This window comes from Streptomyces sp. NPDC059917 (genome assembly GCF_042730635.1).
GTDB lineage: Bacteria > Actinomycetota > Actinomycetes > Streptomycetales > Streptomycetaceae > Streptomyces.
Window position 1 is genome coordinate 1 of sequence record NZ_JBHWLC010000020.1, and the last position, 56,244, is coordinate 56,244.

The 56,244-nt window shown below is 72.1% G+C and carries 52 protein-coding genes (1 of these 52 only partly in view); 21 read left to right on the plus strand and 31 right to left on the minus strand.

Annotated features, from left to right (window positions below; genetic code table 11):
• Positions 1-976: 976 nt before the first annotated feature.
• Complete coding sequence (locus ACFWAR_RS14330; protein ID WP_385776711.1) at positions 977-1,360, plus strand: hypothetical protein; 384 nt, start codon at positions 977-979, stop codon at positions 1,358-1,360.
• A gap of 1,277 nt (positions 1,361-2,637) precedes the next feature.
• On the opposite strand, the gene ACFWAR_RS14335 is transcribed toward ACFWAR_RS14330, so the two are convergent.
• From ACFWAR_RS14335 to ACFWAR_RS14360, 6 genes are all read right to left on the minus strand, one after another.
• A complete protein-coding gene (locus ACFWAR_RS14335; protein ID WP_385776713.1) occupies positions 2,638-4,650 on the minus strand; it encodes a hypothetical protein in 2,013 nt (670 codons plus the stop codon).
• A 266-nt stretch (positions 4,651-4,916) separates the two neighbouring features.
• Positions 4,917-5,096, minus strand: a complete 180-nt coding sequence (locus ACFWAR_RS14340; RefSeq protein ID WP_385776715.1) for a hypothetical protein — start codon at positions 5,094-5,096, stop codon at positions 4,917-4,919.
• Between the two features lie 90 nt (positions 5,097-5,186).
• Positions 5,187-5,468, minus strand: a complete 282-nt coding sequence (locus ACFWAR_RS14345; protein ID WP_385776718.1) for a hypothetical protein — start codon at positions 5,466-5,468, stop codon at positions 5,187-5,189.
• Between the two features lie 834 nt (positions 5,469-6,302).
• Positions 6,303-7,106 carry a metallophosphoesterase gene (locus tag ACFWAR_RS14350; RefSeq protein ID WP_385776720.1) on the minus strand — a complete coding sequence of 268 codons (804 nt, stop codon included), beginning with the start codon at positions 7,104-7,106 and terminating at the stop codon, positions 6,303-6,305.
• A gap of 184 nt (positions 7,107-7,290) precedes the next feature.
• A complete protein-coding gene (locus ACFWAR_RS14355) occupies positions 7,291-8,382 on the minus strand; it encodes a cytochrome P450 (protein WP_385776722.1) in 1,092 nt (363 codons plus the stop codon).
• 708 nt (positions 8,383-9,090) lie between these two features.
• Positions 9,091-9,429 (minus strand): hypothetical protein, encoded by a 339-nt coding sequence (locus ACFWAR_RS14360; RefSeq protein ID WP_385776724.1) that lies wholly within the window; start codon positions 9,427-9,429, stop codon positions 9,091-9,093.
• 423 nt (positions 9,430-9,852) lie between these two features.
• Between ACFWAR_RS14360 and ACFWAR_RS14365 the strand changes: the two genes are divergently transcribed.
• Both ACFWAR_RS14365 and ACFWAR_RS14370 read left to right on the plus strand, forming a co-directional pair.
• Entirely contained in the window at positions 9,853-10,188 is a 336-nt protein-coding gene (locus ACFWAR_RS14365; protein ID WP_385776726.1) for a hypothetical protein, read from the plus strand.
• Positions 10,189-10,308: 120 nt separating this feature from the next.
• Complete coding sequence (locus tag ACFWAR_RS14370) at positions 10,309-10,923, plus strand: hypothetical protein (protein WP_385776728.1); 615 nt, start codon at positions 10,309-10,311, stop codon at positions 10,921-10,923.
• A gap of 67 nt (positions 10,924-10,990) precedes the next feature.
• Here the strand turns inward: ACFWAR_RS14370 and ACFWAR_RS14375 are convergent, their stop codons facing one another.
• Positions 10,991-11,518, minus strand: a complete 528-nt coding sequence (locus tag ACFWAR_RS14375; protein WP_385776730.1) for a hypothetical protein — start codon at positions 11,516-11,518, stop codon at positions 10,991-10,993.
• A gap of 168 nt (positions 11,519-11,686) precedes the next feature.
• Positions 11,687-13,201 (minus strand): MFS transporter, encoded by a 1,515-nt coding sequence (locus ACFWAR_RS14380; RefSeq protein WP_385776732.1) that lies wholly within the window; start codon positions 13,199-13,201, stop codon positions 11,687-11,689.
• A 158-nt stretch (positions 13,202-13,359) separates the two neighbouring features.
• Here ACFWAR_RS14380 and ACFWAR_RS14385 point away from each other — a divergent pair, with 158 nt between their 5' ends.
• Positions 13,360-14,079, plus strand: coding sequence for a TetR/AcrR family transcriptional regulator (locus ACFWAR_RS14385; protein WP_385776734.1), 720 nt, complete (start codon positions 13,360-13,362; stop codon positions 14,077-14,079).
• A 132-nt stretch (positions 14,080-14,211) separates the two neighbouring features.
• Here ACFWAR_RS14385 and ACFWAR_RS14390 read toward each other — a convergent pair whose 3' ends face one another.
• Both ACFWAR_RS14390 and ACFWAR_RS14395 read right to left on the minus strand, forming a co-directional pair.
• The gene (locus ACFWAR_RS14390; RefSeq protein ID WP_385776736.1) at positions 14,212-14,526 is read right to left on the minus strand and encodes a hypothetical protein; all 315 of its coding nucleotides are present in this window, start codon (positions 14,524-14,526) and stop codon (positions 14,212-14,214) included.
• Positions 14,527-14,642: 116 nt separating this feature from the next.
• Entirely contained in the window at positions 14,643-14,885 is a 243-nt protein-coding gene (locus ACFWAR_RS14395) for a hypothetical protein (RefSeq protein WP_385776738.1), read from the minus strand.
• Between the two features lie 375 nt (positions 14,886-15,260).
• Between ACFWAR_RS14395 and ACFWAR_RS14400 the strand changes: the two genes are divergently transcribed.
• Together ACFWAR_RS14400 and ACFWAR_RS14405 are read left to right on the plus strand one after the other, a co-directional pair.
• Complete coding sequence (locus ACFWAR_RS14400; protein WP_385776740.1) at positions 15,261-15,686, plus strand: hypothetical protein; 426 nt, start codon at positions 15,261-15,263, stop codon at positions 15,684-15,686.
• 338 nt (positions 15,687-16,024) lie between these two features.
• Positions 16,025-17,017 carry a helix-turn-helix domain-containing protein gene (locus ACFWAR_RS14405; RefSeq protein WP_385776742.1) on the plus strand — a complete coding sequence of 331 codons (993 nt, stop codon included), beginning with the start codon at positions 16,025-16,027 and terminating at the stop codon, positions 17,015-17,017.
• 58 nt (positions 17,018-17,075) lie between these two features.
• Here ACFWAR_RS14405 and ACFWAR_RS14410 read toward each other — a convergent pair whose 3' ends face one another.
• The gene (locus ACFWAR_RS14410) at positions 17,076-18,437 is read right to left on the minus strand and encodes an MFS transporter (RefSeq protein WP_385776934.1); all 1,362 of its coding nucleotides are present in this window, start codon (positions 18,435-18,437) and stop codon (positions 17,076-17,078) included.
• Positions 18,438-18,487: 50 nt separating this feature from the next.
• Positions 18,488-18,946 (minus strand): MarR family winged helix-turn-helix transcriptional regulator, encoded by a 459-nt coding sequence (locus ACFWAR_RS14415; RefSeq protein WP_385776744.1) that lies wholly within the window; start codon positions 18,944-18,946, stop codon positions 18,488-18,490.
• Between the two features lie 78 nt (positions 18,947-19,024).
• Between ACFWAR_RS14415 and ACFWAR_RS14420 the strand changes: the two genes are divergently transcribed.
• Positions 19,025-19,318: a DUF1330 domain-containing protein gene (locus ACFWAR_RS14420; RefSeq protein ID WP_385776937.1), complete on the plus strand. Its 294-nt coding sequence runs from the start codon at positions 19,025-19,027 to the stop codon at positions 19,316-19,318.
• 109 nt (positions 19,319-19,427) lie between these two features.
• Here ACFWAR_RS14420 and ACFWAR_RS14425 read toward each other — a convergent pair whose 3' ends face one another.
• Positions 19,428-19,628 carry a hypothetical protein gene (locus ACFWAR_RS14425; protein ID WP_385776745.1) on the minus strand — a complete coding sequence of 67 codons (201 nt, stop codon included), beginning with the start codon at positions 19,626-19,628 and terminating at the stop codon, positions 19,428-19,430.
• A gap of 125 nt (positions 19,629-19,753) precedes the next feature.
• On the opposite strand from ACFWAR_RS14425, the gene ACFWAR_RS14430 reads away from it, so the two are divergent.
• The gene (locus tag ACFWAR_RS14430; protein WP_385776747.1) at positions 19,754-22,528 is read left to right on the plus strand and encodes a tetratricopeptide repeat protein; all 2,775 of its coding nucleotides are present in this window, start codon (positions 19,754-19,756) and stop codon (positions 22,526-22,528) included.
• Here the strand turns inward: ACFWAR_RS14430 and ACFWAR_RS14435 are convergent.
• From ACFWAR_RS14435 to ACFWAR_RS14450, 4 genes are all read right to left on the minus strand, one after another.
• Complete coding sequence (locus ACFWAR_RS14435) at positions 22,498-23,343, minus strand: MerR family transcriptional regulator (protein WP_385776749.1); 846 nt, start codon at positions 23,341-23,343, stop codon at positions 22,498-22,500. The two genes, ACFWAR_RS14430 and ACFWAR_RS14435, sit on opposite strands and share 31 nt — an antisense overlap.
• A gap of 153 nt (positions 23,344-23,496) precedes the next feature.
• Positions 23,497-24,222: a peptidylprolyl isomerase gene (locus ACFWAR_RS14440; protein ID WP_385776751.1), complete on the minus strand. Its 726-nt coding sequence runs from the start codon at positions 24,220-24,222 to the stop codon at positions 23,497-23,499.
• Between the two features lie 112 nt (positions 24,223-24,334).
• On the minus strand, positions 24,335-25,330 hold the full coding sequence (locus ACFWAR_RS14445; protein ID WP_385776753.1) for a hypothetical protein: 996 nt from the start codon (positions 25,328-25,330) through the stop codon (positions 24,335-24,337).
• 97 nt (positions 25,331-25,427) lie between these two features.
• Complete coding sequence (locus ACFWAR_RS14450) at positions 25,428-26,243, minus strand: DUF6042 family protein (protein WP_385776755.1); 816 nt, start codon at positions 26,241-26,243, stop codon at positions 25,428-25,430.
• 530 nt (positions 26,244-26,773) lie between these two features.
• Between ACFWAR_RS14450 and ACFWAR_RS14455 the strand changes: the two genes are divergently transcribed.
• From ACFWAR_RS14455 to ACFWAR_RS14465, 3 genes are all read left to right on the plus strand, one after another.
• Entirely contained in the window at positions 26,774-27,220 is a 447-nt protein-coding gene (locus ACFWAR_RS14455) for a hypothetical protein (protein WP_385776757.1), read from the plus strand.
• A gap of 2 nt (positions 27,221-27,222) precedes the next feature.
• A complete protein-coding gene (locus tag ACFWAR_RS14460) occupies positions 27,223-29,877 on the plus strand; it encodes a caspase family protein (RefSeq protein ID WP_385776759.1) in 2,655 nt (884 codons plus the stop codon).
• Between the two features lie 93 nt (positions 29,878-29,970).
• Positions 29,971-30,831 (plus strand): DMT family transporter, encoded by an 861-nt coding sequence (locus tag ACFWAR_RS14465; protein WP_385776761.1) that lies wholly within the window; start codon positions 29,971-29,973, stop codon positions 30,829-30,831.
• A gap of 32 nt (positions 30,832-30,863) precedes the next feature.
• Here ACFWAR_RS14465 and ACFWAR_RS14470 read toward each other — a convergent pair whose 3' ends face one another.
• The 4 genes from ACFWAR_RS14470 to ACFWAR_RS14485 form a co-directional block, all read right to left on the minus strand.
• A complete protein-coding gene (locus ACFWAR_RS14470; RefSeq protein WP_385776763.1) occupies positions 30,864-31,754 on the minus strand; it encodes a hypothetical protein in 891 nt (296 codons plus the stop codon).
• 154 nt (positions 31,755-31,908) lie between these two features.
• Positions 31,909-32,388 (minus strand): ricin-type beta-trefoil lectin domain protein, encoded by a 480-nt coding sequence (locus tag ACFWAR_RS14475; RefSeq protein WP_385776765.1) that lies wholly within the window; start codon positions 32,386-32,388, stop codon positions 31,909-31,911.
• Positions 32,389-32,435: 47 nt separating this feature from the next.
• Positions 32,436-32,930 carry a ricin-type beta-trefoil lectin domain protein gene (locus ACFWAR_RS14480; protein ID WP_385776767.1) on the minus strand — a complete coding sequence of 165 codons (495 nt, stop codon included), beginning with the start codon at positions 32,928-32,930 and terminating at the stop codon, positions 32,436-32,438.
• Between the two features lie 183 nt (positions 32,931-33,113).
• Entirely contained in the window at positions 33,114-34,076 is a 963-nt protein-coding gene (locus ACFWAR_RS14485) for a LuxR C-terminal-related transcriptional regulator (RefSeq protein WP_385776769.1), read from the minus strand.
• A 245-nt stretch (positions 34,077-34,321) separates the two neighbouring features.
• Here ACFWAR_RS14485 and ACFWAR_RS14490 point away from each other — a divergent pair, with 245 nt between their 5' ends.
• The 3 genes from ACFWAR_RS14490 to ACFWAR_RS14500 all read left to right on the plus strand — a co-directional run bounded on the left by ACFWAR_RS14490 (position 34,322) and on the right by ACFWAR_RS14500 (position 35,570).
• A complete protein-coding gene (locus ACFWAR_RS14490; protein WP_385776771.1) occupies positions 34,322-34,516 on the plus strand; it encodes a hypothetical protein in 195 nt (64 codons plus the stop codon).
• A gap of 174 nt (positions 34,517-34,690) precedes the next feature.
• A complete protein-coding gene (locus tag ACFWAR_RS14495; RefSeq protein WP_385776772.1) occupies positions 34,691-35,191 on the plus strand; it encodes a hypothetical protein in 501 nt (166 codons plus the stop codon).
• Between the two features lie 151 nt (positions 35,192-35,342).
• Entirely contained in the window at positions 35,343-35,570 is a 228-nt protein-coding gene (locus tag ACFWAR_RS14500) for a hypothetical protein (RefSeq protein ID WP_385776774.1), read from the plus strand.
• 75 nt (positions 35,571-35,645) lie between these two features.
• Here ACFWAR_RS14500 and ACFWAR_RS14505 read toward each other — a convergent pair whose 3' ends face one another.
• Positions 35,646-36,038 (minus strand): hypothetical protein, encoded by a 393-nt coding sequence (locus ACFWAR_RS14505; RefSeq protein WP_385776777.1) that lies wholly within the window; start codon positions 36,036-36,038, stop codon positions 35,646-35,648.
• Positions 36,039-36,332: 294 nt separating this feature from the next.
• Between ACFWAR_RS14505 and ACFWAR_RS14510 the strand changes: the two genes are divergently transcribed.
• Positions 36,333-37,346, plus strand: a complete 1,014-nt coding sequence (locus ACFWAR_RS14510) for a L,D-transpeptidase (protein WP_385776779.1) — start codon at positions 36,333-36,335, stop codon at positions 37,344-37,346.
• Positions 37,347-37,483: 137 nt separating this feature from the next.
• Entirely contained in the window at positions 37,484-41,398 is a 3,915-nt protein-coding gene (locus tag ACFWAR_RS14515; RefSeq protein ID WP_385776781.1) for an alpha/beta hydrolase, read from the plus strand.
• A 27-nt stretch (positions 41,399-41,425) separates the two neighbouring features.
• On the opposite strand, the gene ACFWAR_RS14520 is transcribed toward ACFWAR_RS14515, so the two are convergent.
• The 3 genes from ACFWAR_RS14520 to gyrB form a co-directional block, all read right to left on the minus strand.
• Positions 41,426-42,445, minus strand: coding sequence for a hypothetical protein (locus ACFWAR_RS14520; protein ID WP_385776783.1), 1,020 nt, complete (start codon positions 42,443-42,445; stop codon positions 41,426-41,428).
• Positions 42,442-43,329, minus strand: a complete 888-nt coding sequence (locus ACFWAR_RS14525) for an ABC transporter ATP-binding protein (protein WP_385776785.1) — start codon at positions 43,327-43,329, stop codon at positions 42,442-42,444. Before ACFWAR_RS14525 ends, ACFWAR_RS14520 begins: the two co-directional genes overlap by 4 nt.
• A 147-nt stretch (positions 43,330-43,476) precedes the next feature.
• On the minus strand, positions 43,477-45,468 hold the full coding sequence (gyrB, locus tag ACFWAR_RS14530) for a DNA topoisomerase (ATP-hydrolyzing) subunit B (protein WP_385776787.1): 1,992 nt from the start codon (positions 45,466-45,468) through the stop codon (positions 43,477-43,479).
• Positions 45,469-46,327: 859 nt separating this feature from the next.
• On the opposite strand from gyrB, the gene ACFWAR_RS14535 reads away from it, so the two are divergent.
• On the plus strand, positions 46,328-46,990 hold the full coding sequence (locus ACFWAR_RS14535) for a deoxynucleoside kinase (protein ID WP_385776789.1): 663 nt from the start codon (positions 46,328-46,330) through the stop codon (positions 46,988-46,990).
• 43 nt (positions 46,991-47,033) lie between these two features.
• Here the strand turns inward: ACFWAR_RS14535 and ACFWAR_RS14540 are convergent, their stop codons facing one another.
• Both ACFWAR_RS14540 and ACFWAR_RS14545 read right to left on the minus strand, forming a co-directional pair.
• Complete coding sequence (locus tag ACFWAR_RS14540) at positions 47,034-48,170, minus strand: hypothetical protein (protein WP_385776791.1); 1,137 nt, start codon at positions 48,168-48,170, stop codon at positions 47,034-47,036.
• A 107-nt stretch (positions 48,171-48,277) separates the two neighbouring features.
• Complete coding sequence (locus tag ACFWAR_RS14545) at positions 48,278-49,255, minus strand: MarR family transcriptional regulator (protein ID WP_385776793.1); 978 nt, start codon at positions 49,253-49,255, stop codon at positions 48,278-48,280.
• Between the two features lie 56 nt (positions 49,256-49,311).
• Between ACFWAR_RS14545 and ACFWAR_RS14550 the strand changes: the two genes are divergently transcribed.
• Complete coding sequence (locus ACFWAR_RS14550; RefSeq protein ID WP_385776795.1) at positions 49,312-50,508, plus strand: MFS transporter; 1,197 nt, start codon at positions 49,312-49,314, stop codon at positions 50,506-50,508.
• Positions 50,509-50,522: 14 nt separating this feature from the next.
• Here ACFWAR_RS14550 and ACFWAR_RS14555 read toward each other — a convergent pair whose 3' ends face one another.
• Positions 50,523-51,305 carry a thioesterase II family protein gene (locus tag ACFWAR_RS14555; RefSeq protein ID WP_385776797.1) on the minus strand — a complete coding sequence of 261 codons (783 nt, stop codon included), beginning with the start codon at positions 51,303-51,305 and terminating at the stop codon, positions 50,523-50,525.
• 376 nt (positions 51,306-51,681) lie between these two features.
• On the opposite strand from ACFWAR_RS14555, the gene ACFWAR_RS14560 reads away from it, so the two are divergent.
• Positions 51,682-52,941 (plus strand): sensor histidine kinase, encoded by a 1,260-nt coding sequence (locus tag ACFWAR_RS14560; protein WP_385776799.1) that lies wholly within the window; start codon positions 51,682-51,684, stop codon positions 52,939-52,941.
• 42 nt (positions 52,942-52,983) lie between these two features.
• On the opposite strand, the gene ACFWAR_RS14565 is transcribed toward ACFWAR_RS14560, so the two are convergent.
• Entirely contained in the window at positions 52,984-54,075 is a 1,092-nt protein-coding gene (locus ACFWAR_RS14565) for an NYN domain-containing protein (RefSeq protein ID WP_385776801.1), read from the minus strand.
• A 143-nt stretch (positions 54,076-54,218) separates the two neighbouring features.
• On the opposite strand from ACFWAR_RS14565, the gene ACFWAR_RS14570 reads away from it, so the two are divergent.
• Positions 54,219-54,869 carry a response regulator gene (locus tag ACFWAR_RS14570; protein WP_385776803.1) on the plus strand — a complete coding sequence of 217 codons (651 nt, stop codon included), beginning with the start codon at positions 54,219-54,221 and terminating at the stop codon, positions 54,867-54,869.
• A gap of 72 nt (positions 54,870-54,941) precedes the next feature.
• Here the strand turns inward: ACFWAR_RS14570 and ACFWAR_RS14575 are convergent, their stop codons facing one another.
• Positions 54,942-55,145 (minus strand): cold-shock protein, encoded by a 204-nt coding sequence (locus ACFWAR_RS14575; RefSeq protein ID WP_385776805.1) that lies wholly within the window; start codon positions 55,143-55,145, stop codon positions 54,942-54,944.
• A gap of 236 nt (positions 55,146-55,381) precedes the next feature.
• Here ACFWAR_RS14575 and ACFWAR_RS14580 point away from each other — a divergent pair, with 236 nt between their 5' ends.
• Entirely contained in the window at positions 55,382-56,128 is a 747-nt protein-coding gene (locus ACFWAR_RS14580; protein WP_385776807.1) for a hypothetical protein, read from the plus strand.
• 38 nt (positions 56,129-56,166) lie between these two features.
• Here the strand turns inward: ACFWAR_RS14580 and ACFWAR_RS14585 are convergent, their stop codons facing one another.
• Positions 56,167-56,244, minus strand: partial view of a DUF4097 family beta strand repeat-containing protein gene (locus tag ACFWAR_RS14585; protein WP_385776809.1) — the 3' portion only. Its footprint extends 594 nt past the window's final position; the window shows 78 of its 672 coding nt (coding positions 595-672); the start codon falls outside the window, past its right edge; it ends in the stop codon at positions 56,167-56,169.

The window sequence follows — 56,244 nt, forward strand, 5'->3', positions numbered from 1 at the left end:
GAGGTGTATTAGTGACGGGCGCTGCGCGCTCAGGAAGGGACCCGCCTCGCTGCGCTCGGCGGCCCGGCTGCGCCGGGCCAGGGCCGGCCCTTCGGGCCAGAGCCAGCCCTTCGGGCCGGGGTCCTGCGCTGCGCTCCGGACGGGTTCGGGGGGCAGCGCTGCGCTCGGTCCCCGAACGGCCCGCTCCGCGGGCCCGGGTGACCCCGTTTCACGGGTTCCGGGCCTTCGGCCCGTTGGGTGGGTCCGCTCCGCTCCCCCACCCGGGCCCTTCCGGCTCCGCCTCCAGGACCAGCCCGCTCCGCGGGCGGCTGGCAGCACCACCCTGCATCCATCACGGGATGCAGCTGTGTAACATCCCGTGAAACCCGGCACCCCCGGGTACTGTGCCGCGGACCGCCGACCGGGCCAAGTCGCAGTGTCAGTGACTGAGATTAGGGTCAGCGGTGGGCGGGGCTGGGTACGAAGCATCCAGCACAGGAGACTCAACGGTAGAACCTCCCGGTCTGCGCGGGGGTGGTCACGGCCTAACCGGCGCCGGGGAACAAAAGGGCCCACGGCGAGCTTGCCAGACCCGGCCCCGCCACCATGCCGACCCTTTTCACTGCGAGCCACGGCTGGCCCTTCGGGCCTGGAGTCCTGCGCTTCACCTCGGACTTGGTTCCGGTTCCGCTGCGCTCTACCGGAACGGGCCGGCTTCGCCGGCCTCGGGCTCCCGCGCTGCGCGCGGGAGGTGACCCTGTTTCACGGGGTCCGGGCCTTCGGCCCGTTCAGGGGGGTCTGCTGCGCTCCCCCGCCCAGGGTCCTTCCGGCTTCGCCTACAGGACCAGTCCGCTATCGATGACGGTGATGGCCACTGTGTGTGATGGTGCGAATTCTGTGCGTAATGGTCCGTAGTAAGGTGGAAATGCCCTTTGCTAGCCGGTCCCCGTACTTCCCACCCCTGACCGGCAGACCCTCAAGAGTCAGGAGAACACCCATGTCCCAGCGCTTCCACGTCCTCACCCTGACCGCATGTGTCCTCGGCACCCTCGCCCTCGGCACCACACCCGGACAGGCCGCACCCACCCACGCCAAGACCCCCGCCAGCGCCGTAACACTGGACAACCCCTTTATCACCACCTGCCGAATCGGCTACCGCGAGTCGGACGGCACACCCATCGCCTCCGCCGATCCCGATTTCGCGGACTGCACCCCCGAACCCACCGGAGGCCCGACCCGGGTCACCTTCACCACCTACGAAGACTTCGCAACACGCGAAAACCTCGGCACCAACGTCACCTTCAACTGCACCGACGTCGTCTCCATCCCCCCCTCCACCCCCAGCGGCAACTACAACTTCATGGGCTGCACCCCCGCCTAAAACCACCCCACCACCCCACCGGGGCCGCCTGTCACCCCCACACAACACCGACAGCGGCCCCGCCATCGCAAGACACCCCCGGGAAAACCACCTCACACCAGCACAACCCGCTACCCGAGCAAGTGGGGACACACCCGCACCCCGGAGCGGGTACCTGAGCGCTGCACGCTCACGACCGAACAGGCCTCGCTGCGCTCCACCAGAGCAGGCCGGCTTCGCCGGCCTCAAGACCTTCCGCGCTCCGCGCGGAAGGTGACCCCATTTCATGGGGTACGGGCCTCCGGCCCGTTGGGCGGGTCCGCTCCGCTCCCCCACCCCGGCCCTTCCGGCTCCGCCTCCAGAGCCGAGGCCTGCTTCGCAGGCCAAACCAGCAGCAGTAGGGGGTGGCTAGCGTGGACCCCCGGACGTGGGAACGGTCCAGGGACCACCTACTGTGCCAACATCGCTGGTGTACAAGTCGGGGGGCTGTAGACATGAAGGTGCAATCACCTCGACGGCGCCTGTGTCTGGGCGTACATCGCCATCACGGTCCTGGGCCTACTAGAAACCTATAAAGGCAGCCAGATCGCACCTACGGGAACTAACAGGTGACTCCCCGGAACACCCTCCACCGTAGAGGAACTCCACACAACCGCGGTGGACCCGCCTGACAGCCTCCCCGACTCGGCCAAGGCACCTCCTGCACCTGCCGCCCCACTCCAAGCCACGGCCGGCCGTCGGGCCCGCCCGGTGGGCGGGCCTTCCGGCTTCGCCTCCAGGACAGGCCCGCTACGCGGACCGGCTGGCAGCAGGCAGGGTTCGCAAGGCCATCGCTCCATGACGGCCAATGGGGCGCCCACCTCAGAGGTAGTGCCCCCTCGATTCCAGCAGTGTCAGTGACGGGAGTTAGGGTCAGCCCTGGCGGGGCCGGGTACGAAGCATCCAGCACAGGAGACTCAACGGTAGAACCTCCCGGTTTGCGCGGGGGTGGTCACGGCCTAACCGGCGCCGGGGAACAAAGGGCCCAGGGCAAGCTTGTCAGACCCGGCCCCGCCACCAAGTCAAGCGGCCGGTGTAGTAGCTGTTCCTGCCAGTTCTGTTCCTAGCTTGTCGGTGGCAGCAGACCTGCCTCATGTGATTCATTCTGTAATCCGGATAGATATGGGAATCGGTCGGATATGGCGATCTGGTGTGCGGCAGGCAGGTCGTGTCGCGGATCAGTGAACCTGCGCAGTACTCAACCAACCTGCACAGCACCTGGTTCGGGGATCTCAACGGCTACCTGGATGGCGCAATGCTCAGCACGGAGGCTGGAGTTCGCGCGGGATGGAGTCGGAGACTGCGAGCAATGCGGCGTGCGCGGCATCACGCAACTCGTTGTCATCCGGTACCGAACGCCATGTCCCGTGCCGGACAGGCCGCTCGTCGGCGTCGAGAAACGCCTTTAGAACCGGCTCGGCAGAGGCTGCAGGCGTGCCTATCGCGGCCAGGAGTTTCACTGTCTCAGTGATCGCCCGGTAGGCGCCGCCGCTCTCAGCGAACGGGGCGATGGACCGGACGAGGACGGGGACGACCTCGTCGGTCCGTCCGGTGATCTTCCACAGAGCCTCGGAGACACGGAGAGGCAGCCAGCCTTCCTTGTGCACGTGGAGGAGTTCGCGCAGCTGCTCAACATGCGGGGCGCCAGCCGGACCCATCTCTCCCAGCAGGGTCGCGGGGTTGTTCTGGCCATAGGACTCGCCCAGCCGCGGGAGCAGCAGCTCGAGTGCGGGAGTACGGTCGCCGGTCAGCCGGCCGTACGAAAGGGCCAGGCAGCGCGGTGCGAACGTCTGGCCCTCGGGCGGGGCATCGAGCAAGGCCCGCAACCGTTCGGGGGACACGGCCTCGGCTGCGGCCGGACCGATCGCGGCGAGGGCATCCAGGGCCCACACTGCGGCGTCGGTGCTCAGGAGACCGATCAGGTCCGGGATCGCTGGGGCCGCGGCCGCACCCCATGCCTCGAGCAACTGGCAGAGTGCTCGACGCTCGTCGAGGGTCGAGGCTACGGCGAGCCGGGCACGCAACGGTGGCATCAGCACGTCGGCGTGGGTCCCGAGTCCTCCAGCGGTCTCGGTCAGGCTCAGCTCGTACGTCCCCCAGCCGTCGGCGTGGACACCGTGGTACCCGAACCCAAGCCGCTCGCCCGACAGGCGCCGCACCAGCGGCGGTACGCATCGGGCGTCGCGGAGCCGGGACAACGCCCAAACGGCGTGGTCCTGGGCGGGCAGGTACGGCTCGCCCTGGTCCGTCACCATGGCCGCCAGCGCGTCCGCCCAGGGGCGGGCGGCATGCCCGCACATGCCCAGGACCCGGGCTGCGAAGAGCCGATTGTCGGGCTCGGGGTCGGACAGCAGGCGGGCCACGGCAGGGAGCAGCACGGGTACGGCAGAACGGCGGCGGCTGAGCATATCGGCGGCCGTCCGGAGCGCGCCCGCGCGTACCGAGGCGTCCGGATGTGTCAGCAACCTCAGGACCGCATCGACTCGGTTCGCCCGGTCTTCTCCCAAGAGCCCGATCGCCCAGCCGACTGTCGACTGGGACACGCCTCCGCTCGGCCTCCAGGTGGCCGGGGAGCTGCCGCCGAACAGCACCCCGGAGACTGTCTGCGTGTACGCGCTGTCGTCGTGCCCCGGCAGCGCGCGGCGCAGAGCTTGGACGGCGAAGAGGCGGATGGCGGGCGCTGCATCGTGCATGAGCTGTCGTAGCCAAGTGAGGGCGTCGTCGCGTTGTGCGTCGGCGTACGGGACCAGTGAGCCGACCGCATCGATGAGCTGGGCCTGCGATTCCTCCTCCGGCTCCCGGGCCCATCGTGCCCGGAGTGCCGCGATCACCTCGTCGGCTCTGTGGCGAGCTTCGGCGAGGGCGTCGGCCACAGCAATACGGTTCAAGGGCTCCGGGTCGTCGAGCAACGGCAGCAGGTCCGTTACCGCCAGGTCCCAGGAAGCAGGCCAGGCCCGGGCGACCCAGCGGGGCTCCGCGGTGTTCGCCGTGTAGGCCAAAGCCCCGACGAGCTCGAGGAGCTCGAGGCGGACAGCCGGAGCGATGGCCGGATCGGCCGCTGCCCTGAGTACGTACACCAGAGCGGCTGGCGCCGCGGAGCAGACCGCGCCACCCTGGTGGTGGACATGCGTGAGCAGGTCATCGGCCGCATCAGCGGCCTTCTCCGGCCGGTACAGATCCCGAAGCATGCCAGGCACGTCCTCGGCCGTACCGTAGGCGTGCCCCATCCCCGCCCAGTCGATGGCATCGATCCCCGCGAGAGCATCGCTCATCAGCACCCCTCCCCCAACCCGCCCTGCGGCAAAAATACGGCACCACGCGCGACCCCCTCATCGCCCCGCCGGCAGAAGCGAGGGATTGCCGCAGGGTCTCGCGGGCAGCCAAAGGGCATGACCCAACCACCCTCCCCCTCAGTGACACGAGGGCGGTTCTCTCCCTGGAGCCGGCACGCCGCGACCGGCTCGACGCCGCCCAGCTCGCCGCGCTCGCCGAACTCGGCATCGACTCGGCATGAGGGAGCCCGCGAGGCCCTGCTCTCTTAGGCTGCCTGCCGACCCCGAACACGAAGCTGCGCGAGCAGTCCTTCGTCCTTCGGGCTCTGCTCGTTGAAGAGCTCCATCTGGCGGCTGACCGGCAGGGCCTGACGGTTCACGATCCGCGCGGCCGAGCTCACCGGCAGCAGATGGGGCCCTCCCGCCAGCTCCTGGAGCCGCCTCAACGAGGGGGCACCGGCCCGCTCGTAGAAGTACTCCAGCGCCTCGGACAGGGCGCCGCGCGTGGTGATCAGCTCGGGCGAAGCCCCGGCCCCCTACCGGCCGGCCTGGAGCGCGCCCCGCACGGCTTCGGCCACGATGCCGCGCCCACCCGGGGTGACGGTGAACACGGTCAGCATGCCGATCCCGGCCGCGCCTCCCAGGAGCTGGAAGATCTCCGCCAGCTGCATCTTCCCGTACAGGCGCATCACCGCGGCCAGCACGAGCACCGTGCACACCACCGCCGCCTGAGACACCGTCATCTGGACGACCGCACCCGACCGGGCACCCCCAGCCGCGCCCAGCCGGTCCCGCATCCCGCTCACCCGCTGTTCCACGTGCACCTCTTTTCGGGGAGCACGGAACGGCCCGGTTCCCCCTCAATATGGCGAGGGGGAGCGGAATGCTCCCCCCTCCTGCTGACGGCTTCACGCCAAGTAGGGCGCGCCCGGGGGCGATTGCAGTCGCCCGCCGGAGACACCAGGATGCCAGCACCCGGCTCCACGGCCTAAGTCTCACTAGCTTCGCTGCATCCTGAATGTGAGGAATGCCCGTTCATTCGTTCGCTCGCGTCCAGGGCCGGCAGGAGGAACACCTTCTACTGCGTCTGCCCTCTGACCTGCGGCGAATCCTGGCAGCTGCTCTCCGACTCCGCCGGCAGGGGCACCCAGCTCTACGGTCTGGCTACGACCACCCGCAGTCTCACTACCTGCCAGCCCCCTTTCGTCCATCGCCGTCCAAGCCCCGCTTGTGTTGCGGTCCGCCGGCAAGGCACCGTGGGGTGCAGAACCGACCGGGCAACCGGCGGATCCCCCCTCGAATGCTGACGGCTTCGCAGACAGGGACACAGCGGCACCCACGTTGCAGCGCGTGTGCCGCGCGCAGGGCCGACCCCCGCCGGGGCCGGCCCTGTCGTTTTCCCCGCCGCCGCTCCCGGCACTCCGCCAGTCGACTGGCGGACCCCAGCGCCGACCGCGCGGTGCATGGACCAGCCCACCGCAGCGCGGGTAGCCGTGCCGGCAGCGGATACTCCCGGTCCAACAGCCCGGCGACGCTGTAGAACACGACCCGCTCGAACTCTTCGCTCCCACTCTCAGTTCTGCCGGCTCCGCCTTCAGGGCCCTCGGGTGCCAGGTGGTGACTGGGGCGGGATCGTCGGGGGTTTGTGCGGGTCAGGACAGGCGGGTGAGAAGGATGCGGCCTCCCTCGTATACACCTCCGTCGATGGCGAGGACCCGGTCGGCGGCGTAGCGCAGGGCGTCGCGGACGTCGCCGGGCGCGATGTCGAAGTGCTTCGTGAGCGTGCTGTGTCCGTGGACGAGTACGTCGCCGCCGAGTGTGCGCAGCATGACCGAGACGGGGTCGTCGACGTGCTGGGGCTCGGCGTCGCGGAACGCCCCCCGGTCGCTCATGCGGTGGCAGAACTCCAGCCACAGGGTGGCGTCCGAAGACTTCAGGAGGTCGGACACCGTGGTGTTGACGTCTTCGATGGTCGACCCGAACTCCAGGTACCTGGCGGTGTCGGAATGGATGAGGAGGTGGCCATCGACGAGGGCTACGGCAGGCAGGCTGGTCATCCAGGCGACGTGGTCCGCGGTGAGGCGGCGCAGGTCGTCCTCGCGGCCGCCGAATCGGGCCCAGCCACCATGGAAACCGCCCTCTTGCTCGAGTCCCTCGACACTCGTGTCACCGAATCGGTGCGCTGCGAGCAGTTGGACCTCGTGGTTGCCGAGCAGGGCACCTATGCGGCCGCCCGCGGCAGCGGCCTCGTCGGCCAGTCTCCGGACCTCGTCGATGACGCCCGTACCGTCGGGACCGCGGTCGACGTAGTCACCGAGCAGCCACAGCCGAGCGTCGCCCGCAGACCATCGCCCTGCGGAGTCGACCAGTCCCCCGTCACGCAGCACCTGGAGGAACTCCGCCCGGTGGCCGTGGATGTCGGCAGCTACATACAAAGGCGTGTTCGAATTTTCCATGGGGCGAGACGCTACAGCACTGGCCAGAGCGGCAGACCCGGGGGCGAAGCCAACGGCCTTGAGGCGCGGGGCCCGTCGAAGCGGGGATGTGGATCAGGTACTGAGGGCTGCCCGAGCAGTGACCGATCCTTTCCGGCTGCGCCTCCAGGGTCGGGCCCGCGTCGCGGTGTCCGGCGGTGGCTTGTCAGTGGTCTGCCGGACGGCAGCGCAGGACGAGGCCGGTGGGTTCGAGGTGTGCGGCGGAACGGGGGCGGGGGCGAGGGGCGCGCAGGCCGGTCAGGCGGTAGCGCCGCAGGATCGCGGTCGTGGAGATGGATGCCAGGGCATAGACCCAGGTGGTGCCCTTGCAGAACATGGGACCTGCGCCGAAGGGAAGGAAGGCGTCGAGGGGTGGTCGTGTCGCGCTGCTTTGAGTCGACCAGCGGGCCGGGTTGAAGGTGTCCGGTGCCGGGAACTCCCGCGGGTCACGGTGGATCAGCTGCACCGCGACCCGCACCTGCTCTCCCGGGGACAGCCGGTGTCCGGCGATCTCCACGGGTTGCCGGGCCACCCGGCCCAGCAACCAGGTGGGCGGGAACATGCGCAGCGATTCCTGAGTGGAGTGCCGCAGCATCGAGGTGGATCCGGTGCACGAGTCCCCGGGCGAGCTACGGAGGGCTTCACCGCGGACCTCGTCCTGGATCTCCGGATGTCCGGCCAGGAGGTACAACAGCCAGGCCGTGCACAGGGCCGGGGCCGTCTGAGCGGTATACAGCAGCAGCCACAGCGCCTCGACCCGTTCATCGTCCCGCCAGCCAGAGGGCGCCCCGTCCCCGTGCACCAGATGCCCGAGCACGTCCCGCGGCGCACCGTCCGTGGCTGCGGGCACGTCTTGCAGGAGAGTGCGGATACAGTCGCCGGTCCGCCGTGCCTCGTTCTCGAAACGCCCCGCAGCGTTGCTCCGACGCGCGAAGCGGCGCGGACCGTGGGCCAGGGCGTCGGGTGTGGCTGCCCGCAGTCGGCGCGAGGTGTCCAACAACGTCTCGGAATGCGCTCCCAGGCACAGATACGTCGCCAACGCGGTGGTCATGTCCAAAACGGTGGGCAACACCTCCCACCGCTCCGGCAAAGGGTGCTCATCGAGGTACGCCTCGGCGCGACCGGCCAGATCGGCGGCCCGCTCACGCAGCCACGGACCCGACATGGTGGCTCTCAGCGCGCTGTTGCGTTCACCGCGCGACGTCTGCGATGTGCTCACCACAGGCGCCTGGACGGTATCGGCGAAGATCTCCGGCACCGACAACTCGCTGACCGGGGCCGCCAATACCCGCCTCGCGGCAGACGCACTCGCAACCACCAAAACACCCTGCGTAAACCACCAAGCGTCGGCGTCCCGTGCCGGCCGCCCGAGCTCGTCATACGACGCCAAACCGAACCTGTTCCAACCCATCAACATCCGACCGACCCCCCATCCGGGAAACTCATACCCGATGACCCTCCATGACTCAGCCGATCACAGCCCGGCAACCGGACCAAAAGGAGACGGCCCGCCAGACGAACTGACGAGCCGTCATACGAAGTCGAGAGCAGAGTAGATCGGCCGACTTGCGGCTGCTACTTCTTCTTCCCCTCAGGCGCCGCGATGCCGATGCCGTACTCCCATACGGGCAGAGGGCGCCGCGTCGTCCTCGCAACGAGGGACCGCACCGAGAAAACAAACCCCGTCACGCGGTTCCGACTCCGGCTGAAAGCGGCTTCCGGCTGATACTTGACACCCATGATGTCCTCCTGAGGAAGCGGGTCGTCCAGAATCAAAGCTAGCCCGTTCCAGCACCACCGGCCTCCTGAGAACCCCCACCCGGAGAAACCCATCACCGATTCACCCGTTCGCGGGCGACACTTGGTGAACAGTGCACCGGGCCAGGATCAGCGGGATCCGACGGGCGTCGTAAGCAGCCCGGGCCCCTTGGGGCGGGCATCCGCCCCAAGGGGTGACGCGCGGGGGTCAGCTGAAGATGACCGAACGGAGTTCGAGCCTCCTGCTGAGGTGCCGACCCGGGTTCATGACGTAGAAGACGTCACCCTCGCAGTTGGTGTCGTGGAAGACGGTGGCCGTGGCGTTCGTGTCGTTGTTCGGCGCCAGAGCGGGGAAGTTATTGCCAACGGTCTCGGGGATGATGATGCACTCCCCACTCTCCGGGTTCGTCAGATGGTGACGCAACGAGATCCCCCCAGGACCCACGTACGTGTAACTGAACGCACCATCAGCAGCCGCGGCCGGCGAAGCAGGCAGGGTGACGAGCAGAGCAAGGGCGCCGAGACCGGCAGCCAGAGTACTGCGCATACGCATGAATGTGTCCTCTCGGAGAAGGCAACGCCTGGGCACACCACGGTTTCCCGGAAAACAGCGAACACAACAGCGTCCCACCCGCAGTGACGTTTCCCCATCACCCCATCGGCCGACAGGCATACCGCCCCACCCTCACCCGTCCCCGTCCCCGTCCAGCACCACTTGAGGCCAGTAGATCCCGTAGAAACAGGCCACACCAGAGTGAGAACCAGGCAGTGACGAGTATCTATAGAGATACACACGCCGGCTGGTCCGGGGACTGCCCAGCCCGATAACAACACGTCCTCCATACGGATGATCCCGCAGGGTGTCCAGCCGACCTCCCCCCGCCCTTTGGGCAGGATCGGGAGAACACGGCGTCAAGGCAGCGCATACTCCCGCCGTGCACCAACTCCCCTGCCCGGACAAGGAAACCCCATGCGACTGCGCACCCCCATTGCCGCCGCCACCCTCGCACTCGCCCTCGCACTCACCACCGCCACACCCTCCTCCGCCGCCGTCGGAGAATTCGAGTACAGCGCGCTGAACCTCAACAACGCCGAAATCCGCGACACCCTCTACGACCCCGACAACGGCGAATGCATCACCCTCCCCGCCGTCCTCAACACCCCCGCATTCCGCGCCCGTAACCGCACCACCAGCACCGCCACCCTCTACCAGACCGCTGACTGCGAAGGCGACACCTGGGAACTCCGACCCCTCGTAGGACGCAGCCCCCTCCTCGCACGCTTCCGCGCCGTCGTCTTCCACTAACCCGCCACCACACGGGTGGGCGGCCCGCCCCGGGCCGCCCACCCATGCCAACCAGCCCGCCTCCGGACGCAGTTCGCCGTCCGAACCGTCGGGAGCGCGCCACCCTGGATACTGAGGGGCATGGGGCACACGATGGTCATCGCGGTACCGCCCGCCGACCTCGACCGGCTCGACGACCTTGTTGCCGAGCAGCAGGCCGACGAGCTTCGGTGGCAGGCCGGCGTCGAGCGGGCAGCGGGGACCCTGACCTTGCGCGGCGCCGCCCTGCGCGGGGCCAGGGAGCGGATTCGGATCGAGCGGGACCGGTTACGCGAGACCGGGCATCACCGGGTCACCCGCCGGCGCGCGCTTGCCCCCGCGCTCCGCGCCGAGCTGGAGGGCCGCGGGTGGATCCGGCCGTGGGCGGCCATCCCCGACGGCGCGCGCCAGGCCGGGCAGACCCTCGGGGGGACCGGCCCCTTTGGCGGCGCGGGGCTCACCGCGCGGCTCTGCGTCACCCTCCCCAACAGCCTCTGGGCGCCGCTCCACCACGGGGTCTACTGGAGCAACCTCCCCCACATCCAAGCCCTGGAGGCGTGGTCCGATCGGTGGGGCACCCGCCCGACGAGCAAGCGCACCGCGCCCCGCGAGGCCCTCGACGAGCGGGAGGTCATCGTGGCCCTGATCATCACCACCGGACAGATCCTGCGCACCGCCCTGGAAAACACCATCAAGAGCCCCCCAGGGGTGCCCTGACGGGCTGTGAGCAGCGCGACGCGCGCGGAGGTGGGATGTCCACATTCGCTCCGGCCTGACCTGGGGGTCAGGCCGATCGGCGGCGTCGGTGGTAGGCGTAGGTGAGGGCGAGCACGATCGGGCCCCACAGCATGGCCGGGGCGATGCACACGCGTGCCAGGAGCATCCACCAGCCGTTGGTGAAGGCGACCTCGTGAAAGCCCAGCACGCCGAACCAGGCGAGTGGCATGGTGTCCCACATCGCGACCAGGCCCAGTCCGCCCAGGGCCGCCGGAACGGTCGCGGCGAGCGGCGCGACCCGGCGACCGCCGATCAGGGGTATCCAGTTCGGGACCCTCTCGCCCCACCCGCTGACCAGGCCGGTGCAGAGCAGGGCCAGTGCCTCGGTGAAGACGCTCAGCCCGACGACGTAGGGCGGGGCCCACCACGGCATGGGTGGGGCCGCCGGATCGATCATTCCCATCGAAAAGTCGAAGGCGAACGGCAGACGCCACAGGCATTGGGGCAGGACGACGAACGGAAGGGCCTTCGCGAAGAGGAGCGCCCAACGGGGCACCGGACGCTCGGTTTTGCCCAGGGCGAGGTTGATCGGCATGACTCCACCGTCGCCGAACCTCCGACGACAGGGCGTCGCCCGTGCGGACGATCACGATCCCCCGCACGGGGGAGCCCCGGTTCCGGTGGCCTGCCTCGCAGGGGGCGGGCGCAGGGCTCCACCGGCCGGGTCCGGTCTTCGCAGGGGGCCGGGCCGCCGCCGTACGGATCAGTGAGGGGTTGTCTGCGGTTCCTGTTGCGGGGTCGGTCGAGCGGTGGTGGGTGGTGGGGTGACGTCTCGGCGGGGGCGCAGGAGCAGCGCGACGAGGAGTGCCGCGGCGGCCAGGGCGGCGCTGCCGCAGCGCAGCGCCAGGTGGAGGGCGTCGATGAAGGCGGCGTTCACGGCGTCGCGGACGGGGGCGGGGAGGGCGGCGGTGCTGTCCGCTGCCGGGCCGGGGAGGTGGTGGGCGAGTTCGGCGGGCGCCCCGAGCCGGTGGAGCGACTCGGTGAGGGTGGTGGTGAGGCGGCTGCTGAGGACGGCCCCCAGGACGGCGACGCCGATGACGCCGCCGGTCTCGCGCAGGGTGTTGAGGGTTGCGGAGTCCATGCCGGCGCGGGCCGGGTCGACGCGCTGCATGACCGTGATGGACACGGGGGTGAAGGTCATCCCCATGCCCAGGCCCATGGTGAGCAGCACCCAGACGTACTGCGGGTAGCGGGCGTCGGCGCCGTAGAGGGAGAGGGCGCCGAGTGCCGTGGCGCACAGGGCCAGGCCGGTGACCAGCGGGAGTCGCGGGCCGTGGCGTGAGGTGAGCGCGCTCGACAGGGGCGCGGCGAGGACGATCATCGCCGTCATCGGCAGGCCTGCCAGGCCCGCGTCCGCCGCGGACCAGCCCATGACGTTCTGCATGAGCAGGGGCAGGAAGAACGCGGCTCCGAACATGCCGAAGCTGGTCATGAAGCCGCTCACCGCGGCGCCGGTGAGCACCCGGTCCCGGAAGAAGCCCAGGTCGAGCATGGGGTCGGCGCTGCGGGCCTCGACCGCGACGAAGGCGGGCAGGGCGAGCGCCGCCACCGCGGCCAGGGCGAGCACCCGGGTGTCGCTCCAGCCGCGGGCGGGCCCCTCGATGAGCGCGTACACCAAGGCGCCGAATCCCAGTGCGGAGAGCGCCTGGCCGGGCAGGTCCAGCCGTGTGGCGCGGGACGCGAACTCGGGGAGTACCCGGGCCGCGAGGAGCAGCCCCGCCACTCCGACGGGGACGTTGATCCAGAAGACGGAGGCCCAGCCGAAGGTGTCCACCATCGGTCCGCCCAGGACCGGGCCGATGGCCAGGCCCAGCGCGGACACGCCGGACCAGAGGCCGACGGCCCGGGCCCGCTCCTTCTCGTCCGTGAAGACGTGGCGCAGGATCGACAGGCTGCCCGGTGTGAGCAGTGCCGCGCCGAGGCCCTGCAGCATCCGGGCGGCGATCAGCGGGCCGGTGGAGCCGGAGAGTGCCGCTGCGGCCGAGCCCGCCGTGAAGACGGCCAGGCCGGTGATGAAGATCCGCTTGCGGCCGTAGCGGTCTCCCAGGGTGCCGCCGGTGAGCAGCAGGGCCGCGTAGACCAGGCTGTAGCCCTCCACCACCCACTGGAGTCCGCTGACGCCGGAGTGCAGTTCCCGGCCTATGTGGGGCAATGCGTTGTTGACGATGACGTTGTCGAGCATCGCCATGAACATCGTGGCGCACAGGGTGGCGAGCACGAGCCCTTTGTGCCCCGTCTGCCCCTTGTATCGGCCGGGCGGCTTCATCTTTACATTCCCTAACAGTGTTAGTTGGGTGTTCGGTGCGGCTAGACTGCACCTAACGGTGTTAGATGGCAAGCGGGATTTCCGGCAGGCCCGGTGGACGGAGGTGGCCGATGGCCACGGAGGACAGCCCTCACGACGGACCGTCGCAGCCCGGGCTGACCCGCCCGGCGCTCGTCCAGGCAGCCCTGCGGGTGCTGGAGCGCGAAGGCATCGGCGGCTTGTCGATGCGCAAGGTCGCCGCCGAGCTGGGGGTGAAGGCGGCCTCGCTGTACTGGCACGTGCGCAACAAGGAGGAACTCCTCGACCTGCTCACCGACGAACTCATGGCCGACGCCGAGGCGCCGCCGCGGGAAGGCGACTGGCGCGAGCAGTTGCGCGAGTACTGCGTGCGCTACCGTCGGCATCTGCTCGGCAAGCGCGACGCAGCCAAGGTGGTCGCGGGCCGTCTCGCCCCCGGGCCCCACCTGCTGCGCCTGATGGAGGACCAGCTCACCCGCCTGCGGGAGGCCGGTTTCTCCGACGCCGACGCCGCCATGATCAGCTACCTGCTCGGCGCGTTCGTCCAGGGCTTCGTGCTCCAGGAGCAGGGGCCCATCTCCGCGTCCGAGGCCATGGGCGCCAGCCGCCGTGAGGCCGCCACGGCCGCGGGTGAGCAGTTCCGCCGCCTGCCGCGGGACTCCTTCCCCAGCCTGGTCGCCCTCGCCGACGACCTGACCGACCCGTCCACGGAGGCTCGCTTCTCCTTCGGCCTCGAACGCCTCTTGGACGGACTGGCCACGCTGCTGGAGGAGCAGGGCTCCGCACCGCGAAGGGAAGGGACGGCTCCATGAGTGCGCGCAGGACGGCCTGTTGATCCAGGGCGGCCAACGGATCGGGATGCTGGACCCGGGTGACCGTCGCGCAGGTCGACCAGGAGCCGGTCCCGCCGGTCCTGTTGGTCCCGCTGGTCCTGGGGACCTTGTCTAGGGGTAGGCCATCCACGTGGAGTACACGAGGACTTTGGTGCCGTCGGCGCGGGTGTCCAGGTACGCGGTGGTGACGACTTCCCCGGCCAGGCAGCGCGGCTCCTGATTGGCGACGGTTGTCACCGCGGTGGGGTTTCCGTAAAGGCCCATCCAGTGCCACGGCCTGACGTCCCGGAGTGCTTGCTCCTCGTCCGGGCGCTGTTCGTTGGCGGTGGGCCTGGCCGTGCGTTGCTTTAGCCGGATCCCTTCCTCCGCGGTCAGGATCTGGTCAGGGGCGGGTTCCGTTCCTTCGGAAGAAGCGCGCATGTCCATGCCGATCTCCCTGTCGTTGTTGCCTCCTGTTCCACGATGTACCGCACCGCGCTGAGCTGCCAGTCCACAAACTGCCGTACGGCCGGCCCCGTGTCGGCCCGGGGCGGCCGGGTGGCTCAGTAGCGGACCCAGAGGGTGATGATGTCCGGGCGGTCGGGGCTGAAGGGCTCGCAGAAGAAGATGGGGCCCCAGATGTTGTAGCCGGCCCGGCCGGCGGCCACGCATTCGGTGTGCGAGGCGTGGTTGCTGCGGGCGTAGAAGCCGGTGCCGGGGACGGCCTCGGCGGTGCCCGCGGCGCCGAGCGCGAGGGCTCCGGCGGTGACGGCGGTGGCGAGAGCGGCTGCTGTGCGGCGGTACATGGCATGTCCTCCTGAAAATGCCGGGGATGCCCGGCAGAGTGCCCGACGATGCGATGTGGTGCGGTACGTGCAGGCTGCGCAGCCGGACATGAACGTACCGTCACGGATCGGGCCGCACAATAGGTCTAGGCCAATGCGTCGTGAGGTCGTCCGCGATCTCCGGGGCGGGCCCATGTCAGTGGTGTCGTCCGTGGACGACGGCCTCGATCGCCGCGTGCACTGCGTGCGTTGCGTGCGTTGCGTGCGTTGCGATCGCTGCGTGCGCTGGGTGCCAAGAAAGGGTGCACCGCTCGCCGAAGCCGGGGCGGGGAGCGGCTGACGATACTCGGCGGGACGCGCTCGATCGGCGCACACCTCGACGGAAGGCGTCCCACCATGCGTACCAAGATCCTGCTCGGTCTCGCCACCGCCGCACTGCTCGCGAGCCCCGTGGCCACCGGGGCCGCCGCCGCGGCCACCGGTGCGGATTCCGCCCTCACCACCGTCCGGAGCTGCCCTCCGGAGCAGACGTACGACGACATCTCCTGCACGATGGCCTACAACGGTTCCTCCTGGTACAAGGGCGACTGGGTGGCCGTGCACCGCAGCCAGACCGGCGGGAGCTGGGTCAACGGCTACTCCAACAAGAGCGGGGTCTTCCGCGTGGTCCTGCGCAACGGGAACGGGAGCAGCGTGGCCTCGGGTTGGACCAACGGGAACACCGGTCAGGGCGCCTCGGCGGGCCGGGTCAGCACCGTGCCCACCCTGACGGGCACCATCGAGATCAACGGCGGTGCCTCGCGCCTCAGCGTCAACGGCTGATCCGCGCACCGTACCCAGGAGCGGCCCGAGGGGTCGTCCGGCACCCGCCGGGCGGCCCCTCCCGCCACGCCGCGACCGAGGAGGAGTCGGCGGGAACGCGCCCGATCCCGTGACCCGCACCCCGCGGCGCGAGCGGGGCCGACCGTCTTCCGTCCGGCTCGGCTCCTCCCGCTGGCGAGCCCGTATCCGCCCCACCGGCCCGTTCCGTTCGGCCCGACCCCGCACGCCCACAACAGGCCACGGGGCGGTCCGACATGTGGAAGACGGGACGGCTCGCCCCGGAGGATGGAGCGCTCCGCCCGGCAGTGCGTCGGGGGCGTGACGCGCGAGGGGGACGCATGGGTGTGACCGTCTACGACACGGCGGACCTGCCACCCGAGCACAGGTTCGAGTGGTGGCGCGAGACGGTCAGCAACGGCGCCGGACCGACGCGGCTGACGACGGACCGACCGGCGGACTTCAACGGCAGCATGAGCGTCGTCTCCCTCGGCGCCACACGACTCGCCGTCCTGGACTTCCCCCCTCTCCTCTCCGAGCGCACGGCCCGCCTGATCCGCCAGTCGGACCCGGAGACGTACGAGATGACGCTCCTGCTCAGCGGCGGGATGAACGTTTCGCAGTCCCGGCAGGACGCCCGTCTCCGCGCAGGTGACTTCAACCTCTGGACCTCGTCGCGGCCCTACGTCGGCCGGGGCACCAGTGACGGCGACGACCCGGGGCCGTCCCGGGCCGTCGTCCTGCACCTGCCGCGCGCCGATCTGCTGCTGCCCGAGGCGAGGACCGACCGGCTGATCGCCCGGGCGCTCCCTTCGGCGACCGGGATCGGGGCCGTCCTCGCCCACCACCTCGTATCCGTCGTCCAGGAGGCGGCGTTCCTCGCCGAAGGGGACGGGGAACGCCTCGGCGACGTGACGCGGGACCTGGCCACCGCCTTCCTCGCCCACTGCGCGAGCGCCACCGACCGGCTCACCCCCGAGTCGCGCCGCCGGTTGCTGTTGCGGCGGCTCGACCTCTTCATCGAGGACAACCTCTCCGACCCCGGGCTCTCGCCTCCGGCCATCGCCGCCCGTCACCACATCTCCGTACGACTGCTGCACAAGCTCTTCGCGGAACGGAAGGAAGCGGTCGCCGAGACGATCCGCAGGCGGCGGCTCGAGCGGTGCTCGGCGGACCTGCTCGACCCGACCTTGTCCGCCCTGCCCATCCACGCGGTCGCCAGCCGTTGGGGGTTCACCGACGCGGCGATCTTCAGCCGCGCGTTCAGGAACGCCTACGGGCTCTCGCCCCGGGAACACCGCCATCGCCACGGTGTGCGACTCAGGACGTGCTGATACGAGTGCGGTGGGCCGCCGAATCGGGAACGGCTCGGCGGGATTCCTCGCCGTATCGTCAGGAAGCCGCGGTGGGGTGGGGCTCGGGCGGGCGGTGGCGGGCGAGCGTGAGGGCGGTCAGGGCGGTGAGCGCCATCGCCGCGATGCCGATCAGCGCCGCGGTGGTGTAGGCGCGGTCGTTCGGGAAGAGGTGACCGGTGTCGGTGCCGTCGGCCAGGACCAGGCCGCCGATCGCGCTGCCCAGGGAGTACCCGACGCTGCGGACGACGTAGTTGAAGCTCATCGCGCTCGACGTCTCGCTCGGGGGCGTGACGGCCAGGATGACGCCGGGCATGGCGGCCGAGAAGCCACCGACGCCGAAGCCCAACACGCCCATCGCGAGGAGCAGTTCGGCCAGGTTCGAGCGGGCCGCGGCGAAGAGGACGAACCCGCCGCCGACCACGGCGGCGCTCCCGGCCAGGAGCAGGGGGTCGGCGATCCGCGTCCGGACCCGGGGCGTGAGCTTCCCGGCGACGAACCCCAGCACCGAGAACGGGACGAGGACCAGCCCGGCGACGAAGGTGGTCAGCCCGAAGCCGTATCCGGCGCCGTGCGGTGTCTGCGCGTACCGGGTGATGAGCGTGAGCAGGAGGTACATGCCGATCCCGCCGACGAACATGGCGATGTTCGCGCCGGCGACCGCCGGGTGCCGTACCGCCCGGACGTCGACCAGCGGGTTCTTGCTGCGCAGCTCGGATGCGGTCCAGACGCAGAGCAGGAGCACGGCGGCGACGGCGAGGACCACCGCCACGTCGAGGTGCCGGCTCCACAGGCTCCGTCGGCCGACCAGGAACAGGACGAGGAGGAGTCCACCCGCGAGGACGATCGCGCCCGTCACGTTCACGTGGGCGGAGCGGCCTTCGGGGGCCGCGGGTATGGAGCGCCACGCGGTCAAGAGGGCGGCGGCGGTGACGAGGAGACCGAAGCCGTAGGCGGCCCGTACGCCGCCGATCTCGGCGAGCAGTGCGGTGAGCGGGTAGCCGACGCCGGCGCCGATGATCGAGACCACCGAGATCAGGGCGATCGTCGCCGTGCCGCGCTCCTCGGGAAGATGGTCCCGGGCCACGCCCATCATCAGGGCCGTGAGGCCGAGCCCGACGCCTTGGGCCGCCCTGCCGATGAGCAGCCCCGCGAACGGCAGCGGCAGTACGGTCGCCAGACTGCCGCCGACGACGATCGCCAGCGTGATGAGGATCGTGGCCCGTCGGTGCGGGCCGGCTCCGAGTCGGCCGAGGAGGGGCGTGGCGACGGCGCCGCTCAGCAGGGCGACGGTGAGCGTCCACTGCGCGCTGTCGAGCGAGACGTGGAACGTGGTCGCCACGCTGGTGATCAGCGGCGTTCCGAGGCTGCCGACCGCCGCCGCGACCAGGGCGATGAACATCAGGGCGGGGGCCAGCAGCCGCGCCTCGGAGGTCTCCGGGGTGCGCCCCGTCACCGCTTCGGCCCTTCGCGGTCCCGGGTTTCGAGCTCGGCCAGGTGCGCCAGCGCCGGGAGCGCCGCCACCAGGGCCTCGACCTCGTCGTCGTCGAGTTCGTCGATCAGGCGCGCGAAGGCGTCGACGCCCGCCCGGCGCCGGGTCCGTACGTACGCCGCGCCCGCCTCGGTCAGGCACACCAGGGTGACCCGCTTGTCGGACGCGTCGCCCCTGCGCTCGACCAGTCCGGACTCCTCCATCACCCGGACCAGCACGGTCATCGCGGGCTGGGTGACGCCCTCGTGCACGGCCAGATCGGTGATGCGTCGCGGGCCGGTCGTGTCCAGGGTGGCCAAGGTGGCGGCGGAGGTGATGCTCATGTCGCGCGGGAGGCGTCGCACGGCCCTGGTGGCCAGCCCGTAGAGGGCCGACCCGATCGCACGGGACGCGCCACGAGTGGGGTCTTGACGGCTCATGCATGAAGCATACATTCTTTATATGAATATTTTATATAACTCTCCGGGCGCATGTCCGGCCGAACACAGGAGGTTTCCGTGGCCAAGGGCTACTGGGTCAGCGTCTACCGCACCGTTTCCAACCCTGAAAAGGTGGCCGCCTACGACGAGCTGGCCGGTCCGGCCGTCGGAGCCGGCGGCGGTCGGCTCCTGACCAGCCGTGACAGTCGGGTCGTCGCCCATGAGGACGGAAACACGGAGCGCGTCCTTCTGATCGAGTTCGACAGCTTCGAAGCGGCCGTCGCGGCCTACGAGAGCGAGGCGTACCAGAAGGCGCTGGTGGTCCTCGCCGACGGCGCCGAGCGCGATTTCCGCATCGTCGAGGGCGTCTGACGCAGCATCGGCCGACCGTTCGCGGGTACGTACCTCCGGTCGGCGACCGGCCGGCCGCCGCGGGCGGGGCGGGCGGCCGGTCGTCGTGCTCCCGTGCGCCCGGCTGCCCTTACGTCAGGGCTGCGGCGAGGGCGCCGGTGATGGCGGCGGCCAGGGTCAGGACCGCCGCGAACGCGGTGGCGGCCCGCAGGCAGGCGGCGGGGTAGGTGGCGCCGTCGAGGCGGGCGAGCTTCCCGGCCGCCGCGGCGACGACGAGGGCCGTGATCAGGATCAGGCAGACGGTGAACAGCGCCACGGTCGGAGCGGACATGTCGAACTCCTCGGAGAGACGTATCGGTTGATGGATCGACCCTCTCGAATCGGGTGTGCGACGGGGTTCGGCCGGACGAAAATGAACAGTGCTGAACAATGGCGTGCGCACCTGCCGGGGGAACCATGAGCACCGCAGACGAGGAACGACGTCCCGCCGACGGACGTGGTGATGCCCTGTCCCGGTTACAGGCCCGGCTCAACGACGCGTTGGCGTCGACGGACCAGACGGTGACCTGGCTGGCGGGGAAGGCCGGGGTGGGGCGTACGGGGGTGAGCAACGCCCTCCACAAGCCGGAGGTTCCGAGCGCGCGGACCGTGGCCGCGATGGCGCGGGTGCTGGAGCTCGATGTGGCGGGGCTGCTGGAGCTGCGGCGGCAGGCGAAGGCTCAGGAGCGCGGGCCCGGTGGGCCGGGGCCGGTCGTCGCGGTTTCGGCGGGCGGTGAGCGGCCGTCGGGGCTGCTGGTGGGGTCGCCGCCGCTGGCAGCGTCGGCGTTCCAGGCGCGCCGGGAACTGCGCGAGCGCATCGATGCGGCCCGTGCGGGAGGCTCGGTGGTGCTGACGCAGGCCAGGACGGCGTCGGCGGGGGTGCTGTCGGGGATGGGCGGGGTCGGCAAGTCCCAGCTCGCCGCGCAGTGCGCCCACCAGGCCGTGGCCGAGGGGACCGGGCTGGTGGTGTGGGTCCCGGCCGGTGAGCGGGCGCAGGTCATCGCCCTCTACGCGCAGGCAGCGCTGCGGGTCGGGGCGCTCGGGGCGGACGGTCAGGATCCCGAACGGGACGCGCGGGCGTTCCTGGAGTGGCTGGCCACCACCGACCGGTCGTGGCTCGTGGTGCTGGACGACGTCGGCGACCCGGGTGTCGTCGGCCCGTGGTGGCCACCGGCCCGGCCCGGCACCGGCTGGACGCTGGCGACGACCCGCCTGCACGATCCGCGCCTGACCGGCGGCGGGCGCACCCGCATCGACATCGACGTCTACACCCCGAAGGAAGCCGTCGACTACCTCCGGGAGCGGGTGACCGGTGACGGCGGCGGGCACCTGCTGGACGGGCGGGAGGGCGAGGTCGCCCACGTGCTCGGCCACCTCCCGCTCGCGCTGGGCCACGCGGCCGCGTACCTCCTCGCCGAGGAACTCACCTGCGCCCAGTACCTGATCCGCCTGGCCGACAAGGCGCTGCGGCTGGAGGACGTCCTCCCGGAGTGGGCGGACACCGAGGGCTATCAACGGCAGGTCACCGCCGCCCTGCTGCTCTCCCTGGACGCGGCCGGACAGGCCGGTCCCCGAGGCGTCATCACGCCCCTCGTCCGACTGCTCGCGCTCCTCGACCCGGACGGCCACCCCGAATCCCTCTGGATCACCGCGCCCATCACCTCCTTCCTCTCCGCCGCCCGGGGGCAGGGCGAGCCGCTGGAGACCACAGGGGATGAAGTGGTGCGCGCGTTGCGGGTGTTGCGCCGGTACGCGTTGATCAGCATCGACCCCCGCACCCCGCACCGGCAGATCCGGATGCACGCCCTCACCGGCCGTGCCGTCCGCGAAGCGACCCCCACCGGCCATGATCCGGACCTCGCCAGCGCCGCCGGGGACGCCCTGGTCGAGATCTGGCCGCCCACCCATCAGCCGCGGGAACGCGCACAGGCACTGCGGGCCAACGCCACCGCCCTGCTCCAGCACGCCGAGAACCGGCTCTGGCGGGACGGCATGCACCAGGTGGTCTACCTCAACGGGCGCAGCCTCATCGAGGGCGGCCTGCACCACGACGCCCACGACTACTGGGCCTCGGTCACGGAGACGGCCGCGCGCGTGCTCGGGCCGGACCGGCCCGACACGGTCGTCGCCCGCGCCAACCTCGCCTCCACCTACCACCGGCTCGGGCGCCACCACGACGCGCTCGCCCTCCTCGAAGCCGTCCACGCCGACTCCGAACGCCTGCTCGGACCCGACCACCCCCACACCGTCGGCGTCCGCGCCAACCTCGCCGTCACCTACGACGGGCTCGGGCGCCACCGCGAAGCGCTCGCCCTTCAAGAGGCCGTCCACGCCGACTCCGCACGCCTCTTCGGCGCCGACCACCCCGACACGCTCGTCGCCCGCGCCAACCTCGCCGACACCTACCGCCAACTGGGGCGCCACCACGAAGCGCTCGCCCTGGAAGAAGCCGTCCGCACCGACTTCGCGCGTCTGCTCGGACCCGACGACCCCATCAACATCAGCGCCCGTGCCAACCTGGCCGCCACCTACCACCGGCTCGGGCGCCACCACGACGCGCTCGGCCTTCAAGAAGCCGTCCGCATCGACTCCGAACGCCTGCACGGGCCCGACCACCCCGACACCGTCCACGCCCGCGCCAACCTCGCCGTCACCTACGGCGCACTCGGACGCCACCACGACGCACTGGCCCTTCAGGAAGCCGTCCTCACCGACTCCGCACGCCTCCTGGGATCCGACCACCCCCACACCATCGCCGCCCGCGCCAACCTGGCCGTCACCCACAGCGCACTCGGGCGCCACCGCGACGCGCTCACCCTCCTGGAGGCGGTCCGCGCCGACTCCGAGCGCCTGCTCGGGGCCGACCACCCCGACACCCTCCACGCCCGCGCCAACCTCGCGGCCGCCTACCACCAGTTCGGCCGCCACCGCGACGCGCTCATCCTCCTGGAGGCGGTCCGCGCCGACTCCGAGCGCCTGCTCGGGGCCGACCACCCCGACACCCTCCACGCCCGCGCCAACCTCGCCATCACCTATCACCGGCTCGGCCGCCGCCGCGACGCGCTCGCCCTCCTCGAAGCGGTCCACGCCGACTTCGTACGCCTCCTCGGAGCCGATCACCCCCAGACCGTCAGCGCCCGCGGCAACCTCGCCGCCGCCCATCAGGAGCTCGGAGGCCGATCGGGCCCGTGAAGCAGTTCGAGGACGCGTTCCTCGTACCGGACGCGGGCCGGGGAGAAGTCGTACGGCATCCTGCCGAGGGCCTCCATCACGCTCGTCCCCGCCCCGTCCCCTTCCCCGTCGGCGTGCTCGTCCTCCCGGTCGAGGAGGGCGTCGAGGGATTCCTCCGCGCCGGATCCTTCGACGGTGGCCGCCAGGGCGCCCTCGTGATCACGGCGCCGGGCGGCCAGCTCTTCGACGCGGGGGTCGTCGGGGGACACGGTGTCGTCCAGGTCCGCCTCGGCCTCGGCCAGCCGGTCCTCCTCCGCCCGCAGCTCGGGGTGGGTGGCCAGGGCGATGAACCGGTCGGCCTGGATGGCTGCGCCCAGGGGGCCGAAGACGCGCTCCGTGACCAGGAGGGTGTCGAGGTCGTCGGAGCGCAGGGCTCCGGGCGGAAGGTCGCGCAGCCGGCCGGTGACCAGCGCGGAGAGCAGGCCCAACGGGCTGCCCACCTCCCGGAGACGGGTCACGGCGGCCCGCTGGGCCTCGATGGCGGCCGCCCTGGCGGCGAGGGACCGCTCCAGGCGGGCCAGGGACCGCTCGATGCCGGCGCCGCCCTCGAAGGCGGCGCGGATGTCGTCCAGGGGGATGCTCGCCTCGGCCATCCTGCGGATCCACAGCAGGCGGATCATGTCGTCGTATCCGTAGCGGCGGCGGTCATCGCCGCCGCGCTCCGGTTCGGCGAGGAGCCCGATGGCGTGGTAGTGGCGGATGGCGCGGGGGGTCGTCCCGGCGAACGCGGCGGCATCGCCGATCTTGACCCGGCGGGGAATCGCGGGCAGGGGCATGCGGGCACCTCTCCTCGTCGTGCTCGCCGTCCACTGGATCACATGCCGCTACGTCACCTGCAAACCCCTGGTCGTGGGCGCACCGCTGCTCCCGCGCCATCGAGGCCCCGCGCTCCTCCCCGCGCGTCGGGGCCGCCTCGTACGAAGGACCGGTCAGTGCCGGTGGGACGGCCTCACGCACTGCAGTTGGGTCCGCAGTACCGGGGTGCCGTCGACCGGGGCGGGGTTGTCCGCGGTCGGCTGGATTCCGCCGGCGGCGACCTTGTCGAGCGTCGCGAGGCCGTCGGGGCCGACCGTGCCGAACACCGTGTAGTTCGGTCGCAGGGCGGAGTCGCCGTAGACGACGAAGAACTGGGAACCGTTCGTGTTCGGGCCCGCGTTGGCCATCGCCAGCAGGCCGCGCCCGTAGAGGCGGCGCGCGCCGGTCGGGTCGGTGGGTGCGGGCGGCAGGTCCACCGGCAGCTCGTCCTTGTACTGGTAGCCGGGCCCGCCCTCGCCGGTGCCGGTGGGGTCGCCGCACTGCAGGACCTTCAGCGTCGGATACGCCGTCAGGCGGTGGCACACCGTGCGGTCGTAGAAGCCGTGCCGTGCCAGGTGCAGGAAGCTCTGGACCGTGCACGGCGCCTTGGCCTGGTCCAGGTGGAGCGGGAGCGGGCCCTGGCTTGTCGCAACGGCCACGTCGACCACGCCGCGGTCGGGGGTGCGCCGGGGGTCGGGCGGCAGCGGAACGGGGCGCGCGGGCGGTTCGTCCGGGGTCTGCGCGTACTGGCACGGGCCGTGCGTGGTGCGCGGCGGAGCGCCGTCGGAAGCGGTGGCGGCACTTCCCCCGGACACGACTAACGCCACGGCCGCGAGTCCGCCGATCAGTGCTCGGTTCATCTTCCGCATCCTCCTGATGATCGCCAGGTCTTGGAGCGGTCGCAGTCTAGGGCGTGAGGGGGGCGGCGGGAATGGGGCGACGGGCTTGCGGGACGACTCGCGACACCTGCCATCAGTTCGCCTCGCACGACTTCGGCCGAACGGTCCGGAGCCAGTACGAGCGGGCCGCGATCGTCAGGGCGATGCCGTGGACGGCGAAGGCGGTGATGCCGATCCAGGCGACGAGCAGCGCGTCGTCCGGGGAGTGGAAGTCGCCGCGCCGCATCGTCACCACGTCGGCCGTGACCAGGGCCAGGTACCCGACGCCCACGACGCCGTAGGGGGCGAGCGTGGCGGCGCCGAGCAGGGCCGGGGCGAGCGGGAGCCAGCGCGGGACCCGGCGGCCGCGCAGGTACGGCGTCCAGCGCGGGAAGGCCTGTCCCCACGGGCGGACCAGACCCCAGAGCAGGAAGACGCCGAGCGCGGCCAGCAGCGCGGTGGGGTCCAGGCCCCAGGACTCCAGGGTGAGGAAGATCCCCGAGGCGCCGTTGCGCTCCGAGACCGCGAGCATCTGCGCACCGGTGATCCCGGCGAACGTGCCTCCCGAGGCCCAGACCAGTTTCATCGCCGCGTACGGGACGAAGGCCAGCGTCCCTGCCAGGGCGGTGAGTTGGACGGGCCGCGGCGCGCTGGAGGGCGCTCGTACGGCGGTACCGGCGGGCCGTCGGTCGGAGCGGGCCGTGGCCGCGAGCAGGACCGCCCCGACCGCCGCCAGGGCCTTGTTCGCGGTGGCGGCGCCGTTGTCCACTCCCTGACCGAGCAGCAGGGTGATCACGTCCATCAGCAGGCTGAAGGCGAGGGTTCCGGCCAGCCCGCAGAGCGCCCAGAGCAGGGCCCGTAGGGCCGGTCTCGGCCCGTACCGCGCCACCGCCGCGCTGACGGCCGTCGCCAGCACCCCCACCGCCACCACCGCCCAACCCGCCACGGCGGCCGCCGGGCCGCCGCCGCGTTGGAGCACGGGGGTTCCGCTGAGCACGCAGGCCAGGCCGAAGCCGGTGTACAGCAGCGCCCACAGGGTCGTGGCCCGGGATACCCGGGGCGCCTTCATGGTCCGTTCGGCACTGGTCATGCCCTGAACCTCGCACCGGGCGCGGCGAGGTGGCGTCGGACCCCGGGACGATCCCCCTCCCCCGGCCGGGGGAGGGCGCCGCGACCGGTCTCGGGCGTCAGACCTCGTCGGGGACGCTCAGTTGGATGCGGCTCCCGTGGAAGTGGTCCCAGTCCATGACCAGGCGGAAGCGCTGGTGCGCCGCCAGTCGTTCCGCGTCGGCGGGCTCCTGGCCGCGCCGCACCTCGGCGTCGCCGGACCGTACGAGCTCCACGATGGCGAGGCGGACGTCGGCGGCGTCCTGACCGGTGGCGGCCGCCAGCCGGTCCAGGGAGGTGAGCAGCTCCTCCGGTTCACCCAAATCGTCGATCAGGTGGGTGACGAAGTCGTTGACGAGCGGGCCGGTGCCCATCGTCCAGCGGATCGAGTCGAGCCGCTCGGTGAGTTCGGCGTCCAGGGTCAGCAGGTCGCCGGGCAGCGGCAGGACGGCGGGCATCGACCATCGGGTGCCGTCCGGCGTCTCCTCGCGGCTCGCCAGGCCCCACGTCAGGTACAGCTCGGACAGCTCCCGCACGGTGCCGGGCACGGGGAAGCCGGCGGCGGTGAGCTGGGCGCCGAACCGCTCCCGGCGCTTCGCCTCGGAAGCCTCGCGGCCCTCGGGCGCCTCCTCGTAGTCCCACGGCTCTTCCTCTTCGGGCCAGGAGAACATGAGCGGGCCGTCGAGGCCGCCGGGGAGCATGCGCCAGTGGCCGTCGAAGGTGTCGCGCAGGAGATCGTCCAGGGAACCGGTGAAGTCCGGCTGGCTCGCCGTCCCGATCAGCATCGTCAGCGGCAGGCCCTGACGGGGCAGGACGTGCTCCCAGCCCGAAGCCCACCAGTCGTTGTGCATCGCGATGTCCCGGCGCGGTCCGGGCACCGACGGGTTCTCAGGCATCCGTGAGGTCCTCCTCGAAAGGCGGTCAGACGCTCCGCATCGTATGCCCGCGGGCGGGGGCGCCGTGGCCGCCCGCAGGCGTACCGGCAGGCGTCAGCAGGCCCGTCGGAGCGGGGTCGGCCGCGGGTGTGGGCCTCGATCAGTCGGGCGCCGAAGAGGTCCGTGCCCGTCGCCACCGGGAGGACGATGCCGGCCAGGCGGGCGGCGGCGCCCGTGGTCGTGGGCCGGATCACCCAGACGATGCCGAGGGCGACGGCCAGGAGCAGGGGCGGCCAGAAGTTCACCCACGTGGGGCCCTGTATCCGGGCCTGGACGGTGACGGCCGAGGTCTGCGATCTCTCGGTCGGCCTCGGCGCCCTCCTCGATCAGGTCGGCCAGGGCGTCGTCGAAGTCCTCCATCAGGACGTCGGACACGGGCGGCCGCCCGGATGGGTCGGGCCCGTCGGCGGGGGTGCCCGACTCCCTTCGGGGAAAGGGGAGTTGTGGGAAGATCGGCCGGAGGGGAATCCGTCGGATCGGGGGGCGCGGGAATGCGGTTGACGATCGGGGTGTCCGACGCCGACGAGGCGGCGGAGCTGCGGGACCTGTACCGGTGGCTGCGGGCCGACGAGGACGTGTCGGACGCGGTGGGGCTCGCTTCGGAGCCGGTGGCCGGTGCCATGGGGGGCGGGCTGGAGGTCATCAATGTGGTGCTGACCCACACGATGGGCGTCGCCAACCTCGCCCTGGCCTACGCCGGCTGGCGCCGGGCCCGCCGGGGCCGGGCGGTGTTCACCATCACCCGGGCCTCCGATGGGGTGGCGGTGACCGTGGAGGACGGCTCGGACGAGGTCGTGCGCGGGCTGATCGCGACGCTGTCCGAGACCCCTTCGCACGAGGCCGCCCCTTCGCACGGGACCCCGCCCGCCGTGGCGCCCGCTCCCGACGGCGCGTCGGGCGGCGGAGCGTCGGGCTGGGCGGCACCGGGCGGCCACTGACCGTGGAACTCGCCGATCCGCAGCGCTCGTACGCCGTCCTCGTCGGGACCTCCGCCTACGTCAGCGCGCAGCTCGAGGACATCCCGCCGGTGGCCAACAACCTGGAGCGCCTGGGCGATCTGCTGGAGGATCCGAGCGTCTGGGGGTTGCCGCCGGGCCACTGCGTGCGGCTGCCCCAGCCCGCCTCCGCCACGGAGGTCCTGGACGCGGTCCGGGAGGCCGCACGCAAGGCCACCGACATGCTGTTCGTGTACTACTCCGGGCACGGGCTCACCGACCCGGGCTCCGGTGAGCTGCTGCTGACCCTGCCCACCTCGGACCGGGACCGGCCCTACTCCTCGCTCGGCTACGAGGCCCTGCGCCGGGAGGTCCTGGACGCGGGCCACAAGATCCACAAGGTCGTGGTCCTGGACTGCTGCTTCAGCGGCCTGGCCATGGTCGGCGGCATGGGCGGCTCCGCCACCAGCTCCGTGACGCTCGCGGAGCGGAGCCGGATCGCCGGTTCGTACCTGCTGACCGCGTCCGCCCCGACCCGCGAGGCGCTGTGGCTGAGGGACGAGCCCTACACGGCCTTCACCGGCGAGCTGGTCCGGCTGCTGGAGGACGGTCTGCCGGGCGGCGGTCAGGTCATCGAGGTCGGCCGGATCTACGAGCACATGTTCGCCGAACTGACCTCGAAGGGGCGGCCGCTCCCGCAACAGCGGGTGAGCAACGCCGTCCGCATCGCCTTCGCCCGCAACCGCTACGGGACCCTCGTGCAGCCGGTGGCCGAGCCGCACCCGGACCCCGTCCACCCCGTGCCCGAAGCCCTGCGGCCGGTGCTGCGCGCGCAGCCGCGGGTCATCGCCGAGCACGCGGCCCGGCTGCGCGCGACGGATCCCGACGGGGCGGGCCAACTGCTGTCCCTGGCGGCGGTGTTGCGTCCGGCGCAGGAGGTGGCCGCACTGGTGTGGGTGCTGCGGGCCGCGGGGCGCGACGAGGAGGCGGTGGGCGTCCTCGCGGCTGCCGCGGCCGAGCGGGAGCCGTACGAACTGGCGGCCTGCGTCGCCGCGCTGGACAGCGCGGACAACGGCGACGACCCGCAGCGGCTGGCCCGGCTCGCCGCCGAGCGGTCCGCGCAGGACGTCGCGGGGACCGTCAAGGCGCTGCGCGCCGCCGGGCAGTCTCGTGCGGTGGAAGTGCTGTCGATGGCCGCGATCGGCCGCTCGCGGACGACCGAGGCCATCCTGGAGCTGGCCGGGGCCTTCTGGTCGGCCGAGCTGGACGACGAGGCCGAACGGGTCCTGCGGGTGTCGGCGACCTCCTCGTCGGAGGAGGAGACCACCCGGCTGGCCGGGGCGCTGTTGGCCATCGGGCGCGAGGACGAGGCAGTCGACCTCTACCTCCGGGCCGCGTCCGCCGTCGTGCGCCGCACCGACGAACTGGTGCGCGCGCTGCGGACGATGGACGCGCGGCAGCGGCCCGACGACGCGCGGCGGCTGCTGCGCCGGGCGGTCGAGGAGGCCCCGGCGGTCGAGGCGATCACGCGGCTGTGCGACGCGTTGTGGGAGGTCGGGCTGCGGGAGTGGGCCCTGGAGGCGCTGCGGCAGGCGGCCGCCGTCCTGTCGGTGGAGAGCGCCGTCGCGCTGGCCGACGTCCTGCGGGGCGACGGGCACGACGAGGCGATGCTGCACCTGGTGCGGGAGGTGGCCGGGGCGCACCCGGCGGACCGGACCGTCACGTTGGTCGAGGCGCTGCGGTCGATGGGCCGCCCGCTCGACGCCCTGCGGCTCCTGACCGACGCCGCGGACCGTCCGGGCGAGGAGATCGCGCAGCTGCTGATCGCGCTGGAGGACAGCGGTAACCGCAAGGACTGGGCCCGGGTGCTGGGGGCCCTGCCCGAGGCGCCCTTCTTCCACCCGGATGATCCGCTGGGCTTCACGTTCGGCGCCCGGCCCATCGCGCTGGTGCGGGCGCTGCACGCGGCGGGGCGCGACCACGGGGAGGTGAGTGGAGCCTTGGCGTCCCTGCCGGAAAATGCCTTCGCCGTGGCGCTGGATCAGCTCCGGGACGCCGGGGCGGACGACGTGGTCCACCACGTCCTCTTCCAGCTGGCGCGGAGCGATCCGCAGGCGGCGCAGCGCCACCTGCGCTACCTCGAAGGCAGCTCGAAGCTCGACGCCGCGGTGCTGCGGGGCTTGCTGCGCGCGCCCGACAGCCCGGTGCGGGACGAGGTCGCGGAGCTGTCCTCCGATGCCGTGCTGGACCTCGTGCGCAGTGCGGCCCTGCGCGCGGTCGCCGTCCGCTCCCTGACCGCGGCCGGGCTGGGCCACCAGGTCGGGTCGGCGTTGGAGCAGTTCACCCGGCGCCTTCCGCCCGCAGAGGTGGTCGCGCTGCTCAAAGCCCTCTACGACGAGGGGTTGACCGAGGAGGCCCACACCGTCGTACGGGGCGCCGGGGTGTGGATGTTCCCCGAGCTGTACCGCGACTTCGTGCTCGCCCTGCACAGGGCGGGGCTGCGGGAGTACGCGGTGTACGCCCTGGAGGGGAAGGCGGCCAAGCTGGGCCCGTCACTCAGCAGGCAGTTGGCGGCGACCCTGGGCGTACCGGCCCCCGCCCCGGCCCCGGCCACTCCCCCGGAGCGCCCGAAGGGCCGGAACTGGTTCGGCCGCGGCTGAGCGCGGGACCGTACGGGGGAACGCGGGGCGGCGGGCGGGCGCGGGGCGATGTCGTGGGAGCGCGGTCGTGGCGGGTGCGGTGAGGATCGGGGCATGGGCATCGCACTGCCGGTCCTCTTCGCGCTGTTCGCGGCGCTCAGCAACGCGCTCGCGACCGTGCTCCAGCGGCGGGCGGCGCTCGTCGTGCCGCAGAGCGACGGCTTCCGCTTCGGCCTGGTCCTGGACCTGCTGCGGCAGCCTCTGTGGATCGGCGGGATCCTGGCGGTGATCGCGGCCGGTGTGGGGCAGGCCGCGGCGCTCTCGCTGGGTGCGCTGGCCCTCGTACAGCCCTTGTTCGTGCTGGAGCTGCCCTTCGCGCTGCTGATCGCCTCGCTGGTGGGGCGCGCCCGGCTGCCGGGGGCGCTCTGGCTCGCCGTCGCGGGGGTGGTGGTCGGGCTCGGGGTCGTCCTGGTGGCCGCGTCGCCGACCGGGAACCGCACCCACGTGCCCTTCGACCGCTGGGTCCTGGCGCTGGTGGCGTGCGCGGCGGCGATGGCGGTACTGGCCGCGGTCGCGCTGCGCCGGTCCCCCGGCCGGATGCGGGCCGGCTGCCTCGGCGCGGCCACGGCCGTCGGTTACGCGCTCACGGCAGCCCTGATGAAGTCGGCGGTGCGGGTGCTCGACGAGGACGGCCTCCTCGGCTTCCTGACCACCTGGCAGACCTACGCCTTCGCGGTGAGCGGCGTCTGCGCCCTGCTGCTGCTCGAACACGCCATGCAGGGAGGTCCGTTGGTCGCCTCGCAGCCGGCGCTGACGCTCGGCGACGCGGGCGTGAGCGTGGCGCTGGGCGTCCTGCTGTACGAGGAACACCTGCGGTCCCACTGGTGGTTGGTGCCCCAGCTGGTGGGGCTCGGTCTGATCGCGACCGGCGTGTTCGCCCTCGTCCGGCGCGGGGAGGCGGCGGGGGCTCTGTGAAGCGCGGGGGCGCGGGCCGGGCGCGCGCCGGATCAGCGCAGCCGCGGGTACGCGGCGGGGGTCGCGGGCGGGCGGCGCGTGCGGAGCGCCTTGTACATCTGGACGATGGCCAACTCGGCGCAGGCGGACTGGAACATGACGAATCCGAGGCCGAAGGCCATGGCCACCACCACGAAGGCCACGCCGGTGGGCCCCTCGGTGACGTCGCCCTTCAGGTCCAGGCCGAGCAACCCGCCGAACAGGCTCAGGAGCAGCCCTCCCGATGTCCACAGGCCGTACGTCAGCACGAGGGTGAGCAGCCGCATCGCGAACACCCTCCCCCACACGCCCCGGACCAGACTCGCCGAGCGACCCATCGCACGGATCGCGCCGAGGCCCTCGTACGTCTTGACCGCCGGAACGAAGGTGAACATGACCCAGACCCAGACGGCCGCGGGCGGAAAGGCCATGAGCAGCAGGGGCGGCGCCGTGGCGCCCCCCGAGCCGATGACCCGGGGCGCGCCGTCGCGCAGGAGGCGGAGCACGGTGATCCGCTGGCCCCGGGAGTGCTGCTCGGACAAGGTGGCGGCCAGGGCGTCGGGGACGCTCGTGACCAGGGAGAGCACCAGTGACGCGGTGATCGTCAGGGTGAGGAGCTCCGCGGACTGCCGACCGAGGTGGAGGGAGGGGACCAGTTCCTCCACCGCCACGGTCCCGAGCACGACCACGACCGTCATCGCGAGTTCCGCCAGGAGCAGGGCGCCCGCCAGGGGGCGCCAGGTCCGCGCCAGGATCCGGGACGCTTCGCGCAGGTACGTGCCGGCGCCCGGGAGCGGTCGCGGGGGAGGTTGCCAGCCGGGGTGGAAGGGCTGCGGGTGGTGGCCCGGTCGGGGCGGCTGCCACTGGTGCGGGGGCTGCCACTGCCCCTGCCACTGCCCTGACATCGACGCCGCCTCCCCGGGGCTCGTCCGTGCGGGTGATCGTAGGCACGGGCCACCGGGGAGGACAGCCTTCCGCCGGAAACGGCCGGAAAGGGGATGCCGACCGGGCTCCGGCCCGGGCGCCCGGGGGCGGGCGGACCGGGCCGGAGCCGGGTGATCACTGGGGTGTGAGCTCGTTCCACTGCTGGTACGGGTTGTCCGGGCCGTAGCCCTTCGCGTACGCGTTGCCCTTCTTGTCCGAGTCCAGGGCCTTGTTGTCGGGGTTGACGATGCGGATGGTGCCGTTGACGCGCAGCTCCCACCACAGCTCGTTGTCGTCGATTCCGCACGGGTCGGTCTTGACGATCTCGGACCACGAGTCGTTCAGTGTCAGGCACCGGTTCGTCGCCATGTTCTTGAGCCGGATCTTGCCGTTCACGACCGTGCGCTGCCACTGCCGGTAGAAGTTGTACTTGTCCGCACAGGGGGACGTGTACACCTTGCCGCTGGGATTGGAGTCGAGGCAGCGTCCGGTCTGGACGTTCCGGTACCACGTGGCTTCCCCGGCGGCGTGCGCGGGCGTGGCCAGCCCCGTCGCCAGCATGACGCCCGCCCCGACAACGGCTGCGGTTCCGCTCCATTTGATGCGAAGGCCCATCGGATCTCTCTCCTTGCCGAGTCGGTTGTGCGCGGGGCGGGCGGAAATCACTCGTACCACTGCTGGTAGGTGTTGTCCGCCGTGTAGTTCTTCAGGTACGCGTTGCCCTTGGTGTTGGAATCCAGCGCGTTGTCCGCGTCCACGTTGATGAGGCGGGTGCGGCCGTCCACCTTCAACTCCCACCAGTGGTCGAGTTCCCATCCGACGCAGGTGCGGGTGGCCACCCGGGTGGAATACGGGGGCGAGGGGTTGGTCAGGTTGCCGGTCTCGCGGGAGAGGCACAGGCGGGTCGCCACGTTGCGGAGCATGATCTGGCCGTCCACGACCTTGCGTTCCCACTGCTGGTAGGGATTGTCGGCGCCGCAGCCCTTGGTGTAGACCTTCCCCTTGGCGTCCGAGTCGAGGCAGAGGCCGGTCTGGGCGTTGCGGTACTGCTTGATTTCCGCGGCTCCGGCACTGGCATTGGTGGCCGTCCCCGCCACCAAGAGGACGCTCGCCCCCATGACGGCGGCGGCGCCGGCGAGTTTGTTGCGGATGTGCATGAGGCCCTCTTCCTTCTCAGCGCATTTCCATGGAACGGAACTCCGTGCGGGATCTCCTGGTGAGCCGCCACTCGGATGCCGCGCCCGTATCAACGGGCGCGGCGCCGGGGGCACGCGTGACCTTGGCAGACCCGGCTGACGTTTCCCTCACGCTTTCCTAACGGGGGTCGCGGGGAGGCGAATTCAGATCCAGCCCCGTTCACGGGCGTGCAGCGCGGCCTGGAAGCGGTTGTCGGCGTCGAGCCGGATCATGAGCCGGGCGACGTGTTTGCGGTAGGTGCGCAGGGCGATGTTCAGCTGGCGCGCTCCCGTCTCGTCCTTGTCGACGAGGTAGAGGGTCTTGAGGATCTGCCGCTCGGTTTCGGTGAGGGAGGGCAGGTCCTCCTCGGGGAGTTCCTGGGCGGCCGCCCACATCCGCTCGAAGAGCGAGACCACGGTGCTCACCAGTCCGGGTTCGCGCGTCAGCAGCGCGCCGCGGGCGGTGTTGTCGGGGTCGATGGGGGTGAGGGCCACGGCCCGGTCGCAGATGATCATGCGGTCGAGGGGGTGGGTGGAGACCCGGATCTGCGCGCCGCGGGCCGCGAGTTCCCTCAGGTAGGCCATGGTCGTCTCGTCCTGGAGGCAGGCCGAGGCCATCAGGGTCCGCATCCGCACTCCGCGGCGCAGGATCCTCAGGTCGATGGGCCGGGAGACCTCGATGGACTCCGCGGTGAGCACGCCGATCGGGTTGGTCGTCAGGTTCTCCGAGTGGGCGAAGAAGGTCACCTCGTCGATGGCGGCGCGCACCGCCTCCAGGCCCTCGATCTGCCGGACCGCCGGGTTGTCGTACGTCGTGGCGCGCGGGGCGTGGGTCTCCGTACTCAGCGAGTCGACCAGCCCGATGCGCCGGGCGGTCTCCTGGAGGTCGTCCTGGGTCTGGCCCACCCGGTGCTCGATCAAGCGCTCCACGGCGCGCTTGGGGGAGAGCGGGCGCAGGCCGCCGGCCGGGGTGCGCACCACGATGCCCAGCTCCAAGGTCCGGGAGACCACGGCCGGTTGGTGCTCGCCGGCGTCGTCGCGGTCGCGGAGGAGGGCGCGGTAGAACTGCTCCTCTTCCAGGGGGACACCGAGGAACGCCAGCTCGTTCGTGTCGTGGCGGGACATCATCGGCCCCACCCCGCCCGGGTGTCCCACCCGCAACACGGGGGCCTCGGCGGTGCGGTCCCGGCGGTCCCGGGCGTGCAGGAAAGTGCACGGGAACCGGGCCGTTTGCTGCACGGTCGCGGCCCGTCCGGGGCCGGTGCCCGCTGGCAACATTCTTCTTGTGAGGGCGGCCCGCCGGAACGAGAACGGCGGGAGGGCCCGAGCGACGCACCTCGGTCCGGCCCCGTCAGCACTCCAGGAGGTACCCCGTGAACCGCTCCGCTTCCCGCATCGCGTCCGGCGTCATCAGCGTCCTCCTGGTCCTCGGCGGCGCCGGCATCGCCCAGGCCGACGACGCCGACACGGGGTCCTCGGGGACCGGAGCGGTCACCGTCACCACGACCACGGGTACCGCGGACACCACGCCCGTCACCGTCAACCCGCTCACCAACGACTGGGGATGAGCAGACCGGGGTGAGCGGGCCCGCTCCCGCCGGAGCCGCCCCCGCCCCCCGGACACCGGTCGACTTCCGCCGAAGGAACGTCCCGCCGGCCCGTCCCCCACCACCTTCTGATCGATCCCGCGCCACCACTTCCCGGGCATCCCCTTGCCCGGACCACCCTTGAAGGAGACCAAAATGTCGAAGCACATCAAGCGCGCCGCCCTCACCGTCGTCGGCGCCGTCGCGGCCACCGCGCTGCTGCTGCCCACCACCGCCCAGGCCGCCACCGCGCCGGCAGCCGGTCAGGTCGCCGCCCAGCAGGCCGGGACCATGGGCACCGGCTGGAAGACGGAGATCGTGGTCGACGCGATGAACCAGATCGCGGGGATCATCGGGAACGTCCTGAACGACATCCGGATGGAGAAGGACCGGCCCGCCTTCGTGCACCGCCAGCTCGACGACACCATGAAGGCCTACCCGAACCACAACGTCATGATCATCAACGACAACCTCAACTACTCCCTGGACATCCAGGGCGTGGTGGCCAACGCCCGAGTCACCCAGGGCAGCGCCACCTACCGGGTCCTCGCCTTCAAGTCGGGCACGATCGTCAACCGCGGCGACGGCGGCTGGTCCAACTGGGGCTTCGGCGGCTGGTTCGACCGCAACGGCGGCACCGTGACCTTCCGCGGCTGATCCCGGCTGGCCCATCCGAGCGCCTCCTTCTCACGTGAACCTCGCCAACAACGCAGATGGGCCGGTCTCCTCTCGGAAACCGGCCCATGCCGCGTCCACCGCGTCCACCACCGGGCCGCCCCCGGGCCCCCGACCCGCAGGAGATGACACCGTGGAGCACCGCATTCGACTCGCCGGGGCACCCGAATCCACCCCCGAGCTGGCGTGCCTGCGCATCATCGCCCAGCTCCCGTCCCACTGGACCAGCGAAATCCTGGAATGCGGAACCGGGTACGCCGTGCTCGGTCTGCGCGTCAGCACCTCGGCGTGCGACGTCACCCATGCGATCGACCGGGCGCTGGCCGCGCCGGCGCTCCACGGGTGGACCCGGGGGGACTGACGCGGGGACGGCGACGGGGATCGGGGCGCAAGCTCGGGATCGGGCGCAAGCTCAGGATCGGGCTCGGGATCGGGCTCAGCTGAACTGGACGGTCACCGTCTGGTCGTTCCACTCGCCGAGCCGCTTCTGCGAGCCGCCGATGGCCAGGTTGACGCCGTTGCGGTCCCGCAGGCCCATCTGGTGGCAGAGCTTGTTCTCCACGGAGGAGATCCGCCACCGCCACTTGTCCCCCAGCGGGAACTGGTAGTCGGGCAGGCCGTCCGCGCGGCCGGTGCACGCCTCGCCCCGGAACTCGATCCGCGAGCCGGTGAAGTTCTCGTGCTCGTAGACGATCCCGAGGAGCTTCGTCCCCTGCCCCATGGTCAGGATGTCGTAGGGCGGCTCCGCTGCCGTGGCGGCGCCGGCCGGAGTGGCCACGCCGACCGACAGCAAGACCGCGGCACAGACTCCGAGAACCCTCTTGTTCATCTGCAGGACCCCACCTTCACCAGATCGCGAGCAAGGCACGTACCGCGCCGCGCCGCCCCGCGCCCGGCGGGCGGGCCCGGGGCCGGGACACGCCGGTGACCTTCGCAGACGCCACTGACGTTTCCCTAACGATCGCCTCACACCTCCCGCGACCGAACGCCCCCGCCGAACGCCCTTGCCGAAGGTCCTCGCCGGTGCGCTGTTGCAAAACGGTCATGATGGAGGGAGAACCTCCGCGCAGGTCATGGCCCTCTTATCGAACGTAACGACACCATTCGGAGAAGAGCCGCCGCCATGTCTCGCGTTCAGCCCACGGCTGTATCGACCGCCCTCGCAGCCCACCACCGCCGTCTTCGGCCGGCGCGAATATCCGCCGCCGTCTTCACCGGGCTGCTTCTCCTCACCTCGTGCGGCGGCGCGGACGCCAAGGACGCCTCCGCCGGAGCCGGGGCGTCCGCCGATGCGGCCAACAAGCAGGCGGAGGCCCCACCGGCGCCGAAGAAGGTGACCGACGGGCCGCTGCTGGACTTCGACCTGACGCCGGGGGCCGGAAAGACGGTGGGTACGGGGCAGCCCGTGTCGCTGGAGTTCGACAAGCCGGTGAAGAACAAGGCCGCGGTGGAGAAGGCGTTGACGGTCACCGCGTCGAACGCCACCGAGGGGTCCTGGGGCTGGGTGACCACGACGGCCGGCAAGGACAGGTTGGACTGGCGCCCCAAGGACCCCTGGCGCGCGAACACCGACGTCACCGTCAAGGGGACCCTCACCACGGTGGACCCCGGTGGCGCCCATTTCGAGCGGGACCTGGACCGTACCTTCAAGATCGGCCGTGACCAGCAGCTCACCGCGGACCTCGACACCCACAGGTTGGTGGTCAAGCGCGACGGCCAGGAGGTGAAGTCGATCCCCATGTCCGGCGGCCAGCCGGTGCCCGGCCGTGCCTCGCGCGCCGGGACCTTCGCCATCAAGTCGCAGGAGGAGAAGGTCCACATGACCTCCGCTTCGGTCGGCGGTCCCAAGGAGTACGACGTCTGGGTCAACTGGGGCATGCGGTTCAGCGACTCCGGCGGCTACCTGCACCAGGGAACCCCCGACAGCCAGCAGTACGTCGGCAACACCAACCACAGCGCGGGCTGCGTCGGCATGACGCCCAAGGACGCCAAGTGGCTCTTCGACAACTCGCTGCTCGGTGACCTCGTCACGGTGAAGGGCGAGGAGGCCACCGGCGAGCTCGGCGGCGTCGGCAACGGCTACGCCGACTGGAGCATCAGCTACGACCAGTGGAAGGCCAAGAGCGCGGTGAAGTAGGGCGCCGGTGCGGCGGAACCCGGTCCGTCCACCTTCGATGTCGGGGTCTGTCCGATCGAGTACAAGATCGACTCCGCTGCGGTCCTACGGTGGCAGGCGCACGTGCGCGCCCGACCACCGAACGACGAGGAAACCGCATGCCCGACGTCCAGCCCGTGTCCGTTCCCGCGGGACCGTCCCGCCGACCGACGCCGGGCTCCGGCGGCGGCCCACGGCGGGCGGACGCGGGCAAGGACAAGTACTTCGCGGACATGGACCGCTGGAACCGGGGCGTGGAAGTCACCCAGGATCCCGAGAAGCTGAGGCAGAACCGGCTGTTCGCCGAGCGGGCCGAGGCCGCGACCCACCGTGCGCTGCACAAGTGGTCCGAGCGCAGGGACGCGCGGCTCCCCCTGGTGCCGGCGCTGGTGTACGCCGGGAACCGGCTGTTGGCGGAGATCGACGAGGGCATCGTGGGCGATGCGCGGGAGAAGTTGGCCCTGGACCCCTCCGTTCCGAACACGGTCTCCTTGGAGGACCGGTTCAAGAACGACTCCGACCGGAACTACCTGCGCTGCATGAAGGACCTGGAGTCGGCCACCGGCACGCCGCGGCACAACGCCGCCCTGGTGACGGAATCCGCGCTCGCGGGCGCGCGCAACACGTCGCTGCTGGTCTACGAACCGGACTTCGAGGGCGGGCTCGGCCGCGCGGCGGTGGCCGTGGGCGCGGTGGAGACGGCCGAGTACGTCGTGGTCCTCGTGCCCGGCATGGGCAGTTCGCTGGAGACGCTCGGCGAGCTGACCGCTCACGCACAGGACCTGTACAAGCAGTGCCTGCGGACCCGTCCGGGCGCCAAGGTCGCCGCCGTGGCCTGGGCCGGTTACAAGGCCCCGCCCGGTTTCGCCGAGGCCGCCCGGGAGGAGCCCGCGGCGGCCGGCGCCGCGCTGCTGCGCGGCGACCTCGACACCTGGCGCTCGTACTGGCGCAAGAGCGCGGTCCGCGGGGCGCTCGACCTGCCCGCGTACCCGACGCTGACCGTCAGCGGGCTGAGTTACGGCAGCGTCGTCGCCGGGCACGCCGCGATCGGTTCCGGGACGGACACCGCGGGCAAGCGCGTCATCGACCAGCTCGTCCTGCTCGGCAGCCCGGGGACCGGGCTGCGGGCCAAGTACCTCGACGCCGACCTCTTCGTGGCCGCCACCGACACCGACTTCATCAGCATGCTGGACTGGTTCAGCATCGACCCGTCGCACGAGAACCACGGCGAGAAGGTCGTCCGGATGCGTGCCGACTACGCCTGGACGGCGCAGGCCGGGCTGGTGGGCAACCTGAAGAAGGCGCACCTGAGCTATTACGACCGCGGCTCCGAGTCCCTGGCCAACATAGCCCGGGCCGTCGTCGGGCGGACCGAGGAGATCAGCCTGGAGGAACGGCGCACCCGGCCGCTCCTGGGCGGCTACCGGACCCCCCTCGGACGCGCGTTCCACGACCGGCCGGAGAAGCCCGGCGGCCACGGCACGGCGGACGGCGGGCACGGGCCGTGGGACCAGGAGGACGCCGACGGCGTGCGGGCGGGCCTGGCGGAGGGGACCTTCGGCAAGGCCGAGGGCAAGGGGCGCAAGAAGCGCGACCTGGGGGAACAGGAGCAGCGCGTACCGGATCCGGTGGTCGAGGAGCAGCTGGGGGGCAAGAAGAAGCCCCGGCCCGATCTGGTGAAGCGGCCGATCACGCGGGCCCCCGCGATCGCGGGCGCGGACGCGTCCGCCGGGCCGAAGCCGCCCGCGGTCCTGTACCGCGTGGACACCCGGCCCCCGACCGAGGGCTTCCGCGACGGCTTCTCCGCCTACGGCAAGGACATGGACCTGGAGAAGCACGCGCGCGGTGCCACGACCATCGGGCGTTCCAGCCAGGCGAGGTCCAGCGGCTTCATCTCCACGACGTCCAACCGGGCCTTCGCGCTCAGGTTCGCCGAGCAGCTGCTCGCGGGGCAGCACACGGTGTACCTGTACGAGATGGTCCCGGGCCGGAGCTTCTACAACCTGCGCAGCAGCCTGTTGGCGCGGGGCGGTGTCGACCCCAGCCTGGTGGACCACGCCCAGGCCCAGGGCGAGTGGGTGTCCACGGGGCGGATCCCGCCGGACCGGATCAGGAGCGCGACCCCGTTGTCCCGGCCGGCGACCGGGCGCGGGGCGCCCGTGGCCGGGCCCGTGCAGAGCAACGTGAAGGTGCCGGGAACGGCCCTGCGGGGCTTCGACACGAGCGTCGCCCCGCAGGCGAACGCCCATCCGTACGGCAAGCCCGCGCCGGGCACCAGGGCGGCCGCCGGTGGCCTGATGCGCTACACCCCCGGGCCCGACCTGGTGGGGCCGCAGGGCCAGCGGTTCCTCTACCGGGGCGTCCAGCAGGCGCCGAAGAGCGGGGTCCTGGTCAACGGCTTCTCCTCCCGCGGGTTCGACGTGTCCGAGCGGACCCACCTGAGCGGTGACATGCGCAACTCCGCTTACATATCGATGAGTTGGAGCAAGGAGACGGCCCGCACCTACGCCGGTCCCACCGGTTGGGTCTACAAGATCGACAAGAACAAGCTCGGGGTCGTCTTCAACGTCTACGGGTCGAGCGGGCTGACGGGGCGGCCCGCGGACGGGGCCGTGCAGCGCAATGCCGAGGTCGCCGCGATGTACTACGTCCCGCCCGAGGCCATCGTCGACGCGGAGCCCTCCCGGATGCGGTCCGCGGCGAAGAGCCTGCCCAGTCGGATCAAGCACAAGTACACCGTGTGGCAGCGCGACGTCTCCGCCCAGCGCCGTCCCGCGTCGGCGTCGGTCCGCACCGGCGCGAAGGCCGCCGGCGGGGCGATCCTCATCGCCGAGAAGCTCTTCGAGATCTTCCCGGAGCTCCGGCAGGTGTTCGCTCCCCTCGGCTCCTGGATCGACGACAAGTGGGCGCGGGCCCAGCGCACGGTCCAGGACGCGCTCATGCCCGACCTGGCCCGGGCCCGCGCGGCGCGCGAGGCGTACGACGCCATCCCCAACAGCCGCTACGCCAAGGAGCGCCCGGAGTGGGAGAAGTCGCTCTGGAAGGTGCCGCGGAACACGCACCTCTACGGCCACGTCCTCTCCGCCCGCGTCGAGAAGGGCGCGGAGATCGGTGAGGACGACGTCAAGAACGTGCAGGACGCGCTGCGCTACTCGGCGGCCCGGGTCTGGGCCGACGAGAACCTGGAGCCGATCAAGCAGTACTTCTCGCGGAAGATCAGGGAGGACGAGGACGGGGCGGGCGTCTCGGCGAGCGACCTCGCGGACGTGGACGAGATCCTCCGCTCCCTCACCCCCGCCATCGTCGCCGAGGAGTACGTGGACCACGGGCTCGTCGAGTTCGCGGAGCTGTACGCCGTGCACACCGAGCGCTACCTCGCCGAGAAGGAAGCGGCGGGTGAGGGCCGCCGCGTCACCATCGAGCTGTCCACCACCGCGCTCGAGGAGACCCAGGTGCTGGTGCCGAACGCGCAGGGTCCGGCGCGGGAGGTCACCTGGTCCGTCAACGGCAGGGCCGCGAGCCGGTTCGCGCATCAGGACGTCCACCCGGAGCACTACAAGCACGGCCTGCGCGGCGGTGACGCGGTCGTCCTCACGGGTGTGCTGCCCGAGGGCGGCGGGGACGCCGGAGCGCTCAGCCTGTACAACCCGCAAACCCGGGAACGGGCCCTGACCATCGCGCCCGTGAAGGCGGGGGGCCAGGTCGGGTACCGGTTCGCCTTCCCGCGCGACCCCGACGGGGCGTCCGCCGGGGTCGAGGCCCGGGTGGAGGCGGACGGACGCACCGACACGATCACGGCGGACCTGGCCCTCGTCCACCGCGCGGGGGCGCCGCTGAAGGTGTCCGTGGTGTACCCGAAGCCGCGCACGTACACGGTGAAGACCGGCGACGGCCTGTGGTCCATCGCGGCCGCCGAGCTCGGCGACGGCAGCCGCTGGCCGGAGATCTACCGGGCGAACCGCACGGTGATCGGCGACGACCCGGACCTGATCCTGGGCGGACAGGTCCTGCGCATACCGGGGCGCACGGCTTGACCGGTGCGGCGGTCGGTGCAGGCTGTTTCAGTGCAGCCGGGTGCGGGTCCACCACCAGGAGAAGGCGAGGGCGAGCGCGGCCAGGGCCAGGCAGGTCGCCGACTCGACCTGTTGCAGGGCCGGGAAGTGGCCGGGCGGGTGGTACTCGGCCCAGTAGCGGGTGATGTCGTGATCGCGCAGGCACGCCTCGTACGCGTTCTGGTCGCGCAGGAAGCAGGCGTCCGGGACCTGGACGCGCGCGCCGGAGGTGGTCAGGAAGGAGCTGTCGCGGACCCAGGCGTCGTCGGGAACGCCGATGTGCCGGGGTGTGCCCTGGACGGTGATGACCTGTCCCAGGTAGGGGCGGGCCTTCTCCCAGGCCGCGAAGACGGCGCCGCCGACGAGGAGGCTCGCGCCCATGGCGGTGATCGTGCGGCGCAGCAGGAGCCCGAGGGCGATGCCGACGGCGACGAGCAGCAGGGTGCGGGCGGTGGGAACCGGGCCGGTGGCGTTGAAGGAGCCCCAGTCGTACCAGACCGCGTAGGTGCCCGCGTGGTCGAGGACCACCTCGCGCCAGCGCCCGGCGGCCCATGCGACGGGCACGGTGGTGACGAGGGCGAGCAGGACCGGGGGGATCGCCTTGGCGAGGAACCAGCGGGTGCGGGTGGTGCTCTGGGCCAGGACGAGCCGGTGGGTGCCCGACTCCAGCTCGGTCGCGAAGAGCGGCGCGCCGAGGAAGACGCCCGCCAGGACCGGCAGGAAGGACAGCCCGAACGTCAGCCCCCGCAGCGGTACTTGGAACCGATCGGCGAACTCGGTCGGCAGCCGGCAGCCTTCGCCGGGCGGACAGGGTGCGATGTCGCGCCGGTCCAGGAAGGCGAGGGCGGCGTCGGCGGTGTGGACGGCGTACCAGGTCAAACCGGCCGCGAGCAGGAGCGTGAGGGCGATGGTGAGGCGCTGTTGGCGCAGGACGAGCCAGGGCAGACCGCGCAGGAGGCGCCGGGGCGGGGTGCCCGGGTCCTGGTGGGTCCGGGCGGGTCGGGGGGTGGCGGTGGTGGCGCGGTTCATGCGGCGGCTCGGGGGGTGTGGGGGCGGGCGTCGGCGGTGAGGTGGGGCTCGGCCGGGTCTCCGCGCAGGTAGGCGAGGAGGAGCTGGTCGAGGGCGGGGGCGGGGGCCGGTCCGGTGTCGGCGGTGCGCGGTGCGATGCCGTCGTCGCCCGTCAGGTGGTGGGCGGCGAGGAGTTCGTCCACGGCCCCGGCGAGTCGGACGGTGCCCGCCGCGATGACGACGGTGTGGTCGCACAGAGCGGCGAGTTCGGTGATCGTGTGGGAGGAGAGGATCACGGTGGTGCCGTGGGCCGCGGCCTCGGCCCGCAGCAGGGCGGTCACCTCGTGCCGCACCAGCGGGTCCAGGTCCGCCATCGGCTCGTCCAGCATCAACAGGCCGGGCTGCTTGGCGAAGGCCACCGCGAGGGCGACACGGGTGCGTTGGCCGCCGGAGAGGGAGGAGATCTTGGCCCGCAGCGGGATGTCGCCCTCGCCGACGATGCGTTCGGCGGTCTCCTGGCGCCAGGTGGGGTTCAGTTCCAGGCCCGTGCGCAGGGTCTCGGCGACGGTGAACCCCCGGTACAGGGGCTTGTCCTGGCTGAGCAGCGCGGTCGTGGCCCGGGCGGCCGGCGACCCGGCGTCGCGGCCGAAGACGCGCACCTCACCCGCCGTCGGCGCGAGCAACCCGCCCGCCAGGGACAGGAACGTGGACTTCCCGGCGCCGTTCGGGCCGACGAGTGCGCAGATCCGGCCCGTGGGGATCCGGACGGTGCACTCCCGCAGCGCCCAGGCCCGCCGGTAGCGGCGGCCCAGGGCGACGGCCTCCACGGCGGCGGGTGCGGAGGCCGACCGGGCGGCGGGGGGAGCCGGCGCCGGGTCGGGCGGCGGGGGCCAGGGCTGTGACATCTCGGTCTCCTTCGTTTCGGCGGGCGTGGGCGGCGACCGAGGAGACCGGCTGCTGGGCCCGCTGCGCGGCCTCGGCCACCGACCGGCGGATCGTAGGCAGCGTCACCTGAAGAAAGGCCAAAGACGGCGTGCGGGGGGCGCGGCGCCTCAGATGTCCAGGAAGCGGACGTCCTTGGCGTTGCGCTGGATGAAGGAGCGCCGGGCTTCGACGTCCTCGCCCATCAGGATCGAGAACAGGTCGTCGGCGAGGGCCGCGTCGTCCAGGGTGACCTGGCCCAGGACGCGGTGGTCGACGTCCATGGTGGTGACGCGCAGTTCCTCGGCGTTCATCTCGCCCAGGCCCTTGAAGCGCTGGATGGTGTCGTCGCGCAGGCGCTTGCCGGAGCCGGTGCCGCGGCGGACCAGGGCGTCGCGCTCGCGGTCCGAGTAGGCGTACTCGAAGTCGTCGCGGCCCCACTTGATCTTGTACAGCGGGGGGCGGGAGAGGTAGACGTGCCCGGCCTCGACCAGCGGCCGCATGAAGCGGAAGAGGAAGGTCAGCAGCAGGGTGTTGATGTGCTGGCCGTCGACGTCGGCGTCCGCCATCAAGATGATCTTGTGATAGCGGAGCTTCTCGATGTCGAAGTCCTCGTGCACACCGGTACCGAAGGCACTGATCAGCGCCTGGACCTCGGTGTTCTGCAGGATCTTGTCGATCCGCGCCTTCTCGACGTTCAGGATCTTGCCGCGGATCGGCAGGATCGCCTGGTACATCGGATTGCGGCCCGACTTCGCCGAGCCACCGGCCGAGTCGCCCTCGACGATGAAGATCTCGCACTTCGACGGATCGTTGGACTGGCAGTCCGAGAGCTTGCCCGGCAGCGACGCCGACTCCAACAGGCCCTTGCGACGCGTCAGGTCACGGGCCTTGCGCGCCGCGACGCGCGCCGTGGCCGCCTGGATCGCCTTGCGGATGATGTCCGCGGCCTCGTTCGGATTGCGGTCGAACCAGTCGTTCAGGTGCTCGTGGACGACCTTCTGCACGAAGGTCTTCGCCTCGGTGTTGCCCAGCTTCGTCTTCGTCTGGCCCTCGAACTGCGGCTCGCCCAGCTTCACCGAGATGATCGCCGTCAGACCCTCGCGGATGTCCTCGCCCGCCAGGTTGTCGTCCTTCTCCCGCAGCAGCTTCTTCTCGCGCGCATAGCGGTTGACGACCGTGGTCAGAGCGGTGCGGAAGCCCTCCTCGTGCGTACCGCCGTCATGGGTGCGGATCGCGTTCGCGTACGAGTACGCGCTCTCGCTGTACTGGCCGTTCCACTGCATCGCGAGCTCCACCGACAGCAGCCGCCCGGTCTCCCGCGCCGCCACCTCGATCACGCTCGGGTGCACCGGTTCGCCCTTGCGGGCGCCCAGGTGCCGGACGAAGTCCGCGATGCCGCCCTCGTAGGAGTACTTCACCGTACGCGCCTGGTCGTCGTCGGTCGCGGCCGCCGGTGCGGCGGTCCGCTCGTCGGTGAGGGTCAGGGTCAGGCCCTTGTTGAGGAAGGCCATCTCCTGCAGGCGGCGCGAGAGCGTCTCGAAGGAGTACTCGGTGGTCTCGAAGACGGCGCCGTCGGCCCAGAAGGTGATCGTGGTGCCGGTGCGGTCGGTCTCCTCGTGCCGGGCCATCGGTCCGGTCGGCTCTCCGTGCGCGAAGGACTGGCTCCAGCGGAACCCGTCCGCGCGGACCTCGGCCGTCAGGCGGGCCGACAGGGCGTTGACCACGGACAGGCCGACCCCGTGCAGGCCGCCGGAGACGGCGTAGCCGCCGCCGCCGAACTTGCCGCCCGCGTGCAGGACCGTCAGCACCACCTCCAACGCCGGTCGGCCCGTGCCCGGGTGCAGTCCGACCGGGATGCCGCGGCCGTTGTCGACGACCCGCACTCCCCCGTCGGCCAGGAGCACCACGTCGATGCGATCGGCGACCCCGGCCAACGCCTCGTCCACGGAGTTGTCCACGATCTCCTGCACCATGTGGTGCAGGCCCCGGGGGCCGGTCGAGCCGATGTACATGCCGGGGCGCTTGCGCACCGCGTCCAGGCCGTCGAGGACCTGGATCGCCTGCGCGTCATAGGTGGGGTGGGCGGGGTGGGCGGGGGCCGGAACGACGGTCTCGGTCAAGGCGGTGCTCGCTTTCGGACACGACGAACTCCGCTGCCGCGCAGGCGCGCGGCAGCGCAGGGGGACGCCGACGGGTGGGCCGCTCCGGGGCATGGCGAAGCAGGCCCCGGTCAGGTGGAGTCCGATCGCACCACTGCGCGACCGGACCGTTCCACTGTACCGTCCGTCCACATCGGCGATAGGGCAAGAAGGCCCCCAGATGCCCGCCTGAGGCATTTTCAGGGGTAGCGCCTCATCCCCCTACGGAATCAGCACGGGAGGGCGCCTGTGGTGCCGCTACGGCCCTCGCGGGGCCCTTTGGCGAAAAGGATCAAGGTACCGATTCACCGCGGGCCGGGGCGAGGGCAGGAGCGGGGGCGAGGGCAGGAGCGGGGGCGGGGGCCGGGGGCCGAAACAAAAAAAGGTCCCGTCCCCTTCTCTTACGAAGGGGACGGGACCTCGTCGAGCGCTGGGCAGGCCTTGCACCTGCATCCCCCCACAGGAAGTGGGGTGCCTTTCCTTGGACCACCAACGCCGGGCCGATCGCCGGTGAGGGCGACGAGCTCAAGATCAATCATACGGTACGGATCTTGTGGTCCGTGCCGCCCGTACGGGGTGGCGGCGGGGGGTGTCGGTGGGGGCGCCGGGGCCCGGCCGACCTGGCCGAATCCTCATCTATGCTTCAAGGCGGCCGCGAGGCGGTGGCCCGTCGGCGGACCACTTCGGGGCCGGACCGGACGCGGCCGCGGGGCGCTGATCACGAAGGCTGATCACGAGGATCACGGGGGATCGGCGGCGACCGCCGGCACGCGTCCTTGTGGGCCCGGGCATCCCGCCGGCCCGCCCACCGCGAGCAAGACCCCCCAGGGAGAAGTGAGGTATGGCAGTGATCTGCGTCGGAGGCATGATCGGGATCGGCAAGACGAGCGTGGCCGAGCTCCTCGCCAAGGAGCTCGGCAGCCAGGTCTTCTACGAGAGCGTGGACGACAACCCGATCCTCCCGCTCTTCTACACGGCGAGCCCCGAGGAGATCCAGGCCAAGCGCTACCCCTTCCTGCTCCAGCTCTACTTCTTGCAGACGCGCTTCGCCGCGATCAAGGAGGCGTACAAGCAGGGCGACAACGTCCTCGACCGCTCGATCTACGAGGACTGGTACTTCGCCAAGGTCAACCACGACCTCGGCCGGATCAGCTCCCTCGAGATGCGCGTGTACGAGGGCCTGCTCCACGAGATGATGCGCGAGATCGACGGCCTGCCCTACCGCAAGGCCCCCGACCTCATGGTCTACCTCAAGGCGGACTTCGAGACGGTGCTGCACCGCATCGGGCTGCGGGGGCGCGACTTCGAGCAGGACGAGGGCCTCGTCGCCTACTACCGGACCCTGTGGTCCGGCTACGACGCCTGGGTGCACGAGCACTACTCGGCCAGCGACGTCCTCGTGGTCGACATGAACAACACCGACGTGGTGAACGACGCCGCGGACGCGGCCCGCGTGGTGCGGGAGGTCAAGGACGCCCTCGTGGCGGCGCGGCTGCGCGCCTGAGGTCCGCCCCCGCCGGTGACCGCCCCGGCGTCACCGGTCGGGGTCACCGGTCGGCGTCGGGGTGGGCGATGTCGAAGAGGACCATGGCCAGCTCGTGCGTCACCTGCTCGACGGCCACGACCTGCGCGCGGACCGGTGCGGGCAGGTGCGCCCGCTCCCACAGGGCCACCGGCAGGTCCGGCGGGCGGGCCGCCCACAGCCTTTCGAGGTCGTCCGCCGTCCCCACCAGCGAGTGCACGGCGTCGTGCGCGACGGCGCCGACGGCTTCGGCCAGCGGGTCCTCGGCCGGGCCCGCCGGGCCGAACCGGGCGAAGGCGGGCAGGTCGGTGAGGGTGACCACCGTCGCGTGGACGTGGGGCATCCGCAGCACGCGCTGCACCCAGGCCGGGCCCGCGCTCCCCTCGGGCAGGCCCGGGTAGTCGGGGGGCGCGACCAGGGTGCGGTGCAGGATCAGCGCGTACGCGCGGTGCTCGGGGGTCGGGGTCCACAGGCCGGCGCGCAGGGCCGCGTCGAGCCGCTCGATCCGGGTACGGGCCCCGGCCACGTCGCCCGCCCACTGCGGCGCCAGGTCCGCGACCCCGGCCGCGCGCACCGTGCGGGCCCGGTCGCCGAGGAGCAGCGGCAGGGGTGCGGCGCGGTCCCGGGTCCGCTCGTCGTGCCGGTCGTGTCCGGCGTGCTCGTCGTGCCGGGCGTGCTCGTCGTACGCGTCGTGCTCCGCGTGCTCCTCGGCCAGGTGCGCCGTGACGTGGGCGGCGAGGACCTCGCGGGCCCGGCTCCCGCGCTCGCTGCCGCCGACGAGCGCGCGCCAGCCCGCCTCGGTGCGCCCGCGCGGCTCGCCGGTCTCCAGTGGTCCCCGGTACAGGCTGCCGGTGCGCGGGCCGCCGACCCAGCCGAAGAGTCCGAGCAGCTCGACGTCGTCGACCAGGACGTCCGCCTCGCGGGCGGCGCGGCACGCCGCGAGCGCGAGGAGCGCGACGACGGGCATCCACCGCGAGGTGAACTCGGCGGCGCCCGGCGCGTCCGGGCGGCCCGGCCGCGGGCCCCTCGGGCCGGGCGGGGTCCGGTTGTCGAAGCCGGTGTGCCACACCACGAGCGCGCCGCAGTTCAGCACGGCCCTGCGCCACGCCACCGTGCCGTACGCCGCCTCGTTGCGCCGTTCCCAGTCCTGTCCCTCGGCCACGTCGCCCGCCCTTCCGTCGTCCCGAGCCACCGGCCGCCGCCGGACCGTGAGGCATTCATCCTGCCCACGCCGGGCCTGCGGGAACGGCTTCGACCTGCCGGGTCCGGCTACCGGCCGAGGAGGCGGTCGCCCAGGGGGCTCCGCCGGTAGAGGACCTGGCGTCCGTCGCGGGCCCGGACCAGGAGGCCCGTGGCGTGCAGCACCCGCAGCTGCTGGGACACGGCGCTCGGGGTGACGCGCAGGCGGCGGGCGATCTCGACCGTGGCCAGTGGCTCGTCCAGGAGCGCGAGCAGCCGTGCCTTGGTGGCGCCGAGCAGCTCGGCCAGGGCGGCGGGGGCCGGGGCGGGCGCCGCGGTCCACAAGGTGGCCAGTCCTCGGCTCGGGTAGGACAGGACGGGCGGTTCGTCCGGGCTGACCGGGGGCGCGGGTTTGTGGGCGAAGGCCGACGGCAGGAGCAGGAGGCCCTGGCCGGACGCCGTGACGCGGTGCTCGCCGATCATCCGGTCGATGTGCAGGGCGCCGCCGTGCCACCGGAGGTTCGGGTGCATGTCCGCGAACAGCGAGCGGGCTCCCCCGATGGCCAGTCGGCGGGCGCGGTAGGTCATGTCGGCTTCCAGGAGCAGCCGCAGCTGCGGCCAGATCGGCTCGACGGCGATCTCCCAGTACTGCCGCAACAGCGCGCAGAGGTCGTCGCGCAGCGCGGTGACGGGCGCGTCGTCGGGGGCGGCGGCGGCGCGCAGGGGCGCGGGCAGCGGGTCCGGCGCGTGCGCGGCGAGCAGGTCGCGGCGGACCGTCCGGGGGGAGGTCCGCCGGACGGCGGCCAGCTCCTCGGCGAAGGTCGGGGCGAAGGAGGTGGGCCGCGGGGTCAGGAAGTCGGGGAGGGTGCGCCGGGGCGAGACCAGGGACATCAACAGGTCGGTGTCGAGGGCGCCGAGTCGGGCGAGGACCGATCGGCGCCACGGCAGGTGCAGCGCGGACAGGCCCGGGTCCTGGAGCACCCGCAGGCTGACCACGCTCTCGTGCAGGGGCGACAGGGCGAAGCGGGTGTCCGCGAGGTCCTCGACGCCGAGCACGAAGCTGATCATTAAGGCCCACGCTACATCGATTGGCAACGGGCCGCCGCTGCCGTGGACTTCGACGCATGACGCACCTGACGGAGCGGCGGGACACCGCCCTCGGCCCCCGCACGACGCTGCTCCTGGCCCTGACCTGCGCGGTGGCCGTGGGCAACGTCTACTTCCCGCAGGCGATCGTGCCGCTGATCGCCGCGGGCCTGCACGTCCCGCCCGGGTCGGCCGCGCTGGCGGTGACCGCCACGCAGGTCGGCTACACGGCGGGCATGTTCCTGCTGGTGCCCCTGGGCGACCGGCTGCGCCACCGCAGCCTGCTGGTCGTGCTGCTCGCGCTGACGGGCCCGGCCCTGCTGCTCGCCGGCTGCGCACCGAACCTGCCGGTGCTCGTCGTCGCGAGCGCGCTGGTCGGCCTCACCACCGTGGCCGCGCAGGTCGTCGGCCCGCTGGCGGTGGCGCTGGTGGGCGCGGAGCGCCGCGGAGCGGTGATCGGCACCCTGCTGAGCGGGTCGATCGGCGGCATGCTGCTGGCCCGGGCCTTCAGCGGTGCGCTGGGCGAGTGGCTGGGGTGGCGCGTCCCCTACCTGGCGGCCGCGGCGCTGACCCTGCTGCTCGCGGCGGTGGCGGCCCGCGCCGTGCCCGTCGTCGCCCCGCCCCCGCGCCAGCCGTACCCGGCGCTGCTGGCCGGGGCCCTGCGCCTGCTGCGCACCGAGCCGGAGCTGCGCCGGTCCTGCTGCTACCAGGCGACGGTCTTCGCCGGTTTCTCGGCGGTGTGGACGTGCCTGGCGCTGCTGCTGAGCGGTCCGGTCTACGGGGCCGGCGCCCAGGTGGTGGGGCTGCTCGCGCTGGTCGGGGGCGCGACCATGTGCGCCACCCCGCTGGCCGGGCGGCTGGTGGACCGGCGCGGTCCGGACCCGGTGAACCTCGGCTGCCTGCTGGCGGTCCTCGCCGCGGCCGCGGTGCTGGCCGCCGGGGCGCTGGGCGGCGTACCGGGGCTGAGCGCGCTGGTGCTGGGCACGCTGCTGCTGGACGTCGCGATGCAGTGCGGTGCGGTGGCGAACCAGGCGCGGGTCTACGCCCTGCGCCCCGATGCCCGCAGCAGGCTGGGCACCGCCTACATGACCTGCGCCTATCTGGGCGGCAGTGCCGGTTCCTGGCTCGGGGTGCGCGTCTACGGGTGGGCCGGGTGGCCGGGTGTGTGCGGGCTCGTCGCGGTGCTGGCCGCGCTGGCGCTGGTCCGCCACCTGGCGGGGGCGGGGCGCGGGTGACGGCCGTGGAACGGTCAGCCGGTGGTGGCCAGTTGGCGCGCGATGGCGGCGGTGAGGGTCGCGTGCTGCCGCGTCAGGTAGAAGTGGTCGCCGGGCAGGACCCGGAGGTCGAACCCGGCGGGGGCGACGTCGGCCCAGGCGCCCATGTCCGCGACGGTGGTGGAGGGGTCCTCGTCGCCGATGTGGGCGTGGACGGGGCAGCCCACCGGGGTCGCGGCGCGGGGGCCGTAGGTGCCGACGATGGTGAAGTCGCCCCGGATGGCGGGCAGTACCAGCTCGCGCAGGTCCGGGTCGTCCAACAGGGCGTCCTCGGTGCCGCCGAGGCGGCGGACCTCGGCGATCAGCGCGTCGTCGTCCTCGGTGTGCAGGGGGCGCGGGGCCAGCCGGTGCGGGGGCTTGCGGCTGGAGACGTGCAGGGCCGCGGGAACCACCCCGTGCGCGCGCTCCAGGCGCAGGGTGACCTCGTGGGCCAGGGAGGCGCCCATGCTGTGCCCGAAGAGCGTCAGGGGGACGTCCAGGTGGGGCAAGAGGGCGGCGGTGACCTGGTCGGCGAGCTCGTCCATCGTCTCGACGCACGGCTCCATGAGCCGGTCGTGGCGGCCCGGGTAGCGGGCGACCATGACCTCCGTGGCGTCGTCGAAGGAGGTTCCCCAGGCGTGGTAGAAGCTCGCGGAGCCGCCCGCGTGCGGCAGCACCAGGAGTCGGCGGCGCGGGGCGGTGCGGGCGGCGTACCGGCGGAACCACCGGCCGCCGTCCACCGGGGCGGGGGGCGGGGTGGAGTTGGTACGGAGGGTCATCCCGTCGTCCTCTGTGCTAAGGGGTGTTGCGCGATCGTCTCCACCCGGGGGCGGGCCGTGGCCGGGGCGACCGGCCGGTCGAGCCGGGCCGTAGGTGAAGATTATCTTCTCGTGCGCGAGCGGGTCGGGGCCGACCACGTGGTCGCGCGGGCGCACGGCCCTCGACGGGCGCGGCGTACGGCTCGGGCAGCTGGATCGTGAGGACGTCGGATGCGGCGCGGAGTCCGTCACGTCCGACGGTCCCGGGATGCGCCGCGGCGGTGCCGGGTCGGCGGTACGTAGGCTGTTCGCGCGGCGGTCGGCTCCTGCGTCGCGCTCTCCCGGCGGTGGCGGTGCGGTCCGGAGAAGTCCTTCCAGGAACGACGAGGTCACGGCGATGCCGTATCGAACTCCCCTGACCGGCGCGGCCGGGGCGCTCTGCGCGGTGGCCGCGGCGGGCGCCCTGGCCGCGGCGGTCGCGGCGGGACCCGGCGGCGGCTGGCTCTCCTCCGTCACGATGGCGACGGCGTGCGTCACGGCCCTGGTGGCGGCCGCCCGGCACAACCGCAACCCGCGTCGGCTCGCCGTCTCGGCGACCGCGGTGGCCGTCTGCTCCGGCATCGGGACGCTGCTCACCTTTCCCGGCCGCGCGATCCCGGCGGACTCCCCCGCCGCGACGCTGATGTCCGTCGAGTACCTCGCCGTACTGGGACTGGTCTACGTCGTGACCCGGTTCCTGCCGCTGCGGCGGGCGGCGGGGCTCTGGCTCGCGCTGGGCACGGCCGGTTCCACCCTGGTGCTGCGGGCGCAGGAGTACGGCAGTTGGCTGGAGGCCGTCGGGCAGTGCGCCTTCCTCTCCTTCGGCGTCCTGTGCGCCGGCTCCGTCGGCGGCTACCTGCGGTGGCTGGAGGACCAGCGCATCGACGCGGTCCTGACCGCGCGCCGCTCCCAGCGCCTCGAACTCGCCCGGGACCTGCACGACTTCGTGGCCCACGACGTGTCCGCGATCGTGGTGCTCGCGCAGGCCGCGCAGGTCTCGGGCGACGAACGGCCGCACCTGGTCATGGCGTTGCTGGAGCAGATAGAGGCCGCCGGTCAGCAGGCGTTGAAGTCCTTGGACCGGACGGTGCTCATGCTGCGCGACGCCGGGGAGCGCGCGGCCGACGGGAGCGAGGAGGGCGACGGGCGACCGGCCTCGTACGGCCTGGCCGACATTCCCGACGTCGTGGCCCGCTTCACCGCGTCGGGCACCGCGGACGTCGCCCTGGACTTCGGGTTCACGGCGGGAACGGCCGCCCTCGTCCCCCGTGAGGTCGCGGGGACCGCCCACCGCGCGGTCGTCGAGGCGCTGACCAACATCCGCCGGCACGCACCGGCCGAGGCCGTCGTGCGGGTGGTCGTCGGAGCCGGTCCCTGCGGTCCGCTGCCCGGGCTGGTCGTCATGGTCACCAACACGGACGGTCCCCGCGCCCCGGGCGCGGCCCCGCAGGTCGGCGACCGGCGCGGCGGCCTCGGGCTGGTCGGCCTGACCGAACGCGTCGAGGCCCTCGGCGGCTCGCTCGCCGCCGGTCCGTACGGGAGCGGTGGCTGGCGGCTGCGCATCGAACTGCCGGTGGACGCCGAGCAGAGCGCGGCGGGGTCCGGCGCCGACCGGTAGGGGCCCGCACCGCGCCCCCACCGGTCGGCGGTCCGGCCCGGATCAGGCGCGGGCGCAGTACCGGCACGTTCCCCGTCGGCGGAGGTAGTAGGCGAGGGTGGCGGCCGCCAGGGCGATGCCCCAGAGGATCCACGGCATCGCCGGGTAGTTCGTCCCCCAGCCCTCGGGCTGGTTCCCGCTCCGGACCATCATCACGCCGCCCGGGACGAGCACCAGCGACACGAGCAGGGCCGGGACGATCGCCGTGGCGAGGGCGACGGGCCTGCCGGCCTTGAACCACACCCAGCGCGGCCAGACCTCGCCCCACCGGTGCACCAGGCCGTGGGTGAGCACCGCCCCGCCGACGGACGCGATGCCCAGGCCGAGGCCGATCTCCAGCATGCCCGGCGTGTCCTGCATGTCCTTGAGGAAGGCGTCGGTGATGCCGAGCGGGTAACCGAAGTACCAGGCCAACCTGGTGACTTCGTACGGGAGGCTGGAGAGCACGGCGATCAGCACGGCCTTGCGCCCCCACCTCGCCGCCGACTCCGGGCTCGTCCAGGCCGCCGCCCGGCCGCCGCGACCGCAGCGCACGCAGAGCCCGCGCGCCCGCCGCTGGTACACGAGGGTGGCCGCCGCCCAGAGCACTCCGCCGACGAACAGGACGATCAGGTTGTCCCGGTGCCAGAAGAGGACGTCGCCCATGCCGTCCTGGGCGCCCGGTACTCCCGTGAAGGCGAACACCAGGAACAGCGGGGCGAAGACGACCAGCGCCAGCAGCGTGTAGTCCGGCAGGATCAGGGCGAGCACGACGGCCTGCGTCCAGCCGAAGGCCACCACGAGCCGGTGCAGCCCCACGGGGATCCGGCGGCGCGCCATCAGCAGGCCCACGGCGGCGCCCACCAGCCCGACGACCGCTATGACGGGCGCGACGACCACGGCCCGGCTCGGCTCCAGCATCGATCCCGCGGAGCGCTCCGGGACGGCCTGCGCGAACGGATACCCGTCCCCGCCCAGGGCCCAGTACACACCGGCGGCCCCGTAGAGCAGCGACCACAACGCGGCCGGGTAGCCCGCCCAGTCGGGCCATCTCGACCACCAGCGCCGCACCGGCGCCGGGCCGGGTACCGCTCGCTCTTCGCTCTCGGTCCTCATGGTGTCCGCCATCGCCCCGTTCCCCTCCGCGCCGACCCCGACGGTCGCTTTCGTCGTGTTCCCAGGGTTTCGGAGCGGGGGCGGCGGCACATCTGCCGATCGGGATAGATCGCCGTCCGGCGCCCTCGACTACGGTGCTGGACGTGACGATCCGCATCCTTCTCGCCGACGATCAGGAGGCCGTCCGCACCGGCTTCCGTCTGATCCTGAACAGCCAGCCGGACATGGAGGTCGTCGGCGAAGCCGCCGACGGCGTCCAAGCCCTCGCCCTCGCGGCGGAGTTGAAGCCGGACGTCGTGCTCGCCGACATCCGCATGCCGCGCCTCGACGGACTGGAGGTGACGCGGCGGCTCGCCGGCCCCCGGGTCGAGGAGCCCGTGCGGGTGGTCGTCGTCACCACCTTCGACCTCGACGAGTACGTGCACACCGCGCTGCGCAACGGCGCCTGCGGGTTCATGCTGAAGCGGTCGGGAACGACGCTGCTCATCGAGGCGGTGCGCGCCGCGATGGCGGGCGACACCCTGATCAGCCCGTCACTGACGGTGCGTCTGCTCAAGCACCTGCACCGGCCCGCGCGGCCGGAGGCGGGTCGGCCGGTCGAGGCGTTGACGGAGCGCGAGACGGAGATCGCCCGGCTGGTGGCCAAGGGCTTCACCAACGCGGAGATCGGGACCGAACTCTTCATCTCCGCCGGGACCGCCAAGACCCATGTCGCCAACATCCAGCGCAAGCTCGACTCCCGCAACCGGGTCGGCATCGCGGCCTGGGTGTGGGACAACGGCCTCGCCGACTGACCGGGCGCCGAGCGCACCGGCGCGGGCCCGCTGACGCGGGCCCGACCTACGACATCGGGATCCGGATCCGGATCAGAGGGCGTGGACCTGCTGGGCCTGCGGACCCTTCTGACCCTGTCCGATCTCGAACTCGACCCGCTGGCCCTCCTCCAGGCTCTTGTACCCGTTGCCCGCGATCTCGGAGTAGTGCACGAAGACGTCGGGGCCTCCCCCGTCCTGCTCGATGAAGCCGAAGCCCTTCTCAGCGTTGAACCACTTGACCGCGCCCTGAGCCATGTGCCGATTCCCTCTTGTTCACGTCCGCGGACACTTCGCCGCGGTACGGGCCGATCTTCTCCCGTCCACCGGCGCGCGGTGCGCGGGTGACGCGCTTGTTGACTCGACCGGGTGAACGCGCACCCGAACGCAGTACACGCGGAGTCACGCGGTCACGGCCTGCGGAGACGTTTGTCGAAGGCCCGCGGGCCTGTTACCTTCGGGCGATTTGATCACTCGGGGTGGAAGGTGTCGAGGTGCGGAACCTCAAGTTCCGGTGTGTGGCCGGATGTGTGTCGCTCGCGTCGCTCGTGTCGTTGACGGCGTGCGGGAGTTCCGCCGGGGACCAGGGGTCGAAGGTGTCCGCCGAGGCGCGACCGCTGTCGGCCGCCGAGCTGCGCACCCGCCTCCTGCCCGCCGCCCTGCCCTACGGCTGGACCTCCGTGGCGGATCCCGTCGACGACCGGCCGCAGGGTTCCGCCCAGGCTCCCGCCCCGGCGTCCCCGTCGCCCTGCACGGACCTGATCGACGGGCAGAGCGTCGTGGACGCGAGCACGGGGGCGTCGGGCGCCTCCGCCCGCGCCGCCTTCAGCGGTGGACGCTCCGCCGGGGGCGGCGTCATACCCGGCCGGGAGACGCTCTACTCCTTCGGCGGCAGCGGCGCGACCCGGGCCATGCTGGATCTGCGCGCCCTGGTGAGCCGGTGCCGGAGCGTGGAACTGCCGCACGCGCCGGGGGAGCCCGCGGACAAGGCCGACTTCGTCGTCGCCGAGGGGCCCCGGCTCGGGGACGAGAGCCTCGTCGTCCAGGCGAGGGTGACGGGGGCCAAGGGCGACTCCCAACGCGGCGACGCGACCGTCGTGCGCGTGGGGAGTTCGCTCCTCGTCATCAGCAGCGTCCTGTCGCTGCCCGCGTCCGAGGGCGAGACGGTGGCGGGGTTCATGCCCACCGCCGTGGCCCAGTTCACCGCGGAACACCCGGAGCCGGTCGACGCGGTCTCGTGAACCGGGCCGCCGTAGCGGGCGTCGCGCACGTGCGGCGCTCAGTTGCTGTGGGCGCTGATGTCGCCGTACGCCGTGCTCGCGTGGATGTCCAGCCCGGCGGCCGCGCCCGCGCTGTT

Coding starts and splice junctions, on each gene's coding strand:
- ACFWAR_RS14510 (WP_385776779.1), top strand. CDS start 36,333: ATGTCTCGCGTTCAGCCCACGGCTGTATCGACCGCCCTCGCAGCCCAC.
- ACFWAR_RS14525 (WP_385776785.1), bottom strand. CDS start 43,329: ATGTCACAGCCCTGGCCCCCGCCGCCCGACCCGGCGCCGGCTCCCCCC.
- ACFWAR_RS14545 (WP_385776793.1), bottom strand. CDS start 49,255: ATGATCAGCTTCGTGCTCGGCGTCGAGGACCTCGCGGACACCCGCTTC.
- ACFWAR_RS14445 (WP_385776753.1), bottom strand. CDS start 25,330: ATGACCAGTGCCGAACGGACCATGAAGGCGCCCCGGGTATCCCGGGCC.
- ACFWAR_RS14505 (WP_385776777.1), bottom strand. CDS start 36,038: ATGAACAAGAGGGTTCTCGGAGTCTGTGCCGCGGTCTTGCTGTCGGTC.
- ACFWAR_RS14435 (WP_385776749.1), bottom strand. CDS start 23,343: ATGCCCCTGCCCGCGATTCCCCGCCGGGTCAAGATCGGCGATGCCGCC.
- ACFWAR_RS14330 (WP_385776711.1), top strand. CDS start 977: ATGTCCCAGCGCTTCCACGTCCTCACCCTGACCGCATGTGTCCTCGGC.
- ACFWAR_RS14400 (WP_385776740.1), top strand. CDS start 15,261: ATGCGTACCAAGATCCTGCTCGGTCTCGCCACCGCCGCACTGCTCGCG.
- ACFWAR_RS14485 (WP_385776769.1), bottom strand. CDS start 34,076: ATGATGTCCCGCCACGACACGAACGAGCTGGCGTTCCTCGGTGTCCCC.
- ACFWAR_RS14560 (WP_385776799.1), top strand. CDS start 51,682: ATGCCGTATCGAACTCCCCTGACCGGCGCGGCCGGGGCGCTCTGCGCG.
- ACFWAR_RS14370 (WP_385776728.1), top strand. CDS start 10,309: ATGGGGCACACGATGGTCATCGCGGTACCGCCCGCCGACCTCGACCGG.
- ACFWAR_RS14375 (WP_385776730.1), bottom strand. CDS start 11,518: ATGCCGATCAACCTCGCCCTGGGCAAAACCGAGCGTCCGGTGCCCCGT.
- ACFWAR_RS14515 (WP_385776781.1), top strand. CDS start 37,484: ATGCCCGACGTCCAGCCCGTGTCCGTTCCCGCGGGACCGTCCCGCCGA.
- ACFWAR_RS14425 (WP_385776745.1), bottom strand. CDS start 19,628: ATGTCCGCTCCGACCGTGGCGCTGTTCACCGTCTGCCTGATCCTGATC.
- ACFWAR_RS14555 (WP_385776797.1), bottom strand. CDS start 51,305: ATGACCCTCCGTACCAACTCCACCCCGCCCCCCGCCCCGGTGGACGGC.
- ACFWAR_RS14480 (WP_385776767.1), bottom strand. CDS start 32,930: ATGCACATCCGCAACAAACTCGCCGGCGCCGCCGCCGTCATGGGGGCG.
- ACFWAR_RS14395 (WP_385776738.1), bottom strand. CDS start 14,885: ATGTACCGCCGCACAGCAGCCGCTCTCGCCACCGCCGTCACCGCCGGA.
- ACFWAR_RS14455 (WP_385776757.1), top strand. CDS start 26,774: ATGCGGTTGACGATCGGGGTGTCCGACGCCGACGAGGCGGCGGAGCTG.
- ACFWAR_RS14410 (WP_385776934.1), bottom strand. CDS start 18,437: ATGTTCATCGCCCTGGTCGCGGCGGCGGTCGGCAGCCTCGGAACGCCG.
- ACFWAR_RS14385 (WP_385776734.1), top strand. CDS start 13,360: ATGGCCACGGAGGACAGCCCTCACGACGGACCGTCGCAGCCCGGGCTG.
- ACFWAR_RS14495 (WP_385776772.1), top strand. CDS start 34,691: ATGTCGAAGCACATCAAGCGCGCCGCCCTCACCGTCGTCGGCGCCGTC.
- ACFWAR_RS14365 (WP_385776726.1), top strand. CDS start 9,853: ATGCGACTGCGCACCCCCATTGCCGCCGCCACCCTCGCACTCGCCCTC.
- ACFWAR_RS14520 (WP_385776783.1), bottom strand. CDS start 42,445: ATGAACCGCGCCACCACCGCCACCCCCCGACCCGCCCGGACCCACCAG.
- ACFWAR_RS14440 (WP_385776751.1), bottom strand. CDS start 24,222: ATGAACCGAGCACTGATCGGCGGACTCGCGGCCGTGGCGTTAGTCGTG.
- ACFWAR_RS14550 (WP_385776795.1), top strand. CDS start 49,312: ATGACGCACCTGACGGAGCGGCGGGACACCGCCCTCGGCCCCCGCACG.
- ACFWAR_RS14430 (WP_385776747.1), top strand. CDS start 19,754: ATGAGCACCGCAGACGAGGAACGACGTCCCGCCGACGGACGTGGTGAT.
- ACFWAR_RS14360 (WP_385776724.1), bottom strand. CDS start 9,429: ATGCGCAGTACTCTGGCTGCCGGTCTCGGCGCCCTTGCTCTGCTCGTC.
- ACFWAR_RS14390 (WP_385776736.1), bottom strand. CDS start 14,526: ATGGACATGCGCGCTTCTTCCGAAGGAACGGAACCCGCCCCTGACCAG.
- ACFWAR_RS14575 (WP_385776805.1), bottom strand. CDS start 55,145: ATGGCTCAGGGCGCGGTCAAGTGGTTCAACGCTGAGAAGGGCTTCGGC.
- ACFWAR_RS14415 (WP_385776744.1), bottom strand. CDS start 18,946: ATGAGCCGTCAAGACCCCACTCGTGGCGCGTCCCGTGCGATCGGGTCG.
- ACFWAR_RS14450 (WP_385776755.1), bottom strand. CDS start 26,243: ATGCCTGAGAACCCGTCGGTGCCCGGACCGCGCCGGGACATCGCGATG.
- ACFWAR_RS14475 (WP_385776765.1), bottom strand. CDS start 32,388: ATGGGCCTTCGCATCAAATGGAGCGGAACCGCAGCCGTTGTCGGGGCG.
- ACFWAR_RS14465 (WP_385776761.1), top strand. CDS start 29,971: ATGGGCATCGCACTGCCGGTCCTCTTCGCGCTGTTCGCGGCGCTCAGC.
- ACFWAR_RS14350 (WP_385776720.1), bottom strand. CDS start 7,106: ATGGAAAATTCGAACACGCCTTTGTATGTAGCTGCCGACATCCACGGC.
- ACFWAR_RS14405 (WP_385776742.1), top strand. CDS start 16,025: ATGGGTGTGACCGTCTACGACACGGCGGACCTGCCACCCGAGCACAGG.
- ACFWAR_RS14535 (WP_385776789.1), top strand. CDS start 46,328: ATGGCAGTGATCTGCGTCGGAGGCATGATCGGGATCGGCAAGACGAGC.
- ACFWAR_RS14565 (WP_385776801.1), bottom strand. CDS start 54,075: ATGAGGACCGAGAGCGAAGAGCGAGCGGTACCCGGCCCGGCGCCGGTG.
- ACFWAR_RS14470 (WP_385776763.1), bottom strand. CDS start 31,754: ATGTCAGGGCAGTGGCAGGGGCAGTGGCAGCCCCCGCACCAGTGGCAG.
- ACFWAR_RS14335 (WP_385776713.1), bottom strand. CDS start 4,650: ATGAGCGATGCTCTCGCGGGGATCGATGCCATCGACTGGGCGGGGATG.